The sequence below is a fragment of the Saccharicrinis sp. 156 genome (genome assembly GCF_050589685.1).
In the GTDB taxonomy this organism is placed as follows: Bacteria; Bacteroidota; Bacteroidia; order Bacteroidales; family Marinilabiliaceae; genus Saccharicrinis.
In genome coordinates this window covers 1-57,671 of record NZ_JBNGOS010000035.1, presented here as the reverse complement: position 1 = coordinate 57,671, position 57,671 = coordinate 1, and the positions used below count along the sequence as shown (strand labels likewise).

The following is a 57,671-nucleotide window of genomic DNA, read 5'->3' as shown; positions in this document are numbered from 1 at the left end:
ATGCCGTTGCCGCTGCACCCTTCAGAATGGTTACTTCATCCACATCATCAGGGTTAACCAAGTTAGCTGCGTTACCAAAGTCGTAACCTCCATCCAGCGAAGAACTAGAACTCGAGTTATTGGTCATTGGAACACCGTTAATAACATATAATGGTTGGTTACTTCCCCCTAAAGAGGAAATACCCCTAATGATAACTGAATTAGAAGCTCCCGGATCACTTGAACTGGATGTAATCTGCACACCGGCTACTTTACCGGCAATACCTTCCATAATACTTGAACTTCTGGTTTTGGTTAATTCCTCCGAATCTACCGAAGTGGATGCATAACCAATTGATTTTTGGCTTCTTTTAATTCCCAAAGCTGTGACTACTACCTCATCGATATCCTCGGTATCCAATTCCATGGTTACATTAATAGTAGATTGTCCTGTAAAAGGAACTTCCTGCATTTTCATGCCAACGAAAGTAAACACGATGGCTGCTGCATCTTCTGGTACATTTAATGTATATGTACCGTCCGGACGGGAAATAGTCCCGATTGTTGTGCCCTTCACGACAATAGATACTCCAGGAATCGATTCACCAAAATTATCGACCACTTTTCCTGAAACAGCTTTTGTTTGGGCTGTCAAAGTCTCTAGTCCTATAAATAGAACCAGTGACAGAAATAATGCTAATTTCCGCATAAAACAAAAGGTTTAAATTAATAATTGTGTATTTATTAAAAAGACAATGCAATTTTTATGAACTACAGTATGCTAAATATAAAGCACACGATATTGCATAATCCGACACTTTCATTATGTCAGATTATTTTCCAGAGACAACAGAAAGCTGTCTTCTTATTTATAAAATTCCTGAGATTGTTTTTTGACTTCCATACGATTAAAGGTTTTTGTAATTAGTATTTTATTATGTGAGTTAAATTATCTACAAAAGCGGGGGAACACTAATAAATTGTAAATATATCGGCAAATATATAATTTAAATATAATATTTCATGAACACTTAAAAAACGCCGCGAATTAGAAATTGATTATTCCTCTGATTAATTCCATAATTCGCAAATGATTTCACTTATCAAACTTTTGAATTTAAATTGCATTAGTTTCATTGGTCAAACTTACATCTTTTATAATTATCTCCCTAACACCCCCTTATTTTGAGATAAACCGATTCATATTTTTTAATATATCACCTCTGCTTACCTCCAAAACAAAGCGCACTTCAAAAATGTTTTAATTTTTACTATTTTTTTTCAGTATGTCAACCAGAACGCACCAATCTAAACCACCTACAAATTTAAAAATATTTTTAAATTATGCAAATTTATATTTTTATTTGTTAATTTTTGTAATCGCTTTTTTCGAATTATTAACTTATTCGTTCACTATGAATAATCATTTTTAATACATTTGCTATTCAATCCATAAATACAAAACATATGAAAACAATTTACGTCACCCTACTTATACTCATTTTTACCCCCATCATATCTTATGGGCAAGGTGAGTCCCGGTCTGTATACAATTCAATGAGTTTTTTTGACTTCAACAATAAGGTTCGTTATTCTAAGATGATCAACGGAGAGCAGAACGCACTTTATTCAGGTAGTCCCTACATAACTAAATCGTTTAGACGGGGTTCACTAACCATGGAAGACGGCAGCACATTTACAGACCTACTTCTACGCTATAACAACTACAAAGATATTATGGAGATTAAAATTGACAGTGGCGAATTTGAACTATCCAAATCCTTCCCTATTAATTCCGTAACTATCAACGGCTTTAAATACAAAAGAAAGCAATGGATGAAAGATAATGTTATTCGGGAAGGATTCTTTGTTGTCTTATCTGATAAAAATGTTGGTCTATATCAAAAAAAAGTGGTGGTGCTTCAGGAAGCCAAAGTTGCCAAAGCATATCAGGAAGCCAAACTACCCAGTTTTAGGGAGAAAAAAGTTCGATACTATGCAAACAATACAAAAAGCAATATTTTGATTGAAGTGAGCAACAAAAAAAGACTCTTAAGTTTATTCTCCGATAAACAAACAGAAATCAAAAAGTATATGAAAGAAAACAAGGTTAAAGCCAACAATCCAAAAGATCTTACCAAGATATTAAATTATTACAACAGCCTTGTCAATTAAGGTTCAGCAACAAACCACAAGCAAATAAAAAAGACTGCCTCAAAGAAGCAGTCTTTTTTATTGATATATCTGTCTAGTTAACCTAGATGCTTTACTACAACAAAAAGCTGAGCATAATACCCGCTGCTACCGCAGAACCAATCACACCGGATACGTTTGGCGCCATGGCATGCATTAACAAGTGGTTGTTCGGGTCGGTTTTTAAACCTTCGTGCTGAACCACACGAGCCGAATCGGGCACTGCAGAAACTCCTGCCGCACCAATAAGCGGATTGATCTTATTATCTGTCTTCAGGAAGACATTTAACAGTCTGGCAAACAGCAAACCGCCAGCGGTGGCAACCATAAACGACAAAGCCCCTAATCCGAATATTTTTAACGAATCGGTGGTCAGGAAATAATCCGCTTGCGTTGAGGCACCTACAGTCAAACCTAACAAAATGGTTACAATATTAATCATAGAATTACGGGCTGTATCTGCCAATCTTTCCGTCACACCGGATTCTTTCAAAAGATTTCCGAAGAACAACATACCTAAAAGAGGCAATGCCGAAGGAGAAATAAAAGTGGTTAACAGCAATCCAATTAAAGGGAACAGTACTTTTTCTGTTTTTGAAACAGCGCGAGGCGGTTTCATCTTAATTGCTCGTTCCTTTTTCGGGATCATCAATCGCATGATTGGCGGTTGAATTACAGGTACCAACGCCATATATGAATACGCCGCTATCGCAATGGCCCCCATTAACTCTGGAGCTAATTTAGAAGACAAAAAGATCGCAGTAGGACCATCAGCCCCTCCAATTATACCAATAGCTCCCGCTTCCTGAGGCGTAAAACCCAATGCGGACGCACCCAGAAAGGTAGCAAAAATACCAATTTGTGCAGCAGCACCCAAAATCATCAATTTCGGATTGGAAATCAGCGACGAGAAGTCTGTCATTGCACCAATTCCCAGAAAAATTAAGGGGGGATAAACACCCTGTTTAACACCGAAGTACAGATAGTTCAGCACGGAACCTTCCTCATACAGTCCGATTTTATACCCCTCTACAAAAGGTATGTTACCCAACAAAATTCCAGTACCGATAGGGATAAGCAAAAGAGGTTCGTAATCAAATTTAATTGCGAGGAAGATAAAAAACAATCCCACAACTATCATGATAATATTACCCAATTGAACATTGGCAAAACCAGTGAATTCCCACATGGTTTGAAGTCCCTGAAGAGTGGACCCTTCCGTTTCCGCAGAAACAGTATTTAATTGAGCAAAAGCATCTGTCCCAAATACCATTTGAAGACAGAAAACCAAAGCCAGTATGGTAAAAATAGTCGCCGCTTTTCTCATGTTATTCAAATTCAATTAAAATGTCATTTTGAAGAACAGCATCTCCCAGCCCCACCTTGATTGATTTTACAACTCCATCTTTTTCTGCCAACACGTTATTTTCCATTTTCATGGCTTCCATCACAATCAGCACATCTCCTCTTTTGACAATGTCGCCCACGGCCACTTCGATTTTAAAGATATTACCGGGAAGAGGCGCTTTGACAGCACCTGCACCAGTAGCTTTTTGCGGAACTGCTCCTTCGCCCGGTTTGCGTTCCACTGGTTTCCGAACCAACTTAGGCGTCTTACTCTTTTTAACTTCCTGATGAACTTCTACTTCATAAGTAGTTCCGTTCACATTAATGGTAGCTACAGAATCTTCGAAATCCTGAATGTGCACATTATAACGGTTACCTGCTATAGTAAATTCGAATTTTTTCATTGCTTTTATCTTCTATTTTTTTCATATGTCACATTATTCATTCCATACAACTTCGAGTTCCATGGCGAATAACGTCTTCGCACTTGCTTAATAGTAATTACATTACTCTCCTCATCATGCATCTCGTTAAAAAATAGATGCAGGGCTGTAGCAATAGCGGCATTTGTTTCACCAGTAATATCCTGGTGCCCTGCTGCTAACTCAGCCTTACCTTTAATCCGCAGGCTTCTTTTTACGCTCCACCTAATTATTTTTGGAACCAACAAAAAGATACCTACCAAAAACAATAAGGCGGCAAATACGATCACCCATCCCAAAAGAGTAATGGTCCAGGTATCGCTGGTTACTTGTAAAAAATTCATCTCCATATTTTTTTGTGATTGTAAAGTGTCCGGTCATCAAAGGAACCTATAACCAAAGGTTACCGGTTCCTTATACGATTAACTGTTACAATGGAATATTACCGTGCTTTTTAGGAGGCAAGTTTAGCTTTTTGGTTTGCAAACTTTGTAAACCCCTGATGATACGGAAACGAGAGTTTCTCGGCTCAATAACATCATCGATATAACCATAGGCAGCCGCCTGATATGGGTTAGCAAACTTCTCAGTATACTCCGCTTCTTTTTCCGCAGCATACTTTGCCTTTTCTGCTGGGTCTTTGATTTTTGACATTGCCCTGCCTTCCAGAACCTCAATCGCACCTTTAGCACCCATTACCGCAATTTCGGCAGTTGGCCAGGCATAGTTCAGGTCACCGCGTAATTGCTTACAGCTCATCACATCGTGCGCCCCACCATAGGATTTACGCAAAGTAACCGTAATTTTAGGTACAGTGGCCTCACCATAAGCAAACATTAGTTTAGCACCGTGTGTTATGATACCTGCATACTCTTGCCCACTACCTGGTAAAAATCCGGGAACATCAACCAAAGTTAAAATTGGAATATTAAAGGCATCGCAAAAACGAACAAAACGAGCGGCTTTACGTGACGCATCGCAATCAAGCACTCCCGCAAGGAAACTTGGTTGGTTAGCCACAACACCAACCGACATGCCCCCCATGCGACAAAACCCTACTATAATATTTTTTGCATAGTTACGGTGTACCTCTAAAAACTCAGAATCATCCGACATGGCATAAATAACATCTTTCATGTCATATGGTTGATTCGGGTTATCCGGAATAATCTCGTTTAATGAGTCCACCATACGATCGATTGAATCTTTAGTCTCTACCATTGGTGGTTCCTCAAGGTTATTTTGAGGCATATACGAAAGAAGCTTTCTGATTAACAAAATACCTTCTTCCTCATTTTCTAACTGGAAGTGAGAAACACCTGATTTAGAAGCATGAACCGCGGCTCCTCCTAAATCTTCGGTGGTTATGTCCTCACCGGTTACAGTCTTAACCACCTTGGGCCCTGTCACGAACATGTAACTGGAATCCTCGGTCATCATGATAAAATCGGTCAGGGCAGGAGAATACACGGCACCACCTGCGCAAGGACCAAAAATAGCTGAGATTTGCGGAATAACACCCGAAGCTTCGATGTTACGCTGGAAAATCTCGGCATAGCCCGCCAATGAGGTTACCCCTTCCTGGATACGGGCACCACCACTATCGTTAATTCCAATAAGAGGAGCTCCGACCTTCATGGCCATATCCATGACTTTACATATTTTCTGTGCAAATGTCTCCGAGAGAGAACCGCCCAATACGGTAAAATCCTGGGCAAACAAATAAACTACCCTACCATCGATAGTACCATGACCTGTTACCACGCCATCCCCAAGAATTTTGTTTTTTTCCATTCCAAAATTCACACATCGGTGTGTCACAAACATATCGAACTCTTCGAAACTACCATCGTCCACAAGCGCTTCGATACGCTCACGGGCGGTCATCTTTCCTTTTGCATGCTGGCTGTCAATTCTTTTCTGACCACCACCTAATTTAGCCTCAGTTCTGAGGTCTATTAGTTTTTTTACTTTATCCTGACTTGACATGAAATATTGTTTGTAAATTCTTATACCAATCGGTATAAAACATTTAAATTCTATTATTAATAGCAGTTTTATTTAGAAGGATCTTCGCACAATTCAGTTAATACACCAAAAGTAGATTTTGGGTGCAAGAAACCTATATTCAACCCTTCGGCACCTTGACGTGGAGTTTTGTCAATTACCCTTACTCCTGCATCCTGAATAGATACTAGCTTTTCCGCCAGGTTCTCAACTGCAAAGGCAACATGATGAACACCCTCTCCTTTTTTCTCGATGAATTTGCCAACAGGACCTTCCGGATCCGTAGACTCCAACAACTCAATCTTTGTTTGTCCAACCATAAAAAAGGCAGTCTTCACTTTTTGTTCTGCTACTTCTTCAACAGCATAACACTCCAAACCAAATACTTTCTCGTAAAAAGGAATAGCCTCATCTAAACTCTTAACCGCGATTCCAATGTGCTCAATGTGCGATGGTTTCATATCTATTTATATTTAAAATTTATTGTATACTAAAATTTTGAGCCTCAAAAATAAAACTAAAAAATGACCTAATACACAATAAGTGCCTAAAAAAAGATTGTTTTACAACATAAATTAAGCTTGTGACCAGTTAACTATCAACATTTTAACACACACCAACTCATTAAACTTGTTGTTGTCCAAACAATTGCAGAATTTTTTCTTTATTTATACCTGCATAATCCAACACGGGTTTTATACGAATACCAACAATCAATTAGGGCTTGTGATTTAAAACATTCTCCATATATTTACTTTTAACCTGATACTCAAAACGCACCGTTCCTTCCTGTTTTAATTATTATGAAAAACATCATTATTATTAATACAGAAATTGCCTATTTTCGCCATCAAAACAGAAATAAATTAACCGTTATGCAAAAAATCACCTTTTTTCTAATACTCGCACTTATAATTATGGGTGCCTGTAAAACAGAGACCGCCATGAACACAAACCCATTGCTGGTAGCATATGATACGCCGTTTGAGATTGCGCCATTTGAGCAAATAAAACCAGCGCACTTTATGCCTGCGTATAACGCAGCTATCAAGGAGCAACAAGAGAACATCAAGGCCATTACGGAAAACACGGAAGAACCTACTTTTGCCAATACCGTTGAGGCACTAGAGTATAGCAATCCTCTATTGACCAGGGTAAGTAACGTGTTTTATAACATTAAAAGTGCTAACACCAACGATTCGTTAAATGCTATTGCAAAAGAAATAGCCCCGTTACTGTCTAAGCTAAACGACGATGTATTTTTAAACGAGACATTGTTTAAGCGCATCAAAACACTATACGACCAGAGGGAAAAGCTGGGATTAACGGGGGAAAAAGGCATGTTATTGGAGAAAAAATACCAGGCTTTTACACGTGGTGGAGCCAACCTTCCTGCAGAATCAAAAGACGAGTTCAGGAAAATTAACGAGGAACTTTCGTTACTTACCCTACAGTTTGGCGACAACGTGCTAAACGAAACCAACGATTATATGATGATTGTTGATAAGCAAGAGGACTTAGCCGGATTGGGCAAAGGACAAATTGACGCAGCAGCAAAAACAGCCCAGGATAACGGCCTCGAAGGCAAATGGGTATTTACCACCCAACGCCCAAGCATTACACCGTTCCTGCAATATTCTACAAACAGGTCTTTGAGAGAAAAACTGTTCAAAGCCTACATTAATAGAGGTGACAACAATAACAAATTCGACAACAAAGAGAACATCAAAAAAATAGTTTCACTTCGTGTTAAAAGGGCCAAATTACTTGGGTACGAAAACCATGCTGCTTTTATTTTAGAACAGAACATGGCCAAAACCCCTGAAACAGTTAACGACAAACTCGCTTTTTTAATGGAGAAATCGCTTAAAGTAGCCAAACAAGAGGTGGCCGACATGCAAAAGATGATCGATGCCGAAGGAGGCAACTTTAAATTGGAACCTTGGGACTGGTGGTACTATGCCGAGAAAGTAAAGAAGCAAAAGTACGATTTGGACGAAAACGAGATTAGACCATATTTTGAACTAAACAATGTGGTTGAGGGCATTTTTTATACTGCCAACAACCTATATGGTTTAAAATTTGAAAAAAGAACTGACCTGCCCACCCCTCATCCTGATGCTCTTTCGTTTGAAGTAAAGGAAGCAGACGATAGCCATGTAGGTATTTTATTTATGGATTTCCACCCTCGCGAAAGCAAAAGGGGCGGTGCCTGGATGGGTTCGTACCGCAAACAAGAAGTTAATAACGGAAAAAACATTACACCTATCATCACCATGGTATGCAATTTCACCAGCCCAACGGATGATACCCCCGCACTTTTAAGCTTCGACGAGGTTTCTACCTTGTTTCATGAGTTTGGACATGCATTGCACGGCTTACTCTCAAAATGTCAGTATTATAGTTTATCGGGAACATCGGTGCCCAGAGATTTTGTTGAACTTCCTTCGCAGGTAATGGAGCACTGGGCTGCTCAACCGGAACTGTTAAAAGTGTATGGAAAGCATTATAAAACAGGCGAAGTGATTTCTGATGAACTCATTTCAAAAATTCAGAAGAGCTCCAAGTTCAACCAGGGATTTATGACAACCGAATATTTGGCTGCCGCTATTTTAGATATGGATTACCATACTTTAACAGAGACATTAGATGCAGACCCTAATCATTTTGAGAAAGAATCTCTTGCTAAAATGAATTTGATACCTGAAATTGTAAGTCGTTACAGAAGCACCTATTTTAATCATATATTCTCGGGCGGCTATTCCGCCGGTTATTATGCTTACATTTGGTCTGCCATTTTGGATTCTGATGCTTTCCAGGCATTTAGGGAGAACGGTATATTCGATAGGGAGACTGCGAATAAGTTTAGAAAAAACGTGTTAGAGAAGGGTGGTACCGAAGACCCAATGGAATTATATAAAAGGTTTAGAGGTGCTGAGCCTGATGAAAAAGCGCTTTTAAATGACAGAGGTTTAATTTAACATCAAGACCGCCAGAAGTGTAGACAAATTCACAAGAAAGGCTGTTGGATTAAATCTGATAGCCTTTCTTCATTCTCTAACTTGGGTTCAATTTATCATCTATTTTTTCATTTTGAGTCGTATTTTTAAGTTTCATTTAATTTTAAAATTATAACCGTCATGAACCAATCCACTTCAAATATCCTTTTGGTGCGCCCGGCCAACTTTACCTTTAACCAGCAAACTGCTATATCCAATGCATTCCAGAATACGGTTGATCTTAGTCCGGAAGAGATAAAAGCCCGGGTTATAGAGGAATTTGACACATTTGCCGAGCGCCTTATAAACAAGGGCGTGAATGTGATGGTGGTTCAGGACACGCATACTCCCATAAAACCAGATGCTGTTTTTCCGAATAATTGGGGTTCATTCCATGCGGACGGAACCGCTATTTTATATCCCATTGCTACACCCAACCGTCAAGTGGAAAAAAGACCTGAGATTATCGGCCAAATAAAAGCCAGGTTTAAGATTGAGAAACTGATTGACCTGTCGAATCACGAAGCCGAATGTAAATTTTTAGAGGGTACCGGCAGTATTGTTTTCGACCATATGCATAAAATTGCTTACGCATGTTTGTCTCCACGAACCGACAGAGATGTCTTTATTGAGTTATGTGATATCATCAATTACAAACCGGTTTATTTTACAGCTACCGACAAATCCGGCCAGGAAATATATCACACCAATGTGATGATGAGCGTGAGTAAAATGTTTTCGGTTATTTGTTTAGAAAGCATCAAGGATGAACGTGAAAGAAATTTGGTGATTGATTCTTTGGAACAAACGGGTCACGAGATAATTAGCATTACACTGGAACAAGTAAATTATTTTGCTGGCAATATGATTTCTTTGTTAACGCAAAGCGGTGAGGAAATTTTGGTGATGTCGCTGAGTGCTTTCGAGGTTTTGACCGACCAACAAAAAGAAGCTATCGGAAACTACTGCGAACCTTTTCCAATGAACACAAAAACCATTGAGACGATTGGCGGAGGCAGTGCCAGGTGCATGATCTCCGAGATATTTCTTCCTGCAAAATAATTACAAATAGAAATGGCAGGTTCATTTATTATCCCTATTTTGTTGCCGGTAATTTAATAGGGAATCAGTTACGGTAGCCTGTTTCAATTAAGCCTTCATGAAATACACTGCTTATATAGTATTGCTTTCTGTATTGATACAGGGATGTATAAATAAATCCAATAAACCCGAGTTCCCCAATGCCGGTGTAATTACCTATAACATTGCATACCCTAAAGAAATTACCGATTCCCCTACCGGCAGCCTTATGCCTCGAGAATTAAAACTGATTTTTAAGGATAACCGAACGCGTTTCAGTTTCAAAGGCAGTTTCAATATCTTCTCATTAGATTTTTATTCCCCATCCGCTAAAGATTCCTGTGCTACACTCTTCCGCTTTATGGACAACAACTTGTTGCATATCGGCCCAATAAGCTCCAACTTTTTTTTCTTCAACAACGGTTCAACCCCTTCCATTACTTACTTGAAAAACGAAACCAAAAATGTGGCCGGGATAAGCTGTAGCAAGGCAATGGTACAGTTTGACAAGGATGAACCATTCGCCATATATTACACCGGGGATATTAATATCGACAACCCCAACAGACATACCCCATTCAAAGAGATACCGGGAATATTGATGGAATTTCATATTGATTTCAACGGAGTACGATTTTATTTTAAAGCATGTGATGTCGATTACACTATTCCCGACAACGCTGCATTTAAAATCCCAAGTGGCTTTAAACGTACACCCGAAAAAGAAATTGAAGCATTAATTTTAACCATGATTAACAATTTCCAATAAGTCGTTCGCTTCCGATTCAGCAATTATTTCAAATCGTCTACCTGATTATACTAAGGCATTAAAATAATTATCGCTTAAAATCGTTGTAAAAGAATTCAATTTAATTAATAAATTAGAAACTACATTTATTAATTTTGTCTGCGAATCAACACCTACAATTAACATAATTTTAAAATGGGAGTAAAAACTAAACGACCTAAATCCAAGACTAAAAATAATTTTATCACTGATTTAAAAAATAAAATCAGTGACTTCAGGGTACGATTTTTTATTGGACTGTTTTTAATGGTCTATTCCTTATTTTTACTGATCGCATTTGTTTCATTTGTTTTTACCGGTGGAGCCGATCACAGCAAATTCAACATCAACTTCTTTGAGTTTATTTTCAACCCGGACATTAACGTTCAGAATCGCACGGGGAAACTAGGCGCTTATTTTGCCGATTTATTTATCAACTCCGGAATTGGCGTGCCTGCATTGGTAATTGTAATAGCGCTTACCGTAATCGCTTTTAAACTTATAAATATTAAGCTTGCCCCTGTCAGAAAAACTATTTGGCACTGCTTTTATACCGGGGCATGGCTTTCTATCCTGCTGGGCTACTTATTTATGAATTCGGTGAACGACCATTATATTTTACTGGGTGGAGAAATGGGGTACTTTATGAGCAAATGGTTAGTCTCGGCCATTGGTAATGTCGGAGTCATCCTTTTCTTATTTTTCACACTCATTATCTATTTAACCTTTACATTTGACGGATTCGTTCCTTTTGTTAAAAAAGTATTTGTTACCAGTGGCACGAAGATTAAAGTCCCGGTTAAAAACGACAAAACCGAGACGGAAGATGCTTCGTTACTGACTTCTGTTGAAGCGGATGACATAGAGGAAGATCCCGCCCCTGAAGAAGCACCCACACCTACGGATACACCCGAATTAGCGCCTGAGCAAGAATTTGAGGTCAAAAAGCTAACGCCCGAACCACTGGAAAATACGGATATTGCAGATGAACCCATTGAGCTGGACATTTCTGATAACGAGGGTTCGGAAGACGTTAACCATGATGGTAATTTCACCATAGAAAAAATTGAAGAGGAAAAGGATTTTGAAGTAAAAGCAAATATTCCATTGGGAGATTACGATCCCACCTTGGACCTTTCTTCATATCAACTGCCTACCATCGATTTACTGGAAGACCACCACTTTGGCAACGAACCCGTTACCGACGAAGAACTAAACTCCAATAAAGATAAGATTGTTAACACCTTAATCGATTATAAAATTGAGATTAAGAGTATTAAAGCAACGGTTGGTCCTACGGTTACGTTGTACGAGATCGTTCCTGCTCCGGGTGTTCGAATATCCAAAATCAAGAACCTGGAGGATGATATTGCCCTGTCGCTGGCTGCATTGGGCATACGTATTATTGCCCCAATACCGGGTAAAGGCACCATTGGTATTGAGGTTCCCAACAGTGAACCTGAGGTGGTTTCGATGAAAACCATTATAGCTGCCAAAAAATTCCAGACTACAAAATATGAGCTACCTATTGCACTGGGAAAAACCATTTCCAACGAAACTTTCGTTATCGATTTGGCCAAAGCACCGCATATGTTGGTGGCAGGGGCTACCGGCCAGGGTAAATCCGTGGGATTGAATGCTATCATTACCTCTCTTTTATATAAAAAACATCCATCTCAGTTAAAGTTTGTTTTGGTCGACCCCAAAAAGGTGGAGCTTAATATCTATAGCAAGATTGAGCGACATTTCCTGGCCAAATTACCCGACGACGAGGATGAAGCCATTATTACCGATGTGCAAAAAGTGGTGACTACTTTAAATTCGCTGACCATTGAAATGGATGCGAGGTATGACCTGTTGAAAAAAGCACACGCCCGTAATATTAAGGAATACAACCACAAGTTTGTAAAACGCTCGCTTAACCCTGAGAACGGTCACCGCTTTATGCCATATATTGTGGTTGTAATTGATGAGTTTGCCGACTTAATAATGACGGCTGGCAAGGAAGTAGAGATGCCCATTGCACGTATAGCCCAGCTTGCCCGTGCCGTAGGAATACATATGATTGTAGCCACACAGCGCCCATCCACCAATATTATTACAGGGGTTATTAAAGCCAATTTCCCAACCAGGGTAGCTTTTAAGGTAGCCTCCATGATCGACTCCAGAACGATTCTTGATTCGCCCGGTGCCAACCAACTAATTGGTAGAGGAGACATGCTTATCTCCCAAGGAAGCGATTTGGTGCGTGTTCAATGTGCTTTTGTAGACACACCCGAAGTTGAAAAAATAAACGATTTCATCGGTTCTCAGAAAGGATATCCCAGTGCCTTGTTATTGCCCGAATATATTGGCGATACATCTTCCACTGAAGCGGGGGAAATTGACATGAGCAACAAGGACGCATTTTTTGAAGAAGCAGCCAGGGTGGTGGTTGCCAACCAATCGGGTTCCACATCTTTGATTCAACGAAGGTTTTCAATAGGTTATAACCGTGCCGGTAGAATCATTGACCAGCTGGAAGCAGCCGGCGTTGTTGGGCCTTTTGAAGGAAGTAAGGCACGGCAAGTTTTAATCCCCGATGATTTATCGCTAGAACATCTGTTGAAGGGGCTTTAAATAAGCAAGAAAAATTTTAATTCATTGTTGAACAAGAATATAAAAGGAAATATTGTGATGACAGATTAGTTTTTAAATTGAATTAAAAATTTGCCACCTCACTTTGACAAGCCGATTTTTTATGAGTTTGGCTTGTCAAAGTGAGTTTTGGTATCGTTTTTGAAAAGCTTACACCCATTACACCGTAAATAAGATCAAATAATTTATACAATATGAAGAAATTACTTTTACTACTCGCTTTGATTCCAGGGTTCATGTTTGCGCAGAACGCGGAAAAAGCAAAAGAAATCCTGGATCAAGTAACAGCAAAAACTAAAACATACAAAACGATTAAAGCCAGCTTTTCGTTTAGCCTGGAAAATCTGCAAGAAGATATTCAAGAAGAGTACACAGGTACTATTTTTATTAAAGGGGATAAATACAAGGCCAACTTAATGGATGTAGACACTTATTTTGACGGCAAGACTCTCTGGACGCATATGATTGATGCAGAAGAAGTGAATATCGACGAGCCTGATCCGGATGACGAAGAAACGTTAAACCCTGCTTCCATCTTCACGATTTACCAAACCGGGTTTAAGTACGCCTACCTGGGCGAAAAAGACAGCAACGGCACTGCAGTATATTCCATAGACCTGTATCCGATTAACCGTGACAAACCGTATTCACGCATTAAATTGGAGATTACAAAAGATAATATGCAAATCAACAAGATTCAACAAATCAGTAAAGATGGCAACAACTACACAATATTAATCAACAAGTTAGAAAGCAACACACCAATGGACGACAGCATGTTTGTATACAACGAAAGTGCCAACCCCAATGTAGACATTATCGACATGAGATAATTAACTATATATCTATATTTTTATATAAATCCCCAATTATGGGGATTTTTTTTGTGCTAAAAACTAATTTCTTTGTGTTTTGTTTTTATAATAACACCTAAATTTCAAAGTAATGCTAACATTCTTACATCATTTTTTTTGGGAGCTTATTGATCTGCTTAACGCCATGTCTCCATATCTGCTACTTGGGTTTTTATTTGCAGGTGTACTAAAAGTGTGGTTTCCTCAGCATTGGATTGACCGGTTTATGGGTAATAATAATTTGAAATCGGTGATCAATACTGCTTTAATTGGCATTCCGCTACCGCTATGTTCATGCGGTGTAATACCAACAGGAATATCGTTTTACAAGAATGGGGCATCAAAAGGCTCAAGTGTTTCATTTTTAATATCAACACCACAAACAGGGGTAGACAGCGTACTGGTCACCTACTCGTTATTGGGCTTGCCTTTTGCTATAATAAGAGTTATTGTCGCTTTAATTACAGGCGTAATAGGTGGAGTAGTTACCAATATATTTGGGAAAGGTAAGCATACACCAACAAATGAAATTTCAACTGCGAGCTGCGCAACAAATACGGTTAAAAGCAATCGCATTATTAAAATGTTTAAATACGGCTTCAATGAGTTTTTGATGGACATTGCCAAATGGTTAATAATTGGCATATTGATAGCGGCTGTATTATCCACTGTTATTCCCGATGATTTCTTTATCCGTTATATGCAAAACGAAGCCCTAAGTATGCTCACTGTTTTATTGGCTTCGGTACCCCTTTATCTTTGCGCCACGGCATCGGTGCCTATTGCTGCTGTTTTAATGATGAAAGGCTTATCGCCCGGGGCGGCACTCATCTTGTTAATGGCAGGTCCGGCCACCAATGCCGCTACCATCACCATCATTAAAAAAGTATTTGGCAACAAAACATTGTTCAGTTATTTAGGATCTATCATTGGGGGAGCCTTAGTCTTTGGTCTTCTGATAAATCACTTTTTACCTGCTGAATGGTTTATAATGACTGGAAGCTCGCACCTGCACCATCAACACGAAATGTTACCTTTATGGTTTAAAATATCATCTTCAGTTATATTAGTGAGCTTAATTATTTACGGATATATTCAGAAATATATTGAATTGAAAAGACCTATCGCTACTGCAGAAGCACAACCATTGTTGCTTAATACTCAGGTGAGCTCCAATCAAGTTTCTCCACCAAAGTTCTCTGCAAACCAATTCTCCTTTGCCGGAAATATAAAAACCCAAATTTTTAAGGTGGAAGGGATGACCTGCAGCCACTGCAAAGCCAGTGTAGAGAAAAACGTTAGAAACATCGAGGGCATATCATCGGTTACCGCCACTCCGGCACTCAATAAGGTAGAAGTGAACGGCACCAGTATCAATTCAACCAAAGTGGAAGAAATGATCAACGACCTGGGGTATCTATTCAAGGGAAAATTTAAATAACCCCCACTTAAAGGACTTTCATTTTTTATCAAGCAACCATTTGTATTTTTTATCATCTTATACCTGGATGATAAAAGAATGCTGCATTGTAAAAAGCCGATCGACGTCTAAAGTCGCAAAACCAGAGAAACAATATTCCACGGCAATTTACATTACCGCACATGGTACACGTATTTAAGTAAATATATTACATTTGCTTATAACTATAAATTATTACAAAATGGAAAGACTTAGCCTAACTATTGCTTTTTTAACACTCATTGCTCTCAGCAAGCTATGTGCACAAGATATTCTCATCAAAACAAACAATGACACTATCAATTGTGTCATCAAAGAAATCGGTGATGAAGAGATAAAATACCTGACTCCCGAAATTAGCGAAACAATATTATTTGGTATCAACAAAGACAAAGTAAACAAAGTAATATTTGCTAATGGAAAAGAACTGGAGTTTTCTGAGTTTTTATATGATCCGAGCAACTATATTACGGACCAAAAGAACAATATAAAACTTAATTTCCTCTCGCCTCTTTTTAACAGCGTAAATATTTGCTACGAAAAAAGCATAAAACCAGGCCGAAGCTTTGAAACAACGTTAGGTGTTATTGGGGCAGGTTGGGACCTTGGCAACAACAACGAATCAGGAGCTTTTATAAAAATGGGTTATAAATTCATAAAAAGCCCCGATTATTATATCCGCGGTCAGAAGTTTGCCCATATTTTAAAAGGTAGCTATATACGCCCCGAAATTGCATTTTCGTATTATGAGTACTCTGCATACAAAAACTATAGCTTTATTGGAGAAGATGAACGATACACAGATACCAATGTTATGTTTGCTGTATTATTAAATGTTGGCAAGCAATGGATATTTGAAAATGGGTTTCTGATGGATTGGTTTGTAGGTGTTGGTTATGGTTTTGGGCAAGATGATAAGGACTTTGGTTTACACAAGGCATTTATTGGTGGAGTGGAAGAATTCCCGTTAGCCATTAGCATGGGATTAAGGGTTGGTTGGAATTTTTAAAAGTGGGATGACTATTATTGATAAACCGATAAATACTATATTTTTACTGGCGCTTTGAAAACTCAGGGCGCTTTTTTATTCTACCAAATTTCGAATATGGATTTCAACATTAAACCAGTTCAATCAGAACTTACCGACAAAATCAATCATAAAATTGATACCAAGACCAAACCTTTGGGATCATTGGGAAAACTGGAGAGTATAGCTCGCAAAATCAGCCAGGTGCAAGAAACGCTTTCCCCAAAACTCAACCATCCTGCCATATTAGTATGCGCTGGCGATCACGGCGTTACCGAGGAAGGAATTAGTCCCTTCCCGCAAGAAGTAACCTTTCAGATGGTCATGAACTTTTTAAGTGAAGGTGCAGCCATTAACGTGTTTACCCGCCAGAATAACATCAAGCTCATATTGGCGGATACTGGTGTAAACTTTGACTTTGAAGCTTCACCAAAACTAATAAATGCAAAAATTGCACACGGCACTAAAAACTTTGCCAAAGAACCGGCCATGACCATGGAACAGTGTAAGAGGGCCATGACTAACGGGGCCGACATGGTTCAAAAATTACATCATGAAGGTACCAACATAGTAGGTTTTGGCGAAATGGGAATAGGAAATACAACTTCGGCAGCTGCTCTTTTGTGCGCTTATACAAAGTGCTCCTCCCAAGATGCTGCCGGAGCCGGAACTGGATTAGACGAAAACGGCATTAAACATAAAGCTTCAGTTATAGACAAAGCGGTCAAGCTTCATAACGCCCATACCGATCCGTATAAAACCCTTGCAAATCTTGGCGGTTTTGAAATCGCAACCATAACCGGGGCCATGTTAAAAGCTGCAGAACTAAAAATGGTTGTTATGGTAGATGGCTTTATTATTACTTCCGCCTTGCTTGCCGCATACGAAATCAACAACAATATTTTAGATTACTGCATATTCTCTCATAAATCGCACGAAAAAGGACATGCCTTAATGCTCGATTACTTAAAGGCAGAGCCTATTCTGGATATTCATATGCGATTGGGAGAAGGTACTGGCAGTGCGGTAGCTTATCCTATTATTGAAAGCGCGATTAATTTTTTTAATGAGATGAGCAGTTTTGAGAACGCAGGAGTGAGTAATAGATAATTAGTCAATGCTAGATTAGTCAGTAGTCACTGGGCATTCATAACTGGTCAGTGGCCAGGAGTAGACCTGTAACAAAGTGGTTAAAGCACAAGAGTGGAGCATAATAAGTTATAAATATTGAGAATGGCATTGTAAACGTACTAGCCATATATTAAGAAAACTATTAAAACACAAAGGATTATATCACATGCATTAAACTTTCTCCGGCTATTAACTATTGATGAACCAACTAATGACAAGTGACCATTGACCAATAAACCAATAACATGAAACAAATTAAACTATTCTTTACCGCCCTAATGTTCATCACTCGCATTCCTGTTCCTAAGTGGGTTGGATATTCAGAAAAAAACCTGAATAAATGCAACCGATATTTTCCGTTGGTAGGAATTATAGTTGGTGGCTTTGGTGCTTTGGTATTTTGGTTAGGAAGCTTCATTTTCCCGCAAAGCATTTCAATCATTTTATCGATGGTTTCAACAATTCTATTGACCGGAGCTTTTCACGAGGATGGTTTTGCCGATGTTTGCGACGGTTTTGGAGGGGGGTGGACCAAAGAAAAAATTCTGGAAATAATGAAAGATTCCAGAGTGGGTGCTTACGGAATGATTGGTATGATATTGATTTTGATGCTTAAGTTTTTAGCACTGAGCTCCCTGCCCGTTGCTTTTGTAATTCCTTCATTAATTGCAGGCCATAGCATTAGCCGAACATTTGCGGTGTCTACCATGTACAACCTTCCCTATGTTCGTGAGGATGAGCTCAGCAAATCGAAACCGGTGACCAAAAACTTGCATATTGGTGATCTTTGGATTGCCGTTTTAATAGGGTTATGCACGTTTCTTATATTTGTGAACTGGACTATTTTTTTAACTGTTATTCCGCTACTGATTGCCAAAGTATGGCTCGAAAGATATTTTAAAAAATGGATTGGAGGATATGTGGGCGATTGCCTGGGAACCATGCAACAGGTTACAGAAGTTGTTTTTTATTTAAGTATCGTTGCTTTAAGTTCTATTGTTTCTTTTATTTAATACTACACGTTTTATGCAAGAAGTTTACCTAATACGTCATACCACGCCTAAAGTGAAACCTGGGGTTTGTTATGGTATTTCAGATGTTGATGTAGTTGAAAGTTTTAATGAAGAAGTTGATGATATTAAACATTTACTCAATGGATTTTCTCCTGAGCTAGTTGCTGCAAGCCCGCTAATTAGGTGTCAAAAGTTAGCTGTAAGTTTGTTTTCTGATTTAGATATTAATACTGACAATAGGTTAATGGAGATGAACTTTGGTGATTGGGAGATGAAACCTTGGGCCGATATTGATAGATCAACAATGAAAACCTGGAGTGCCGACTTTGTGAATATTCCAACTCCAAATGGTGAGTGTTTTAATGATTTATACCAAAGAGCCTCAGGTTTTATGGATGAACTTATACGGAAAAGTGATTCACCCAAAGTGGCTTTGGTGACACATTCTGGTATAATGCGATGTTTATGCTCTCGCTATCTTCACATTCCGTTAAGCAAAGTATTTCGCCTCAAACTGAATTATGGAGCCGTCATTAAATTAACTTTGCACTCTGATTTCGAAGAAGTAGAATTTATTAAATAATAGTTGATAGCTAATTGGTCAATAGTGAAAAACGTAACTTAGTATTAATAACAAATGACCATTGACTAGTATCAAATGACCATTGCCCAATGAAAAGATTAACCTTTATTACAGGCGGACAGCGTTCCGGGAAAAGTGCATATGCACAAAAAGTTGCCCTAGAAGCGAGCAGTAACCCGGTGTATTTGGCAACATCTCGCATTTGGGATGCAGAGCATCAAAAACGAATTGAACGTCATCAGGAGGATCGTGATGATAGATGGGAGAATGTCGAAGAAGAAAAATACTTATCGCAACATGATCTTTCCGGGAAAGTCGTTCTGATTGACTGCATTACTCTTTGGTTGACCAACTTTTTTTTCGATAACCAAAGCGATATAGACAAATCGCTCACCGAAGCAAAACGCGAGTTTGAAAAGTTGATTCAGCAAGATGCCCATTTTATTATTGTCTCCAATGAAATTGGTTTAGGTGGCATGCCCGAAAATGAGATCCAGCGCAAATTTACAGACCTCCAAGGCTGGATGAATCAGCATATCGCGCAAAAAGCTGGCGAGGTGATCCTGATGGTAAGCGGTATTCCCATGAAAGTAAAATAAAAAAGGGCAGACCCTACGGATCTGCCCCCACTCACACAACTAAACCTTTAATCTAATGTGTCCCACCACAGCTTAGTTGTTTTATCGTTTATCATGGTTGCCACCACAATTGGGTAGTTATTTCATCACCGCCCATTGAAGTTTTTGCTGCTTCAACGTTGGCCTCATTCACACTATATTCATTTAACAGGTAACTAACTCTTGATGGAACATCAGAAGAAAGACTACCTACTGCATACGTATATGTTTCGGTCACTTCACTTACATTACCATCTGCATCTTTAACAGAATAGGTGTAATCGTAAGTCTCGTTAGGCTTTATCAGGGTGTTAGGATAACCTGTTCTTCGGTACTCACTCCATGCCTCCATCGGTTGCATATATAGCGCAATATACTTTTGTGTTATAACGGTTTCCTCAGTTGCTGCAGGTAATGCGGCAATATAGGCATCTATAGTAGCTGCATCAATGCCCCATCTCTCCATTGAAGCTCTAACTCCTTTCTCGTACCAGGTCTGATCCCAAGAATTGGTTTCACTTAAAATAAAGCAAACTTCGGCATACTCCATGTAAATCTCGGTATAATCAGCAGCTAGAATTGCTTCTCCCGGAAGAGATTCATTTTCGAATGCTGCAACTTCGCCATTGTTAGCTGTCAATGGAATACCTACTTTGAATCCATCCGCATTATCTGCTACAAAAACGTCTAAACGAGGATCTTCAACAAAAGGACCTCTTTTTCCTTGCAATAACTCAACAAATGACCAGGAAGGTGCAAAATCAGTTCTGTTATCAACATAAAATGCACGATACATTGGAGCTCCATTTAAAGCATTAGACTCGTAAGTTACTCCCACATTGTCATCATTACTTTCCATTACACCTGCAGTTATAGCATCAGTAATATGGCTTGAAGCGGCTGGATATACATCTTTAACACGGTTAGCAATCCTCAATCTTAATGAGTTAGCAAACTTTTTCCACATCGTTGCATCACCCCCGAAAAAGTTATCACCATCAATCATGTTTTCAGTTTCAATGATCATTGCTTGCGCCTCATCAAGTTCATTAAGCATGTCTGCATAGATATCTGATTGCTTTGCATAAGCAGGGGTAGTAATTCCATCCGACTTAATAGCGTTTGCCTGAAAGCTTGCATCATCACTACCATAAGAATAATAAGGTACATCACCCCACATTTCGGTGGCTATCTGGTAAATGTAAACCAACATAATTCTGGCTGCTGCTATTTGGTTTTCATTGGGACCATAAGCTTCCATCGAACCTTTAGTTGCCTCATCGGTATTAAAACCAATAATATCAATTAAGTCCTGTGCATTTTTGTATAAATCATCCCAACCACTCTGGTTTGTAGTTTCTCTGTACTGAAACCTATCTTCTTCAGTATAAGCAGTCTGATTCCAATATTGCACCCACAATAACGACATTCTCCCGGAAAACCACTCATCACGAGTATCATCCATCAATCTTTTCTGCACCCTATTCATCAATCCATAGGTAGGTGCTATTTCTGGTTCGTTTGGATCACTATAGTATTCTACATCACATGAAAATGTTACTACAGCCACCAGAATAACAATGATATATTTTATTTTATTCATAGTTGTTGCTTTTTTAATTAAAATTTAATTTGAACATTGAAACCATATGATTTCGTTCCTGGAACGATACCTCCTTCAAGCCCTTGAATGTTTCCGTTACCACCAACAATAGTTTCAGGATCTATACCTTTGTTATCCAATCCCCATATTGCAAGGTTTCTTCCATAAGCAGATACTCTAATAGTCTTGATTACGTCAACCAATTTAGGCAAGGTATATCCAATAGTAACTTCACGTAATTTCACATAGTCAGCATCAAATACACTAGTAGCACTTGGAGTACCATATCCGTGGTAATGAAGCTCACCATAGTCAATCGCACTAATATTCATGTCATTTTCTACATAACCGCTTCCATTGTCCACAACTCCATCAAGTACGATTCCATCTTCACGGATAGTATTACCATTTGAAGTAGAAACAGCTGTAGCTTCAGCCATACCAGAGTACATTGACCACATATTGGTAAGCGAGTAATATTTACCTCCTTTAGACATGTCAATCAACACACCAAGATCAATATTCTTATACCTGAATGTACTTTTAAGTCCGGCAGTATAATCAGGCAATACAGAACCCATGGATTGCAAATCACCCTGAGCGTAGAATCCTGTTTCAGGATCAATTACTTTATTTCCATTATCATCATACACAAAGTCGTAAGCATATAATTCCTGGAAAGTTTTTCCTTCAACCGAATTTAGGTACGCGCCACCAAAAGGAGCACGGGCTAGCTGTAGCTTACCTCCTAAAGAAGCAGGTAACTCTTTAACTTCATTAGTATTTTTTGCATAGTTAAGGCTTAATTCCCATGTAAAGTCACCTTTTTTTATTGGCGTACCATATACCATTAATTCAATACCCTTGTTATTGATCAAACCTGCATTAATCACTTGCTCAACATAACCAGTAGATCCAGATACTTCAACCGGAACAATCTGGTTCTTGGTATCCCTGTTATAGTATGAGAAATCAAAACCAGCTCTGTTATTTAAGAAAGCTCCTTCAAGACCAAATTCGACTTCTTCAGTCATTTCCGGTTTTAAATTCTGATTTTTTAATCTAACATCGTTGGTAAACTGTGGACTACCATTAAATGGATCACTGATTGTATACGTATTAAATATATTATACGCGCTTGTACCATTACCCGTCTCTCCGTAGTTCAATCTAACTTTCAGGTTGTTCAACCAGGAATAATCTAACAATTGAGAAACTATTAAACTTGCAGAAACAGACGCATAACTATAATCATTATCCCCTTCAGGTAAAGATGAATCATAATCCGTACGGTAGGTCGCATCTAAATATGCGAAACTCTTATAGCCTACACTTGCCATTCCAAACCAACTATTTACTCGTTTTGATCGGTCAAAATCATCCAACGTAGGTTGGTTAGCTGAGTTATTTAGATTGTATAATCCATCAATAACCAATCCGCCATTCGTTTCACCTTCAAACCTTGAATAGTCTTCTTTTCGAATATTACCACCTACGAATCCAAGCACGTCAAATTCACCAAATCTCTTTTTGAAGTTTAATTTTCCTTCATAATTGGTCTCGATTGCCTGACGCTGTACTTGTTTATACATTGACTGCGCTTGAGAACCAATAGCGACTCTTTCTCGAGCATTAAACGTATATGTATCAAGATAAATATTACCGGATGCAAATAAATAGTCTGTAATATTTATTTTACCTCCAACAGTACCAAATATACGTGTCCTATCGTCATCCTGATAGTTTTTATAGGCCGTCCAGTAAGGGTTGTCAGAATACTTCGGAGTAGGGTCGGTAACAGATGTTCTGTTCCAGGTTCTATTGGTTCCGTCAGGATTCTCGTAGTTCTTCAGTTTGTCCATGTCTAACTGACGCTGCCCCCATTGGAAGAATTTTTGAGATTGAGAATTATCGCCATAACCGAACTGTGGGCGTCCCTTAGTATCTGTATGAACAAAAGTAACATTTGAGTTAAGCTCAACTAAACCATCCAATAAAGAAGTATTACCATTGATGTTAAATGTATTCTTGTTCTGCTCAGAATTTGGAACTATACCTTCCATAGTAACATTGGTATATCCAATCCTTAAAGCTGAAGTTTCAGACGTGGTTACAACGTTAACACTGTTTTGATAGGTAACACCTGTCTCATAAAAGTCCTCAACATCACTTTGTGGAGCAACCCATTTACCGGTAACCGGAGTAGACGTAATTCCTTGTTCGTAATCGGTGATGCCCCACCAATGTAATACGTCCTGTCCTTCGTATTTTGGACCCCAACTCTCATCAATAGCATAACCTACTGTTTTGTACTCAACACCATCAATTGTTGTTGTTCCAAAATCACCATAACCACCACCATACTTATCTTGTAGTTCAGGCAGGATACTTACCTTGTCAAAGGTAATACCCGAGTTAATGTCTACTGAGAATGTTTTTTTCCCGGCTTTACCGGATTTGGTTGTAATCATGATTACACCATTCTGTCCCCTACTTCCGTAAAGCGCTGATGCAGCGGATCCTTTTAGTACTTCAACGCTGGCAATATCATATGAGTTAAGGTCAGAAACCATTGAACCATAGTCATAACCACCACCCCCGATTTGGGTGTTTTCGTCATTGAATCCCTCATTACTAATAGGCACTCCATCCACAACAAACAAGGGTTGGTTATTTCCGCTGAACGAACTTGCTCCCCTAATAAGGATGTTCTGTGATCCAGCAAAATTTTGGCCTGAAACGCTTAATCCAGCAACTTTTCCTGATAAAGATGCAATAGCATTTACGTCATTCGCAGCCATTAAATCTTCTTCCGAAACACCTTGTGCAGCATATCCAAGCGATTTTTTCTCTCTCGAGATTCCAAGTGCAGTAACTACTACTTCATCAACGTCTATGGCACTTGAAGCAAGCATAACGTTGATATTTGTGCGAGCACCAATAATAATTTCCTTGGTTTCCATTCCAACAAAGGTAAACACCAAGGTTTCTGCATCTTCTGGTACATTAAGCAAATATGATCCATCCGGACGAGATACCGTCCCTAAAGTTGTACCCTTAACAATAATAGATACTCCAGGAATAGGATCGCCAAAATTATCGACAACTTTTCCTGAAATAGCTTTTGTTTGGGCCATCAAAGCCTGTGATCCTACAAATAGAACCATAGACAGAAATAATGCTAATTTCCGCATAAAACAAAAGGTTTAAATTAATAAATGTGTATTTAATAAAAAGACAATGCGATTTTTCAATTAACGGTAATCGGGTATTTAATTACTATTAATGATTCGTTTCAGATATACATTAACGAGTTTGTCAAGTTTTGTAGACACAAATCAACTTGATATTTTAATTATAATTTTTTGATATTCCATTAGACTAAAGGTTTTTGTTAATACTATAGTTATTTATGTGAGCTAGTCAACTACTCAAGCGGGGGAACACTTTTACGAGCAATTAACGTTAGTAACATTCAACTTTCTAATTGTAAGCTTAATCAAACTATCAGCTTTGTATTGTTTTTAAATTTCATTTTTGAACATTAATCCGATTCGGTCTTTCAATTCAAAAACATGGGTCAAAAATATATATTTTTTTTATAACTACAAACAACCACTAACAATTGAGCGGTTAAAATTTATTTGCGACATATTTTTTATCCCACAGCCCTTATTTTTGAACCCCCTACAACCTATTTTTATAGCTATTTTTTAATAGCCATACTTTTTTAACATTACCTAGTCCCATAGCGCGATTGTGACATATGTCACAAATTTAAAAACACGGTTGGCACATTTCGAAATCATTATTGTCGGTTAAAATTGAAAAGATTCCTCACTTCGTTCGGAATGACAAGCTTTAGGAGACTTATATTTTGGGGGAAAGTACAACACAGAAAGGGTTAAACCGATTTAACACCTTTCAGTCGTTTAAAAAATTCATCTGTAGAAAGTGCCGACTTATTTTTAGCTTTGGTTTTATAGGTATAAATAGTGTTAATGGATACCCCAAGAGCCTGGGACATGGTTTCGTTGTCCTCTACCCCTAGGCGAATCAATGCCAGAATTCTAAGTTCAGTATTCAATAGCTGACCTGGTTTTAATACATACTTTCGATCAGGCTCCACTAAATTATCTACTTCATTTATAAAAGTTGGAAATAGTTTTAGGAACACCTCGTCAAAATCATGGAACAATTGATCTCTTTCCTTTTTGGGGTTAATGTTCCTGAGGACAGTTTTTAATTTTTGCGGGTTGTTTGCCACTAATACTTTGTTTAAAGCCACGGAAATATCATGGAGCTTGTGAATAAACAGAGAACCCGTATTGAAAAAATGGCCAATGTATCTTTCCTTAATTTTATTGGCCTCGTTCAGTTGGTTATTCAAAAGTTTCAGCTCGTGATTGTTTTGCTTAATTATCATCCAAATTTTTCGGAGATTAAAAAGTTGACGATACACCAACAACAGGAATACGAACACAACCAGCACAAGGGCAGAAACAACCCAAATGTAACGTACCGCCTTCTCTTTTTTTCTTTCTTCCAGCAGCAACTTAGCTCCTTCAATAGCCGGAAATATTTCTGCCACCTGCAGCTTTCGTTGCATCGAACCAAAAAACGCCGCATCATCTTTCGCCTTTAGAATATATTTGTAGGCACGATCAACCTCCCCTTGTTCGAATAAGAAACGAGCCAACACCATCAATGACATAGCCTCCTTGGTTGAAGTTTTAATATCAACGATCGCAGATCTTATTAGATGTTCCTTTCCGGATATAATTTTATTCTCTGTTATGTCGATATACCCAAGACAAGAGTGAATCACAGCCTGCTCGTGCAAGGTAATTGGCATCTTACCCGCCTTAGCGTAATAATGAGCGGCAGAGTCTGGTTGCCATCTTGCCAAAAAGCGCAAACCCTTTGTGATTAGCGGCTGCACTGTATTGGGAACCTGATGTTTTAAGACAGAATCGACATAAGCCTCAGCTTGAACCCGATACACAGGCGAATAATAACCATCGTTAACATAATCTGCCAAATCGTAATACGCTCTGACTTTGTAACTAAAATGATCCTGAAGGTCCTCTTTTTGCAACTTGAGAATATTGACCTTGTTTAACGTATCGATGGCTTCCTTATAGTAACCTACCGAAACCAACAAATGACCAAAACGGGACTGACATTGAGCAATGGCTCTAGGGTGATTCATGCGATAGGCCAAATCAATCGCCTTTCGATAATAATGCATAGCTGAATCAAAAACATAGGTAGAATATTCATTGGCGATCTCTTCATATAATAGATATCTATCCCATTCCTTTCCTTTGGTGCGGAGGTCAAGCAATGTAAATTTTAAAGAATCTAACCGGAACTCTTTTAATTGGTCATAGTGTTTCTCTTTCAAAATCTGCGAATCCAACTCCTTATATAAACCCATATTTTGTGCATAGGAAATTGTGCTGAGTAACAATACAAATAAAAGTTTAAGAGGTCTTTTCATGTAGTTAACGAATTAACAGGCCTGCAATTAATGTAGATGAATATGGTAAAGTAATCAATTCCTTATGTTTTTTTCGGCTATTTTTATTTTTTTTGCTAAAAACTATTCCTATGGATATAAAAATTGAGCCAGGTTGGAAACAACTGTTAGCGCGCGAGTTTGAGAAGCCTTACTTTGAGAAACTTACTAAATTTGTCAGAGATGAATATGGCCAAGGTACCGTTTTCCCGCCAGCTGCTAAAATATTTAATGCTTTCGACCTTTGTCCTCTTGCAGAAACCAGGGTTGTCATCCTGGGGCAGGATCCTTATCATGACGACAACCAGGCCCATGGACTTTGCTTCTCCGTGAACGACAATGTTAAAATACCTCCTTCGTTGGTAAATATTTTTAAAGAAATAGAGAGTGATTGTGGAATACAACGGCCCGAAAGCGGCAACCTGGAACGTTGGGCCAAACAGGGTGTGCTGCTATTAAACGCAACCCTAACCGTTAGGGCACACCAGGCAGGTTCGCACCAAAAGAAGGGCTGGGAAGAGTTTACAGATAGCGTGATTAAGCATCTTGCCAAAGAAAAAGAAAATATCGTGTTTTTGCTTTGGGGAGCCTATGCGGGCAAAAAATCGATATATATTGATCCCAACAAACATTACATCCTTAAATCTCCTCACCCATCGCCTCTGTCCGCACATCGTGGTTTTTTAGGAAACAAACATTTTAGTAAGACCAATGCGTTTTTAAAAAGTAAGGGACTTAAAGAGATTGAATGGTAGTTGGTTTGGCGATGTGTAATTTAATCCCAACATTGTCATTAGACTTTATTTAAATGCCAATTCCATTCACCAAACCGCCACTCTACTTAAACGCAGCCATGTAAGATATTTAAACCGGCATTAGCTCGGTATGGCTATTGACTGCTGACATAAGGAATTTGGGAAATTCCTTAATATCAGATCGCGGTTAATTATTATACCCTAACTTGTATGTTCATAAAACCATTCGTCAACAGTCATTTGGTAATACGTTTTAATATGATAAGAGAAGTTAATCAGCAAGATGCACCGGCCATTACAACTATATATAATTATTACATTGAAAACACCATTGTAACGTTTGAAGAAACGCCGTTGGATACGAGCGAAATGGCAGCACGTATTAAATCAACCACCGGGAAGCTACCATGGATCGTCTATGAAAAAGACGGAATCGTAGTTGGATATGCTTATGCCAGCGAGTGGAAATCGAGATGCTCTTACCGGTATTCATTAGAAACCACGGTTTATCTTAAACACGGAAAAAACGGGTAGGGAATTGGGAGTGCGTTATATCAAGAATTGATTTCAAGACTCAGAGGTAAGGGATATCATGTGCTAATTGGGGGCATTTCATTACCCAACGACGCAAGCGTTGCCTTGCACGAAAAATTTGGTTTCGAGAAAATTGCCCAGTTCAAAGAGGTTGGTTATAAATTCGACAGCTATATCGATGTTGGATATTGGGAGTTAATATTAGCTGATTAGTCAATCGTCAGTAGCCAACGGTCATCATCGATTGTACATTAGCAACCACAATCCGATGGGATTTGTAAAAGTTATCAATAACCTGACCAATTTACTATTGACTGTTCACTGTTTACTTATTACCCTTGTCCACTACCATCTCTTTCAACACCTTATAATCCACCTTGCCTGTGCCCAGCAACGGGATGCTTTCCAGCAATTCCACCCTGGTAATTTTTGCGATGGGTGGTGCATTGTTCTCCCGTAAGCACACGTTGGCTTCCTTAATTCCGATGGGTTTTGTTGTGTACAATACTATTTGCGGGACTTTACCTTCATCGCTACCTTCAACCGCTAACACTTTTTCTTCCTCCTCGCCAAACCTACTCAAAAGAATATTTTCGATAAAAGGTAAACTTATCATCTCGCCTGCACTTTTTATAAACCTTTTTAATCGGCCCGTGATAAACAAATAACCCTCATCGTCCAAATATCCTAAATCTCCCGTTTTATAATATACCTCGTCCTCTATTTCGACAAATGGTGTCTCTAAATCGACATTTAGGTACCCGTTAAAAACATTCTTTCCCTTAAAACAGATCATCCCTTCCATGTTATTCTCTACCACCTGTTCCGTTTCAAGATCAGTTATCCTACATTCTACATTCTTTATAACCTTACCAACACTTCCTTCTTTCTGTTTTTCCAAAGGGTTGAGCGATAAAACGGGTGAGCATTCTGTAATTCCATACCCCTCAATCATGGTTGCTTTAGGCAGCATATGCTCAAAATGCTCCCTTATATCTTTACTTAGGGCTTCGGAACCTGAAACCACATATTCGATGGAGTCCAATTCGTGACGATGTGCATGCGACAATATAATTTTCAAGAAACTTGGAGCAGTGACCAAAAGAGAGGCTTTTGTATGATGGATAGACCTGACAACTCCCTTTCCATCGGTAGGGTCCGGATAATAGGCAATGCGTACACCCGTAATTAACGGAAGAATGGACAGCACAGAAAAACCAAAACTATGAAATGGAGGAAGAATGCCCATCAATACAGCGTTCATACTAATATTAACGCTATCCATAGTACTCTTTAAATCATTTACGATATTGCCATGTGTTAAAGGAACCGCCTTTGGCAAGCTCTCACTTCCCGATGTAAACAATATTACCGCAATGTCACTACAGTCTTCCGGATCAATTAAAATCTTTGGAAGCTTGCTCTTAATCAATCCTGTAAGTTTAACTCCGAACCCCGCATTCTTCACTTCTTTTTCCATCATCACCAATTTTTCAATGACAGACGTGGGCAATTTATCCTTTATTTTATCTACAAATGCTGTTGCTGTAAATATTTGTTTTATGTCAGCCTCCTTCACACAATAATCCAATATCTTTTTGCCGACCGTCCAGTTTAGCATAACAGGAACCTTACCCGCCAGGTAACAGGCCATTATGAGCAAAGAAGTGCTCTGAAGTGCCGGTAACATAATCCCAATTCGTTCTGTCCTGCACTTCTTTTTTATGATTTCGGCAACTACGCACGCCTTTAACAGAAAATCCTTTCGTGTTGATTCCCCCAGCATCGCATCATAGGCAAAAGGCAAATACTTGTTGGACGAGAACCTTTCTATAAATTGAGCAGGTATATTGTTGAGGCTTTTTACTTTAATATAATTCGAAAAAGGCGATTGCTTGCCAAAGCTACAAGGTGGTAATTCAACCTGTTTTTGTAAATCACCGTTTGCCAACAGGTACAAATCCCCAACCCGATTAAAGCCGGCAATTTCAGTAACCGTATCAACCTTGAATTTTTTTTCTATCTCTTCAATAATTTCAACGATGCCCAGCGAATCCGCACCCAGATCATTTACCAGTTTTGATTCTGCTGAAAATGTGCTGATGTTTACCTCTAATTTTTGGGCCACAATTTTATCAACCCCTTTTTCAATAGCGAAAGGAAAGGATATTTTTTGCGTAGAAATCATCGAAGAAGCAGGATCTACACCCACATTTTTTTGGGGCACCCCCCTTCCTGATTGTTGAAAAAAATAATGCTTGACAAACGACGGTTCTTCCACCCCTTTCTCATTATAGAAACCTTCTAAATAACTATTGAACTCCTTCCTGTCTGCACCGATTGCTTTTTGCCTGCATTCTGCGGTAATATCCTCGAAAGCGATAGATACTTTTCTTCTGGGGCTAAAAAACACCAGGTTAACCAGTATATATCCTATTCCTTTAAAAACCGAAGAAACGAATTCCGGCGACTTCCCCGTCCATGCCTTAGACCACATGCTTCCCCATAAGCCACTGATTCTGACACCAACGATCTGAACATCATCCGGTAGGTTCTTAACAATCTCGAATGCCGATTTTTTATTGAGAATTCTTTCTAATCCTTGCCCCGCGATCTGACCCGAAGGATAAATTACAATGCTGCGCTTATGTTCGAATGCACGGGTTGCTGACTGGATTATCTCATTTAACACATTCACATTCCTGCTTCCCGCCTCTAAATCGCTCACACGTACGGCACCCCAGTTTTTGAAAAACTTGTTCAGAACGGGTAAATCGTAGTAGGTTGAAGTAACAACAGGAACCACATTTTTATGCGGATAAATAAAACTGACCAATAGCATAGGATCAACTACAGCCTGATGGTTGGGCAAAAATAATACCGGCCTGCCTTTATCGATAACGTCTAAATTCGATAACTTGACTTTGTATCGCAACGACAGCATAAATCGGCCGACAAAAAATATAAATTGAGCTATAGCCTTAACTATAGGATGCTTCTCTTTCATCTTTTAAAATTTAATTTCAAGATACAAGTACCAAGACTGACGAACACAGACCTGCTGTTGCAGGCAGGGACACAAAGTGCCGAGTCTTAAATCATCCATCCGGATACGTCAGGGCGACACATTCCGAACTTAATTCGGAAGGCTCTGGAGCGCCAGGTTTCGATTTAACGTTAGCCATTCACATTTACATGAAAGCTTAATTTACTAAAAAACAAGCTAACATCCATAAATCAATAGAATTCAGCCTATAAATCTATTCTTCTTCCAGCTCCCGGAATCTTTAAAAAGGCAATTATTGTGGTTAGCAAGGTAATGATTAATACAGTCAGAAATACGATTCTAGTACCAAACGCTCCTTCAATTAACGAGAAGATTCCTGCGGATAGAAGAATGGCCACAAAAACCATCTGATTATTATAGGCGATCACCGGCCCTAATTCCCTTCCCTTTACCCGATCCTGCATAAACGCATTTAACGGAATTTTAAACAATCCAGCAAAAAATGCAAATATGATTATTAGAATAGTAAAAATGGTAACATCTGGTTTAAGCAAAAAAATGGTAAACATAGTAGCTACCATACCTACACCTCCTATAGGCACCAATTTTGTGTTTACTTTATGGCTGGATATTACCCCTGCCGCATAGCATCCCGCCCCAATGCCAATGGCTACCAATGCCATTATGGTTCCGGTTGATGTATTGGATAAGTTTAAGAACTCTTCGCAATAAATATAAAGGTTCATCTGAACCATGGAACCAACCAACCAAAACATGGATAATCCCAGTACGGTATAATTCAATCCGGTTATCTGTTTGCACCATTTAAACCATTTAAATGGAAACAGAAAAGGATTTAAAGTATCATCCGAATCATCCTCAGGGTTAGTTTCATGTGGATGGATTCCCAAACTTGCCAACCAACCAACAACTGCCAATACCATAAGCGTTGCGCACAGTATAACCAGGCTATAAATTGACTCCGTAAAAAACTGATCTAAATCAGAAATAAAACCACCCAAAAATGTACCCATTAAAACAGCCACAAAAGTAATCATCTCCATAGCTCCCGTTCCAAACGAAATACCCTCTTTGCCTCCTATATCCCGAATAATTCCATATTTACTGGGCGAATAAAGGCAGCTTTGTAATCCCATTAAAAACATACTGGTCATTACAACATAAATACTGCTAAAAATAAACCCCAGAACCGCTAGAGCCATTATGGGTATTTCAGCCATTTTTGCCCATTGAATTATTTTAGCTTTAGGGTGTTCTTTGGCCAATTTACCTGCCCAGGGAGACAAGAAGAGATAGGGTAGAACCAATAATGCGGCAGCAGCCGAAACCAGTGCTGCCTTGCTGTCAGGCCCAAGCCAGGAAACGCATACAAAACCGATCAGCGTTTTTAACAAATTATCGTTTAAAACACCTGCAAAGTTGGTACTAAATAAAGGAAACCATTTTAATCTTTTTTTCATACTTAAGTGATGAATGATTAAAAATTCTAGGCACTAACATACAATTTTATTTTTATCTCTGCCGAAATAGATATATTAAGTTTGATTTTCTAGCTTAGGAATTATAGCTTTGTGGGTTCAAAAATTGTAACTAGAATAAAAACATAAATAATGGGACGCGCATTTGAATACCGCAAAGCCACCAAGATGAAAAGATGGGCTGGCATGGCGAAAACTTTTACCAAGTTAGGAAGACAAATTACAATGGCAGCAAAGGAGAGTGGACCCGATCCGGAAGCTAATCCGCGCTTAAGAATGCTCATTCAGAATGCTAAGGCTGCCAACATGCCTAAGGACAACGTGGAAAGGGCCATTAAAAAAGCCACCGAGAAGAATACGGATGATTGGAAGGAAATTATTTATGAAGGATATGGGCCTTTTGGTATTGCTGTTTTAGTTGAAACCACTACCAATAATAACACCCGAACTGTTGGTGCTGTGCGTAGCTACTTTAATAAAGCAGGTGGTTCGTTAGGAACAACCGGAAGCGTAGATTATATGTTTGAGCATAAGTGCCATTTTAAAGTTGAATCCAAAGAAGGATTGGATTTAGAAGAATTAGAGCTTGAGATGATCGACGCCGGAGCCAATGAAATTTTTGAGGAAGATGGCAAAATAATTATCTATGGCGAGTTTGAAAGCTACGGTTCTATTCAGAGTTTTCTGGAAGAAAATGACTTTGAAATTATTAGTTCCGAATTTGAACGTCTTCCAACAACTACCAAGGAGCTTAGCGAAGAGGAAGTTGTGGTATTTGAAAAGATGCTGGGCAAGTTCGAGGAAGACGATGACGTTACCAACGTTTATCACACTGCTACAGGCCTGTAGAGACTTCAATTAAAAAATATGCCAAAACCGCATCTCCATCGAGTGCGGTTTTTTTTATTTCTTCATCTTTTTTGTAAAAAACATCCATTTTAAAACCACATCATTAAAAAAGAAAACAAAAGCCAGCATTAATATTCCCAACAATGGTAAAATATATTGGTAACTGAAGTACATTGTTAAATCTTCGCCAAGATAAATAAAAGCCCCAACCAAACCTGCTAAAATTGCAAGCACCACCAACATCTTAAACAACCACTCTTCCCAAAGCCTTCGCCGCATGTTCCGCAGCTCAAATTTTCGGGTAAGCTTATCTATAAACCCAAGGGGTATTTGCGGTTCTTCAAATTCCTTGTAAGTATTGCTTAACAACTCATCTATATTTTTATTCTCCATCATCATGTCTCTTTGTACAATAAATTAATGGCATCACTTCCATGTACTCGTTCCAGTTCCGTTTTAAACAAAGCTCTGGCCCTGCTCAAATAACTTTTAATGGTGCCCAAGGGCATTTCTGTTATTTCATGAATCTCGGCCAACGAAAACTCCTCCAAATAAAATAGTGACAATACAGTTTGATAATGAACCGGTAAACTCGACACAACTTCTTGAACCAATTGTTTTAATTCCTTTTGCTTCAACTGCTCAAAACTATTCACATAGTCTATTTCATCAAATAACTCAGGTTCCTCTGTAAATTCAACCCTGCTCCTCTTCTTTTTTCTTGTAAAATCGATGGATGTTTTCCATGCTATTGAGGCTATCCACGTAGATAGCTTTGATTCTTTCCGGTAACTTTTTATGTTTTTATAAACTTTTACAAATACATCCTGGGCAATATCCTCAATATCGGCCTGGTTCTGATTGGCCATCTTATACGCAATACTGAACACCAAGCGTTGATATTTGGATACCAGGAAGCGATAGGCATTTGGATTTCCTTTTTTAACCTGGTTTATCAGCTCAATATCGTTCATATATATTATATGTCGTTACTCACTACCCAAAAGTTGCAACAGAATAGAAAATATTTTATAAATATACTGCAACCTTTTTTAATATCGTTTCGACATATGAGTAGTGGTTAACCCCAATAGGTCAACCTCAAACTTAGTATTAACTGATAAAATTAAAATATTATGCAAGAGATTTTTATGGTGGCAATAGTATTTGCCGGTTTTTTTTACATCATTAAAATGTTTACCGATTACCTTTTAAAAAGAAGGATTGTTAAAAGCGGTCATATTGAAAAGGCTGAAATATTAAACCCTGTTACCTCTGCAGATGAAGAGCCTCAACGCATGAAAAGCCTAAAATGGGCCATGGTAGCTTCAATGGCCGGATTGGGAATGATTGTTTCTTTCATAGTTGGAAAGACTTTTGGCATGGATACCTGGCGTATTAACGAATCCCTGATAGGTTTTGGGATCGAACTGATGTTTATCGGCCTGGGATTCCTGTTCTATTTTTTGATTGCCAGCAAGCAAAAACAATAGTCATGCGATGACAGCGGGTTATAATTTACAGCTTTCAAATATATTCCGGGTACGACTTGAAGTCGTATCCGGAGAATAATTCACTTGCTGTCTTCCCAAAACTCCTCCTCCTTCAACTCCAGAATCCTATTCTCACAAAATTTTTGCACATCCGATTTTTCGCTTAACGAATCAGCCTGGTACAAAGTCAGCAAATCGGTATACCTGTGCAGGGCTTCCTTTTTATTTTTGAATCCGTAATCATACAAAGTAGCTAACTTGTAATCTACATATCTACTGTCGGGAACATTTTCCTTCATTAGTAAATATACCTCAAGTTCTTTTTCGTGTTGTTGTGTGCGCTGATAATTCAAGGCCAAATCATTATAAATCAAGTTCAGCGTATTACCATCGGCTTGAATCAACGCTAAGGATCGTTTTAAACAACTAATACTTTTTTCTGGATTAAAGATAAATTCGTCATTTACCAAACTACTTCCCAACATAAAATACACCTGAAAATCCGTTGAATCTTTTTTTAAGTAATGCTCAAAAGGCGCAATAGAGGCAGCGTAGTTTTCTAATTTCCACTCGCACATGCCCAAGTACTTTGTGGTTACCAACGAAGAATCGCCCGAGGAATACAATGTATTAAAAGTTAAGCGTGCCGCCCCCACTTTGTCGTTCAGGTATAAAGCTTTGCCATATAAACGATGCAATAAATGATTAACCGCAAATTCAATTTTAAAATACTTGTTAAAAAACTGCAATGCCTCTTCTTCCTTTTTTGTTTTAAGATATAAGTCCATTGCTTTAATCATCACAGCAGAACTTGGTTTGATTTCACATGTTTTATTATAAAATACGATTGCACTATCTGGCTTATGCAACGATTTATATAAATCTCCCATCTGATGAGTTAAAAAAGAATTTAATGTGTCGTTATCAAAAGCACTTCGGAAAATATCCAACGACTTTTGGTACTGCCCCATCTTTTTAAGGCACATAGCTTTTCTTATCGTATAATAAGTAGTATCCACTTTAAGCCTTTGCAAATAATCTTGCATGTAGATTGCCCTATTATATTGCGATTGTTTAAAATACAAATTTTCTAATCCGGTTGCTGCAGGAACATTCAACGAATCCCTATCAAATAGCTTCTCTAAAACAGCTATGGCATCATCATACCTGAAATTTTTAGATAACGCATTGACTCTAATTAGCTGTAGCGAATCATTTTCAACATTCAGGCTATCTTTCACATTTGTGTAATGGTTGATATGTGGCTTACCTGAAACTAATGTAAAAACTGCGAATAGAATAGCCGAAATCAGCATCAGCTTTGATTTTACATATATCATAATGTCAAACGTTTAGGTTATTAACAAACTTTCAACTACAAATTTAGTTAAAAAATTTGTTCAACTAAAATATTAGTTATAAATTTGAACTAACAATTTAGTTGAAACCTCATCGGATGATGATAAGTTATCCGATGAGTAAAGCGGAAGGAATGAAAGAACTAACAAAAGCAGAAGAACAAGTGATGCAACAGCTTTGGGATTTGGGCGAGACCAAGGTTAAAAGCATAATAGAAAAACTGCCGGAACCCAAACCGGCATATAATACCGTATCTACCATTGTGCGAATTCTGGAAAACAAAGGTTTTGTAGACCACAAAAAGGAAGGCAAGGGATATGTGTATTTCCCTGTTGTATCAAAAGAGAGGTATAAAAAGAAGTTTATGAAACGGGTGATCTCTAACTATTTCCAAGGTTCTTTTAAAGAGATGGTATCCTTTTTTGCCAAAGAAGGCAAGATGGATATCAACGAATTTGAGGAACTGATGAATGATGTAAAAGATGAACTTGACCGGAATGGCCGGAACAAATAACCGGTGCGACCCGGGCAATCAACCGAGTCACATCCAATTGAAAAAGATCAATTTAATAAATTTTTAATCAATGGAAATTTTTATCAATTACCTCATGGAGTCTTCGATAATCTTAGGTATACTCACCTTATTTTATCGTTTTGTTTTACATCACGAACCTCTTTTTAAGTTTAATAGGTTTTACCTGTTGTTTTCACTTCTGCTGGCAACGGTAGCCCCTTTTATTCATATATCCCTATCTTCCGGAGATTCTGAAACTACTGGTTTTGTTTTACTTGAAACGGTAAATGTTTTTTCCGGCGATGTGCGCGAAACTGTGGTTCCGGTAATTAAAGAAAACAAATCTTTTACATGGATTTATGGGATGGGTGCAATAGGCTTATTGGTCAGATTACTTTTGGGCATAGTTCGATTGGGCGGATTGTCGAAAAAAGCAACCTGGGTAAAATATAACGGTATTCGAATTGCCGACTTGCCAGGCAAATTCAACCCGTTTTCGTTCTTTCATGTCATTTTCATTAACCGCTCGCTCTATTCCGATGACGATCTGGATAAAATTCTGGTTCATGAAACCGCGCATGTCAAGTACAGACATTCGTTGGATGTGCTTCTGTTCGAGATTCTGCTAATTGTTCAATGGTTCAACCCTTTTGCATGGATGATAAAATACTTGCTGAAAGAGTTGCACGAGTTTCAGGCCGACCGTTCCGTATTGCAAAAGGGAACTTCCATCGGTTCGTACAAAAATCTGTTATTGTTTCAGGCCACAGGCGCCCGACTGCTGCCGGTCAATAACTTTAATCAATCCATTACTAAAAAACGATTTAAAATGATGACGAATAAAACACTTAAAAATAAAGCATTTGTAAAAACATTGGCAGCTACACTGATGATAGTTGGTGTGGGATTCTTTTTTGCATGCGACAACGAACTACCCTCCGACATTGAAGGTCAAGACGAAACACTTAGCTTAAAATCAGCAACCGACAATAATGGATTTCTGTTAGGCGATTCTTCCAGGGTATACTTTGTGGTAGACTCTATGCCTAAATTCCCTGGTGGAGACAAGGCATTAAGAAAATTTATTGCCCAAAATGTAAAGTACCCTTTATTATGCCCAGGAAAATAAAATCCAAGGCAGGGTATACATCCGTTTTGTTGTTGACGAAGCAGGTTATGTTACCGAAGTGGACACAGCCAGGGGAGTTCACAGTTCCTTAGACGAAGAAGCCATAAGAGTTGTGAGCTCTATGCCAAGATGGAGAGCAGGAATTCACGAAGGCAAACCGGTTAAAGTCTCCTATACAGTTCCAATTAATTTTGTACTGCAGGGTTCGTCGGAAAAAGGGAAAAGCAATTCCGCAAGCAAAACTCCTGCAATGAAGAATCCACTAATATTTGTAAATGGGAAAAAAATCACAAAAGATGAAATGAATAAAATCCCAGGAGAATCTATTGAAAAAGTTGAGGTATTAAAGGAAGAATCTGCCATTGAAAAATATGGTTCGGAAGCTAATGATGGTGTAGTTTTAATTACCCTGAAAGCTTCATCTACCGATAAATTTAAACAGGAAAACTTAGACGGAGTTCATGTTGTTGGCTATAGTAAATAAAATAATCATCTCACCGGATATATAATATTTTATCCGGTGAGCAACCTACCTCTTCGTACAATTTCCATATAATCATCAAACAAATAACACATGTTTTAGCTTTTTATCCATAAAAGAACTTAATTTTGTGAAGATAAACTGGGAGAAAGACATGTCAATAATTTACCATCCACAGGAATATAAGATGAAGGATGAGTCGATGAAGAATTTTATTGATAATGATGAAATCAATGAAATACTGGAATCAACAAAAAATCCTACCCAAGAACAAGTGAGAGCTATTATTCAAAAGTCTTTGGATAAGAACCGACTTTCTCTTCAGGAAACGGCCATCTTGGTGAATGCCAACGATCCGGAATTAATTACGGAAATTAAGGAAGCGGCCAAAAGTTTAAAGCAAAGAGTTTATGGTAAGAGAATCGTTCTTTTTGCGCCGCTTTATATTGGCAATTTATGTATTAACAATTGTTCCTATTGTGGCTTTAAGGCGGAGAACACGGCTCAGAAAAGAACTACCCTTACAGCTGACGACTTAAAAGAAGAGGTGAAGGCACTGGAAGATGCCGGACATAAACGATTGATTCTTGTTTATGGAGAACACCCTAAATATAACGCTCGGTTTATTGCAGAATCGGTAAAAACCGTTTATTCCGTAAAGCACAAAAACGGCGAAATAAGACGGGTAAACATCAATGCGGCCCCATTGGACGTGGAAGGCTTTAAGGTAGTTAAAGAAGCCGGCATCGGAACCTACCAGATATTCCAGGAAACCTATCACCGCGAAACTTATTTAAAAGTACACAAAAGCGGATTGAAAAGAGATTACGATTGGCGTATAACGGGACTGGACCGTGCCATGGAAGGTGGTATTGATGATTTGGGAATCGGTGCCTTACTTGGGCTTTACGATTGGCGATACGAAGTACTTGGTTTGCTGCGCCATGTCAATCACTTTGAAGCCGTATTCAATGTCGGGCCACATACCATCTCTTTCCCTCGCATCCAGGAAGCCTCGGGCATTGAAGTGGATAAAAAGTGGGCAGTCTCAGATGCCGATTTCACCAAACTGGTTGCCATACTTCGTTTAGCTGTTCCCTACACAGGCCTCATTCTGACCGCTCGCGAACCTGCCGAAATTCGTAACGAGGTACTTCAGTATGGCGTGTCTCAGATTGACGGAGGTACCAACATCGAAATGAAGGGGTATTCTCAAGACGAAGATGAGCAAGACATTGACAAAGAGCAATTCGAAATAAAAGACGACCGCTCACTTAACGAAGTCATGGAAGAATTAGTGGAGAACGGTTTTATCCCTTCTTTTTGCACTGCTTGCTACCGGCTGAACCGAACCGGAGAGCATTTTATGGAGTTCTCGGTCCCCGGGTTCATTAAAAGATTCTGTCAACCCAACGCTATATTAACTTTAGCAGAGTACCTTGAAGACTACGCTCCTGAAAAAACCAAAACTAAGGGATATCAGCTTATCGAAGAAGAACTTAAAAATTACGAAGACCCTCATTTTAAAGAAAAACTGTTGAAACGTTTGGCAAAAGTAAAGAAAGGGAAACGCGATTTGTATTTTTAGTGTTTTGTTAGGTGTATACATTCAAATTTAATCACCAATTAAAATTTGGTCAAGAAACCTATTGGTACATTCTTCGTACACCTTTCCATTAAAATTAATTTTAGTATACCATGAATGCAAAGTTATTTTTGAGTACAATTTTAATAGGTTTTTGCCTGTGTAATTGCGATCAGATTGAAACAGTAAATGATTCATTGAGTGCGGTTCAAGCAGTTGATGCTATGGAGGATTACGCTCAGGCTGCATGGCATTTCCAGGGAGTTAACAATGCCAGCGATAATGCGGTTTTAAATTCCGAAAACACAGAGAACATAAATCTCAAATCATCTGTTGGTCCCAATATATCGATCACGCCATCTGATTTATTTACCTTTCCCAAATCTATTGTTGTGGATTATGGAACCAATGGTACTTTAGGTCTAGATGGCAGAATCCGAAAGGGTAAATTATATATTGAACTTGAAAATGGATGGTACAGCCAAACGGGCTCGAGACACATTACTACTTTCGAAAACTACTTTCAAAACGATTATCAGATCGAAGGAACACACCTTGTTGAGAACCTGGGAGAAAATAACGATGGTAATTTGGTTTTTAGCATAGAAGTATCAAACGGTAAAGTAACCAACGCGCAGGGACAAGTAACAACATTTTCGCAAGAGACAACACGTACCTGGATAAAAGGCGACAATACACCTCTGAACATTTGGGATGATTCGTATTGGATTGAAGGATTGCAATCAGGTAAATGTTCCAGCGGTGTTAATTACGAATTGACCATACGCGAAAATAACCCATTGGAAGTCGAGCTAGTTTGTCCTTACATAAAAAGTGGTATTTTGGATGTTGTTATTGACAATGCCCCAGAGATGAGTATCGATTATTTCGTGGACGAAGATAAGGACGGTATTGCAGATTGTTCTTCCTCAGTTACCTTAAAGGTAAATAATATTGAATATCGAATTGGAAACGGAGAAATCCAGCAGTAGATAATTTAGTTATTTATAAAATCACCCTAGCCGAGACCATTCTTTGGCAGGGTAGTTTTATTTTCTGGCAATACATTACACTAAACCTTTATTTAAGTCTATTGTTTTGGTATGGGAAACAGTTGAGATTACTCATTAAATTACTTGAGTAAATTACTTACATTTAATCTCGTATCTAAAACAACGATAATGGCAAACTCCAAAATCAGAATTCAAGACGCATTAGACTATCACACCAAAGGAACTCCCGGTAAAATTGAAGTTATACCCACCAAAGCCACTAAAACACAACGTGATTTAGCATTGGCTTATTCGCCGGGTGTCGCCGAACCCTGTCGGAAAATTGCGGATAATGTTGACGATGTGTATAAATATACGGCCAAAGGTAATTTGGTGGCCGTGATATCTAACGGCACTGCAGTACTGGGGCTTGGAGATATTGGCCCTGAAGCTTCCAAGCCTGTTATGGAAGGAAAAGGTCTGCTCTTTAAAATATTTGCAGGGATCGATGTATTCGACCTTGAAATAAATTCTACCAACGTAGAGGAGTTTATCACGGTAGTCAAAGCCCTTGAACCCACTTTTGGAGGCATTAACCTGGAAGACATTAAAGCACCTGACTGTTTTGAGATTGAAAGCAGGCTTAAGGCTGAACTCAATATCCCCATTATGCACGACGACCAGCATGGTACCGCAATTATATCGGGGGCAGGATTGATTAACGCATTAAAGGTGTTAGATAAAAAAGCCAGCGAAGTAAAAGTAGTTGTTTCTGGGGCGGGGGCATCTGCCATTTCTTGTATCAAAATTTTTATAGTCCTGGGCATCAGTAAAAAAAATATTGTCGTGTGCGATTCCAAGGGTGTTATACGCTCCGACAGGGATAATCTGACACCCTCAAAAAAAGAATTCGCTACCGATAAAGATTTACATCAACTGGAAGATGCTATTGTTGATGCCGATGTATTTTTAGGGCTTTCTAAAGGAAATGTGATGACGCCCGAAATGCTCAAAAGTATGGCACCCAATCCAATTGTATTTGCTCTGGCCAACCCCGATCCTGAAATTTCATATGAACTTGCCATGTCATCCCGTGACGATGTACTTATGGCTACCGGACGTTCCGATCATCCCAATCAGGTAAACAACGTTTTGGGATTTCCGTTTATTTTTAGGGGGGCTTTGGATGTAAGGGCTACCGAAATCAATGAGGCCATGAAACTGGCAGCAGTAAAAGCACTGGCTGACCTTGCTCAGGAACAAGTACCCGAAGTGGTCATTAAAGCCTATAACAAAGACAATATAACTTTTGGCAGAGATTATATTATCCCCAAACCACTTGACCCAAGATTATTGACCGTGGTTGCACCTGCCGTAGCCAAAGCGGCCATGGATAGTGGGGTCGCACAAAACCACATTACCGACTGGGATGAATATAAAACCAAACTGGTTAAACGATTAGGTCATGACGATATGATCATACGGCGTTTGACCAACAAAGCCAAACAACACCCTAAACGGATTGTCTTTGCCGAAGCGGAGGACTACAGGGTCCTTAAGGCTGCCCAAATTGCCATGGACGAAGGTATTGCCCTTCCTATCTTATTGGGAGATGAAGAGAAGATCAAAGCCTTGATTGAAAAACATCAGCTAGAGTTGCATGATACCAGAATTATCAACCCGCAAAGTAAGGACTCTGCAGATATAGTGAGGCGTTATGGAAAAGTATTCTTCGATAAGCGACAACGTAGGGGCTACAATCCTTACGAGGCAGAGAATGAAATGAAGAAACGAAACTACTTTGGGTGCATGATGGTCGAAACCGGTGAAGCCGATGCCGTAATTTCAGGTATCAGCAGAAAATACACGCAAACGATAAAACCTGCCCTCCAGATTATTGGCACCAATGGCCCGGGCCAAAAAGTTTCGAGCATGTATCTAATGCTGACTAAGCGCGGCCCCCTGTTCTTTACAGATACAACCATGATACCAAACCCAACCTCCGAGGAGCTTGTAGACATTGCGTATCAAGCTGCCAAAGCCGTGGAGCAGATGATGAACATCCAACCTAAAGTAGCTTTTTTGGCATATTCAAACTTTGGTTCTTCAGATGACGCTGAACCTAAATTGGTACGAAAGGCTGCCGCCTTGATGAAGCAAAATTATCCTGAAATTATCTCGGATGGAGAAGTTCAGGCCAACTTTGCGTTCAACCAGGAAGAACTTAAAGAAAATTATCCATTCTCCGATTTGGTGGGCAACGAGCCAAACGTATTGGTGTTCCCAACACTAACTTCAGCTAACATCGCCTACAAATTATTGCAGGTAATGAAGAGCGGAGAAGCCATTGGCCCTATCATCCTTGGCATGAAACGGCCGGTACATATCCTGCAGATGGGTAGTTCGGTGCGCGAGGTATTGAATATGATTACCATTGCCACTATTGATGCGCAGATTAAATCCAGTCATCAATAGATTAATCAAGGGTGAATTATTGTCAAAGGAGAATTGTTGATTTGTAAACAGATGAATTAAAAAATTACGGATTTAATGACCTAAGCATATATAAACTCGTCAATGACTAATCTATCATTGACTAATGATTGTTGCCCGAAGGCTACTTATTGTATAATGCCAGACTGAACCACTCATTTTCGTCCATGAAAATATTATCGAGTTGAAGACGGCCAAAATTACCGATGATTTTAATGGATTCGGGGTTGAACTTATGCGAATTTTCGGTATGAATGGTTTCTCCTTCTTTGAAATAGATTCTTTGATTTAACACGGGAAAATCCATGCTCATATTTGTTTTAGCCTCCAAATGCATTTCAATACGGCTCATTTCCTTATTGAAAAAAGCCTTATGGTTAAATTTGTCAGGACACAAATCGCTTCCTGTGAGTTTATTTAACACGCGCAAAACATTCTTATTAAATTTGGCCGTTATGTGCTTAGAATCGTTATACGCATTTTCAAGCGTAGAAATATCTTTCACCAAATCCATACCCATCAGCAAATAATCGCCCGGTTGCATAATCGAAGATATATCCTCCATAAAAGCCTTAATTTCAGAAGGCAGAAGATTGCCTATCGTACTGCCCAAAAACATAAATAGATTTCTTCCTGAAAATGACAGCTGCGGTATCTGATGAATAAAATCAGCCACCAAACCATACACTTTCAACTCAGGAAGCTGCAAACTTAAATGGCTGGTCGAACGCGCTATAGCCGACTTACTGATATCTACAGGAAAATAAGTGATGGTGGAGAGAATATCTCTCGGAACCTGATTTAACAACAAGTTTATTTTGGAATGGTCCCCACTCCCCAGTTCTATTACATTTATATCTCGAAAATCTATACCTAGTCTGGGATATAACTTCGATATAATTTTTTTTTCGGTACACGTTAGATAATACTCCTTCAATCGTGTAATCTCCTCAAATAATTCGGAACCTATTTCATCATAAAAAAACTTGGGCGAAATATACTTTTGAGGCGCATTTAGCCCGTCTCGTATTTCCTCTATTGCTTGTTGCTTTCCATTTTTGTGCAGAACTCTAATATCCTCTTTCAGCTCATTGACTAATAATTCTTCATTATTTAAACTCATAACCATTTTTTTTATGGATGAAAATTAAAGTGAATTTAAAATGCCGAAACCACTTTGGGCACACCGGTTTCATAGGGATTAGATGGGTCATTGCTCCATTCGAACCAGCCTCCATCATAAACAGAAACTCTTGGCCACCCCATCAGCCATGCATTAAAAAAGGCTTCGCTACCGCGCCATCCTGTGCCGCAATAAAAAGCCAAATGTTTGTCGGGCGTTATACCCATTTCTTTCCATTGTTCTTCTATCTCATGATACTCGCGGGTAGTATGATCCACATTGCGATAGTTTTCCATATGGTAGGCATCGGAACCACAATTACCAAATATAGCGCCAGGGATACGCCCTTTTTTCTTTATATAATTATAACCGCTCACTTCTCCGATATATTCGGGATAACTACGAACGCAAACAATATCGGCATCATTGGCCTCTATCATATGTTTGGCCTCGGGAACATCAACCGCCAGTTGAGGCCGGACTGGTATATCAGCTCCAAAATCGTCTGCAGCTTGTTTGGGCTCGTCAACGGTGCTTATTTCATAACCTGCATCTTTCCAACTCTGAAATCCACCGTTCAATACCCTCACATCTTTAACGCCGGCATACAGCATGATAAATGCGTTTCGGATGGCTCCTATATGTCCGGCTGCGCTTCCCGGAAACTCATCGGCATTATCGGGCCACATAAATTTACCATATACAACAACAGTGGTATCGGCTGTTATCCCATGTTCCTCCAAAGCTTTTTTCAGTTCTTGGGGAGAGCGACGGTTCCAGGTTTCAGGTGCTTCCAATGCCAGCGTATCCATATCAATGGCGCCTGGAATATGTCCACTCAGGTATGCATCGCGGTTGCGATAATGAGAATGGCAGAGTATGGTTTTACCTCCGGGGTGGGTTTCGGGTATTTTGCCATCTACCACTTCTTTCACCCAGTCTGCCGAAACCAGTTGTTTATATCTTTCGAGATGTTGCATGGGGAGATCTGGGTTATTGACCCATTCGGATAGAAAGTGGGAATAGATATTCACATCTTCATAACCTGCTTTTTGAAATAGCTCAGCTACTTTTTCGCTTTCTTCATTGGAATAACCATAAATAATGATTTGCTGATCTGTCTGTAAGTTTTTAGAGCGCACCACCTCAATCCAGTCCATATAGTTGGTCCATTTAAAAGGCAAAGATTTGGCGGACTGAATGTGTCCTCCTCTCTTTTCTTCTTTTTGTCGCCAACCGTTGTAGGCATCTATCGGTCGGATATCGATTATTTTTATATTGGGGTTGCTTAATTTATTGGAAAGTTGCGCTGTAGTAACAAAATTAAACGGATTCATATAATATGATGGTTTGTATTCCTTTTATAAAAAGAGATAAATTATTAAGTGGTATAAAAGGTAAGAAAAAATACATCTATGTGTCAAATAAATAATTGGGTAAAACAAATACGGAATTACCATGATCATATCTAGCCCCTGGGAGTCCTTGGTTTATGCCTGCAAAAAAACCGATAGTATATTTTAAAAATTCGTTTTCTTTTGGTTTTACCAAGCCATAGATTCCATTCCCCTGATAAACGGGGTTAGAATATTCCAATTGAAAACTAAATTCCATATACAAATAATATTTCATAACCTGACTCCTATGAGTTCCGGATGGGCTCCTTAACACCGCTCCATAAGCCCTTGGCCATTCAACTAAATCCCTTAGCGCCCGGAATCGACATATTGACTGTCCAGATGGACTTCTTGTGAGTTTGGATGCGCTCCTTAGGCTTTTGGAATGGGCAAACTGGTGAATTATCGATGGAAGCCGATACCCTATACCCAGCTTATCTATTAGGCATCAATAATTCCCTTATCTCATCATACCCCACTACCTCTTTATTCTTCATAATAGATAGCTTAATTATATCACCTATTTTGGTATCGTCAATATCCAGTTTACGGCCTAGTTGTTTGCAGAATTCTATTTCTTCCAGGTCAACCGACAGATCCATCTTCATCATTTGGATTACACGGTAGAACATCACAAAACGGCCCTCTCGGTCAATTGGGGGTATGTATTCGAACTTTTCGGCGTTTTCGAATATCTCCTCGAATTCGGAGTTGGATATATTCATTTTGCCGGCCATCAGAATCAGGAACATTTTTTCGGAGCCGGTTACTTTACCATCGGCCTTTGCCATTTTTGCTAGTACCGCTAGTTGGGCGTTTGGGGAGTCAAAATAATTGTTTAGTTTCATGGTATTTAGTTGTTGGTTGTTGGTCACACCAGTCAATGGTCAATGGTCATTATGGTTAATGGTAAATAGTTAAATTAGTCAATAGAGTTATTTGCCAATGGTCTTTATATAAGCGTTGAGACCTTAAGGAATGATTCCAGGTTCACCAGTAATTGTTCGTATAATTCGTTAGAGATTAGTTTTCTTTTATAAGCCCGTTTGACCCAACGTTTGGTTTCATAAGCGCCTCCCCGTGAGTGAAATACAAAGTTTTTCTTCTCTTTAAAGTGATTTCTTCCATACCCTTCAGCTATATTTTATCCATGGAATCCGAAGACCGAATAATTTGCTTACCCACAGTATCTTTTTCTAAGAAATCCCATCTAATGGCTTCACCCCAAATAGTATCTGCTATTTCATTAGCTAAATTGTAGATTCTTAAATCTTCTAAATCCATAATCTTCTATTTAATCTGTTTGCAAATTAATTATTGACCAATTACCATTGACTGCTTCAACTATTCCATATACATTTCTTCAGTGTCTCCGAAACCTGGTTGATGCTTTCTGTCACGTTTTCCATTCCTTCCAAAACCTGAGCGGTTTGACTATTACCTCCTGCTTTCAGTTTTTGGTTCTTCTGAAAGGTGGCTTTTATATCGTTCCAACGCTGTTTTTCCTCTTCGGTTAGCTTATCTAAAATTTCTTTAAACTTCAGCATATTGGCCTCGGCTCCCGCGGTCAGCGTTTGCGATTCCCCTTCGTAATGCGACATAATCAAAGTTTCCAGTTCATCATCGTTCATGATGGTCACCACCTTTTCGGTAATCTTGTTCATATTACGATATGAGCCCTGTAATTTAAACGGAGGTTCGGTGCGGTACTCGTCAGCCTGCGCCGCAGAAGCGATGTATTGCTGGTTTACCTTGGAAATCACATCACGGATAACAGTCAGCTTTTTCAGTATATTGACATAATCGTTGATTTGTCCCTGGGTGTGGCTGGCTTCAAACTCCAGGCCGTCCTTACTGCCCGAATCGGCCAGTTTAAGCATGGGGTAGATATCGTTATGGCTTTTGGCGGACAACTGGTTCAACACTTTGTTCGATGTCAACGAGTTTTCGATATAACTCATATTAAATATATCGGCAGTATCTCCCAGAATATCTCCCAGGTTGTAAATATCGGCACGGTTAGCCAACATATCCGGAATCTGGAATTTATCGCCACTTTCGGTGTATGGATTTCCCGCCATCACCACGCAGACTTTCCTTCCACGGAAATCATAGGTCTTGCTTCTGCCTTTGTACACCCCTTCAATCTTACGCTGGGCATCACAAAGGGAGATAAACTTCTGCAGGAACTCTGGATTACAGTGTTGTATATCGTCTAGATAAATCATCACATTATCACCCATCTCAAAGGAAAGGTTCAGTTTTTTCAGTTCCTCACGGGCACTGGCATTACCTGCCTCGTCAGGGTCGAGTGAAGTCACCTCATGGCCGATGGCCGGGCCGTTAATCTTCATAAAGATGATTCCCAGTCGGCTGGCGATATATTCCATTAAGGTGGTTTTGCCATAACCCGGAGGCGAAATCAGCAAAAGCATCCCCATCAGATCGGTGCGTTTGCCTTCACCTGCTGTTCCCAACTGTTTAGCCAGGTTATCACCCACCAAAGGCAAATAAACTTTATCAATCAATTTGTTTCGCACAAAGGACGAAAGCACCCTAGGTTTGAATTCCTGCAAGCGCAACGCATCTTCAAAATCCCGAATCAAATCTTTTTTCACATCGGTGAATGTACTAAAGCGCAAGGCCGTATTTATTTCGTACGCTTTTAATTTGGCGATAAACTGATTATAATCAAAAGCATATTTTCCTTCGTTCAAAACAGTATGGATCCCTTGCAGGCCTTCCAGGTTTTTATGCAGCGTAGCCTTGACAATGTTGTTCTTATCAAAGCAGTTTAGCATCAATAATACCGCCACTTCATCTACATATTGTATTTTCTCGTTTTTATTCGTAGTGGCAATATATGCCCGTAACCACTTTTTTATCAGCTTAAATTGGGCGATGGGTTCCCTATTAAGCTCTCCCACCGATTGTTGATACTGGTCAACTGCCCTTTTGTCTTTTAAAAATGACTTAAATGATTGATGCAGATTTGCAGCTTCACTGTCAATCACAAAGTTTTCGTCAATAATAACTTCATGGAAAAAATATTCAGCGGCTTCATCCACGTAAATCGGATTGAAGAGCTTCGTATTCTCAACAAACTCACCGATTTGCTCTTTTAGTCCATCCACAATATATTTAAACTCCTGTGCATCGGGAAATATCTGTAGCAAAGCACCGACACCTTTCAACTGTTTGTAATAGCTTTGTTTAATCTCGGCAGATGCAAATTTGTTCCAGAACCAAACTGCACAGGCACGGGCTTGGGTCGAATATTTCAGCAATCCTGCCGTTTTAATTAGCTCTATTAATTCTTTCACTATGATGAACGCATCCATATCGTGAACCCCTTTAACATATCCCTCGTTATAGCGCTGCCCCATAAACTCGCGGATGTAGTTCAGGACATCCTCATCTTTCAAGGAAATCAGATTACCGTTAAATTCCTGTTGGCATTTTACAAATACTTTGTAGGCCAGATATTCGCCACGATACACTTCCTGGTTTTCGGAGGGGATACTCTGGTTCCAGAGGTCTTTATAATTATAAAACTGTTCGTCTTTTACTCTCTCGTAAAAGTTGGTCCCTGTTAAATGGAAGAACATTTTATCGTCTTTATACACCATGGTCAGTTCGCAAGGTTGGGTGTTGACCGAGAAATGATGCTCCCCAAATTTGATGATATTATCGCCATCGACAAACAGTTCCGTCTTATCCTTTAACTGACGGATAGCTTCTTCTTTGATAGTTTTCAACTGGCTTTGAATAGCATCTGCCTTAACCGAATCCTCCAATTCAATCAATTCGCTTACAATATTTCGGAGTTTTTCAATCATTAAATCCGAAGCATAATAACCGTTTATCTCGCTCACCTCTCCAAACTTACTTACGCGGTTCTGTATCGCTCTTAAAATCCTTTCCGAGGATTGAAATAAGGTGATGGCCCTTTTATTTCGCGCTTCTACCAAACTTATTTTCTTCGATTCGAAGGAATTATAAATTTCATCGCGTTTGGTGGCTACTTTATCGATAAACTCATCGAACTCCGAAAATTTTCCTTCCAACTCTTCTATCTGAACCATTAACTTAGTCTGAAATTCCACACATTTTTCGGGAGAATCAGACAGCTCCAGGTAATTGGTCAAACCCTGGCTAATCAGTTTAATCTGCGCATTAAACTCAGCTGTACCTTCCAGACTCAGCAGCTCCTTGCGTTTACGTTTTAAAGCAGCGTTCACCTGATTAAAGCTGGAATAAATAGTGGAAATATTATCGATGATTCGCGTGGTTTCCGTGGCATCCTCAATTTTTAGATTGCTTACAATTTCAATGAGCATCTCCAACTCTTTCGAAGTATTGTTGAGCTCTTCCTCCATTTCGTTGGCCTTGACCACTTTTTTCACTTTCTGGATATCCGTTTTCAGCTCTTCAACCTTATTATTATAGGGCTCCAAAGCTTCGGGTTTTAGCAAAAACTGAACACAGCCATTCGAAATATCCCTGTTAAACATCTCCAGTTTTTCTTCCTCGCTTTCGATTTGAGCGATATCCACATACCGTAATTCTTTAAGCGAGATGGTTTCTCCGCGGAGGGTGCGTAACTCTGCCAACACACCAACATAAGCATTGATGGAAGTAAAAGATGTGTTTTTGATTTTTTGGGTGATCGTTGTAATCAGTTCCATCACCCTGGCCACTTCCTCGGATGAATTCTTTTTTATGCTGACCACCTTCTCATATTCATCAATGGCATTATGTGCCGTCTCTCTAATATTTTGAAGTGGCTCCTGAAGATTGGCCGTTTCCTGGTTTCCAATCCAGTAATAGGCATCCAGAATATCGCTCGCCTTTTTTTGAATATCGAAATACAGATTGGAATAACTATCTTCCTTTTGAATCAGTTTCAACACCTCGTTACATTCCGACATTCCCCGAACGATATCTTTATTCCCGATTTTATAAAGGAACGATGTTTCGTTGGACTCTAATTCAGATTGATAGTTACTGTCGAGATAAGGCGTTTTCCATATTTGCAGTACATGGTGTTTTCTGGGTGTTCCATCCGTTTTAAAATAACAAAGCTCGCCATTCTCAAACAAGGAATACCCATGGCAGATAATAGGTGTCTCCACTTGTTGAGAAATCAGGTTGTAAGATAACATCACATACTCACCTGCTAGTTGGTTATAGAAGATATACAGATAATCCTCCCCATTGGGCGAAGGAATGCGACGTAGGAAAAGCATCTCAGTCAAATCGTTATCAAATATCTTTATCTCGCCTGTTTGCAGGTAGTAACCATTCGCAAAAATCACACCATGACTATCTGGCAACAAAACACAGGAATCTTCCAGCGAATCGATTCGTACTGCTTCCTGTACTTTTTTGTTATAAACAATATAGCGGAACTGCTCTTCCTGGTAGGGTTTTATTTTTAGAACAATCAGGTTGTCGATGATCGAATAATAAAACTCGGCATCGTCCAAAGTCTGCGTTTTGTTGTCCACCTCTTCGGAATAGATTCCCAAACCCGTATCCGTGTTGTTCTCTACTTTGATGGTCAGATCGCCATCGGTGGTTTCCACAAATATCTGATCTTCGATGGAGATGTGCGGAAACTGACCCTTCACATGCATATCACGCGTGGTTCTAATCCATGTAAACTCATGCTGGTCGGGAAAAACAAACTCATGGTCGCTACGATTATCCACATATTCCAATACATCGCCCTTTACCAAAAACTTAAAAGTTTTTATATCGAATTTCCCCTTACCCGTTCTAAAAACAAAAAATAAGGAAGTACCTCTCCTACCAAATTTGATAAAACGGGTTTCCTTGTAATATTTATAAAGGTTTTTGAAGTCTTTGATAAACTCATCGGAAATAATCAGGTCGAGCGGTTCTTCTTTAAAATTATGTTCCTGTGCGTCGTACCCATACACACTGAACACATCAGAAATCTCTACTTCACTTTTTAATCCGATAAGCACATTGTACCCAAAAACAAAGGAATTGCCCACCGAAACCATATCCGAAGGAATACAATTATGGGAAGTGGAAACCCTTTCGCTACCTATTAAAGTTGTTTCGATGGAACCAAAAACACTTTTGCGTTCTTCGTTTAGCTGGGTAAGCCGTTTTTGCAGGTCTTTACCATGCAGATTCAGCCTGTTCCGGATTATCTCGTAGGTTCCCTGTTCCAACTGAAGTTCGGTGACTGTATTTTCGGTATCGTTAGGAGTAGTTGCCATATTCATCCACAGATTTAAAGGATTAGACAGATTTTAACTGCTTGCGCAGTTTACTTTTTTGCCCACAGATTAGTCAAATTAATTCGTGTAAATTCGCTGACTTATTGGTGACGGTTCGTCTTTAAGAATTTATCTATACCTATATCGGCTGCTGATTTATTGGACAAACCCATGCTCCTGGCAATGTCCAGCAAATTAAAGATGGAGTTTTTGTCTCCTTCGTCAGTCGCTTTATTGCCTAACTTAAATAATAGGTTGGATAATGTCAGGTTCTTTAAGTCGTCCGAGGAAACCCCAAACTGCTCGATGAAGTTTCGCATATTCACCTTAAAAGATTGCCCGTCTTCACTTGAGAAGAAAGTATCCTTAATCTGTTTCAACACTTCACTGTTGTCAACCACTTTGTCCACACTCTTGCCGTTAGAGATAGCTCCCATTATTTGGTTGAAGAACATCGTTTCTCCACCTACGATATCAATATTAGCAGCTTTTAGCGCTTCGCTAATAACCTTAGCTTGTGCTTCTGCAATATCTTTTTGAATATTGATTTTAGCCAACTGAATTTCTTTCTCCTTGCTCAGTTTCAATTTGAATTCTTCGTGTTCTTTTCCAACGCCGTCCAGCTTTTTCATGGCCGCTGCTTTTTCCTCAATACCTTTTGCTTCAACGGTGAATTTTTCGCTATTCACACGGTTAACTGCCATTCCTTCTTTCTCCGTTGCTTCTGCTTTGGCTTCAACCACATTTGCTTCGGCCAGTCCTTTTTGTTGGATAGACTCCGCTTCCGCCTTAGACGTAGCCAAGATAATTTTCGCTTCCGCTTGGCCTTCTTTTTCTTTGGCTTCCGCTTTGGCTTCAATCACCTGTGCTTCCGATATTCCAAGTGCTGCAGCTTCAGCCGCTTTTGCCTCAGCTAATATCTTAGTTGCATTGGCTTCCTTGCCGGCAGCTTCCTCTGCTGCTTTGGCCTCCATAATACGTTGCTCGGTTTTAAACTCAGCTGCTTTACGATTAGCCTCGGCGCTCTTGATTTCCGTTACCAAATTTGTTTCGGCTTCTTTCTCTGCTGCTTTAATAGCCACCAGTTTATTTCTTTCCGCTTCAGCATGGGCTTGCGTATCTTTTATTTTCTCTTCTTCTACAACCACCGATTTCTGAACTTCGATGCGCTCGCGGATCACTTCTTGCATTTTTTTCTGCTCAGCTTCAAGTGCTTTTTCTTTTTCCAGACGAGCCATGCTTACGACTCTTTCACGCTCATTCTCCTCTATCTGCTGGTCTTTCAATACGGCCTCGTTTTCAATTGCCTCTGTACGTTCTTTATTCTTGCGAGCCACTATCACCTGGCGCTCTTTATTCTCTTCTGCAACCTGAACTTCTTCTTCGGTAGCAATACGGGCATTTTCGCTGATTAGCTTTTGCTCCTGCTCTACTTTTGCTATTTCTGCTTCCTCACGGGATTTTATATTGGCAATCTCTCTTTTCTGCTTCTCCTCTGTTTCTGCCAACTGTTTCTGTAGTTGAAGTACAGTTTCCTTGGCTTCTACATCCTGCTTGGTCACCGTTTTTTCCTTATCTCTGCGAATCTGGTTTGATAAGATTTGCTGTTCCGCGGTTATCTTGGTAATCTTTTTGATCCCCTCTACATCCAAAATATTATCCGGAGACAGTACGTCAATAGATGTTTGTTCCAGGTAATCGATAGCACAGTCATCCAGCACATAACCGTTCAGGTCGGTACCAATGGTTCTCAGAATCTCCAGCTTAAATTTCTCACGGGAATTATATAGCTCCACAAAGTCGAATTGTTTACCTACGGTTTTTAAGGCTTCTGAAAATTTGGCATCAAATAAATCCACCATTGATTCTTTATCCGATGCTCTGTCACATCCTATGGCCTGGGCCACCTGAATTACATCTTCGGCAGTTTTATTCACACGAACAAAGAAGTTCACTTTAATATCAGCTCTCAGGTTATCTTTACAAATCAACCCTTCTTTACCCTGACGGGCGATGGTCACCGTTTTTAGAGTGATATCCATAATTTCCATCTGGTGTAATACCGGAATTACAAATATTCCACTGAATGATACTTTAGCACCACCTTGTCCCGTGCGTACCAAAGCTTGTCCTTGGGTTGCTTTTCGGTAAGTTTTTATTACCAAAATGATAAATCCAAAAGCAATTATTACTAATGCTATCACTACAAATTGTGGTAATCCTTCCATTTGTCTAGTTTTTATAAGGTTCTATTAAATAAATTTTTTTTTCGGGTATATAATCAATAACAAGGCAACTATCACCTTTTCTTAGTGAATACTTTTCTTCGGTTGACATCACATTGATAATAAATGACGAACCTTCAATTTTTATTTCAGCCTGCCCCATTTTATTATGTGTCGCACTTAAGGTAACCAAACACATCTTACCTGTTAATTTTCTGTTGCTTTCTATATCACTTTCTGCTTTAGCAAATAGCTTAACAAACGGACTTGTTATCAATTTTGTGATAAATGCACTGACAAATACATTAGGAATTAAGTATACAAGAGAAAGTAAAACAGACTCATTATTTAAATGGTAATTCATTAACATAGAAATCACCCAAAGCGACAATGCGAAAAAACTTAGAAGTAGCATAAAAGGAATCTTACCCAAGTTAAAAAATGCCAAAGCAGAGTTCACCCAAAGTATTGAGTCCGCCGCACTCATGTCTATATCGGCCTCAACATCCACATCAATATCTACGTCAGCATCCGCATCAATATCGAAACTATCGACATTAAAGACGCCAACAATTACGGTAAGCCAATAAATTAAAATCAGAATAAGCAATACAGTAGGGATGATGTTAATCATCGAAAAGGCAGCATCTATTGTTTCCTTCATATCTGGTTTGGTTAGTTAATTGTAGCAGGACAATTAATATGAATCTTGTCAAAAAGAATGATTTACGAAATATAATAAATTATTATATTTATTTCACATACTTTAATATATTAACTTAATTTGGATTTCCTGAATGCGTTTTTTAACGTTAACCAGGTTATCCATACTACAATAATTAACCATACAATCGCCCATGCGGCTTGCGGTAATATGGGAATAATCTCTGTAAACCTGGCCAAGTCGGAGGAAGGCCCCGAATTGTAATCCATAATTATATAAATGATACTGGCTGTACCTAAAATAACCAACAAATTGGCAACACTCGATTTCGACTTCTTACTCATCCAAAACGCTAACGCAGAAAACATAATGAGCAAAAAGGAAGTAACTGGGGAACTATACCACCAAACCGCGGTAAACACCAGAATTGCGATGATTACATACAACGCAATAACACTTGTTTTGGGTTTACAAAGACCTATGTGCAGCAATAGGTTGCCAAATAAAGCACTGCCAATATACCCTCCCATCAGTATTAAAGGTCGAAATCCTCCCGCAGTAACTGCATAACCGGCTCCATTGGTTTGAATAAAAACTTCTTGAACATCGCCTCCAGAGATAATCGCAAAGATGGCATGCCCGAATTCATGTAAAAACGTAACAAACAAATTAATAGGTAAGATAATATATGCTCCGTAAGGAACATAGTTTTGTAAGATCCAATATACCACAGCAGTCAGAATAATTAAAAGTAGTTTGTAACGCATCGTTTTTCAATGATTAATTTGGAAACAAGATAGTAAAAAGCTGCTAGTGTCGTGTCTGTTCTGTAATGACGGTTAAGTTGAATTTATTTTGATTTTTGATCAGCAGAAAATACGCACATAGCAGCGTTCTGTAATGTTTTTTTTGCCAGTAAAAATTAAAAGAGGAATACTTGGCCTTTCAGAGCAGGCTTGACAGGACAGTAACGATTATCCATTTGTTTTTGGCATATAGCCAAAAACTATTTGGTATATTTACCACATATTATACCATTTTAAACAGTAAGGTGGACTTATTATTTTGGGTATAATAATGATGTAAGTACGATTAACCTTAACTAATGGAATGCAGATAAGGCCAGCGTCACCCTACATTCGGAACCAACAGATAAAAGCTAATTCATGCCCATAAAAATCAATACCGTTCATACTATCAAAAAAGAGCTTCAGAACCTTCCGAAGGAGCTTATCATTGAACATTGTTTGAGAATGGCCAAATATAAAAAGGATAATAAGGAATTGTTGAATTATTTATTGTTTGAAGAAGATTCCGAAGAGGATTATATAGCTGCAATAAAAGAAGAAATTAAAACTGAATTTTCCCAAATTGACAAGTTGACTTTTTATTATACGAAAAAAAACATCCGTCGAATTCAAAGAATGACAACCAAGCACATTAAACATTCTGGAAAAAAAGAAACGGAGATAGAACTTCTTATCTGCTTTTGTCAGTCAATGAAAAATTGTGGTGTTTCCTTTAAAGAAAGTCCTGTTATGAAAAATTTATACAATAGGCAGATAAAAAATATTGAAAAAGCCCTCAACAAGCTTCATGAAGATATTAGAATAGATTATGAAGATGGTTTGGATGAAGTAAAAAAAGGGATTTAGTTAAGAGACGATTCTTTGTATTTTAACGAACAACCGTTGGCAGATAATAATTAAAACACACCATAATAAGTTAACCAACATGGGAATTCTACGAACAGTAAAGAGTGACTACGAAATCTATGAAAACAGCAAACTTGAGTGTTTGATAGCTGTTGAAAGAGAGGAATGCAAAAAAGTAAAGTCTTTTTTTAAGAAGAACAAAGGAAAAAAGCCTTTACCCAATGCAACTGTGTCCGGATTCAAGTTTATAAAAGATGCTGAGTTTGATTCGCTTAAAATTGACTTTGACCATCCCTTAAAATTCGAGATTAGAGATTTGGTTAAAGCGAAATAGCTCCGTTGTGAAGCGCCTGACAGGGCACTGGTGGAAAAAACGCGATTAACGCAAAAAGGACAGTCCTCTT

At 38.9% G+C, this 57,671-nt stretch carries 46 protein-coding genes and 1 pseudogene (1 of these 47 running past the window's edge); 24 read left to right on the top strand and 23 right to left on the bottom strand.

Annotated features, from left to right (window positions below):
• Nucleotides 1-688, bottom strand: partial view of a SusC/RagA family TonB-linked outer membrane protein gene (locus ACRD64_RS19465; protein ID WP_430935143.1) — the start only. 2,474 nt of this gene lie to the left of the window's left edge; 688 of the gene's 3,162 nt are visible here — the first part of the coding sequence; it begins with the start codon at nucleotides 686-688; its stop codon lies beyond the left edge, outside the window.
• 758 nt (nucleotides 689-1,446) lie between these two features.
• Between ACRD64_RS19465 and ACRD64_RS19460 the strand changes: the two genes are divergently transcribed.
• The gene (locus tag ACRD64_RS19460) at nucleotides 1,447-2,154 is read left to right on the top strand and encodes a hypothetical protein (RefSeq protein WP_430935141.1); all 708 of its coding nucleotides are present in this window, start codon (nucleotides 1,447-1,449) and stop codon (nucleotides 2,152-2,154) included.
• 94 nt (nucleotides 2,155-2,248) lie between these two features.
• On the opposite strand, the gene ACRD64_RS19455 is transcribed toward ACRD64_RS19460, so the two are convergent.
• The 5 genes from ACRD64_RS19455 to mce all read right to left on the bottom strand — a co-directional run bounded on the left by ACRD64_RS19455 (nucleotide 2,249) and on the right by mce (nucleotide 6,409).
• A complete protein-coding gene (locus ACRD64_RS19455; RefSeq protein WP_430935139.1) occupies nucleotides 2,249-3,499 on the bottom strand; it encodes a sodium ion-translocating decarboxylase subunit beta in 1,251 nt (416 codons plus the stop codon).
• Between the two features lies 1 nt (nucleotide 3,500).
• On the bottom strand, nucleotides 3,501-3,923 hold the full coding sequence (locus tag ACRD64_RS19450; RefSeq protein WP_430935137.1) for a biotin/lipoyl-containing protein: 423 nt from the start codon (nucleotides 3,921-3,923) through the stop codon (nucleotides 3,501-3,503).
• A 5-nt stretch (nucleotides 3,924-3,928) separates the two neighbouring features.
• The gene (locus ACRD64_RS19445) at nucleotides 3,929-4,285 is read right to left on the bottom strand and encodes an OadG family protein (protein WP_430935135.1); all 357 of its coding nucleotides are present in this window, start codon (nucleotides 4,283-4,285) and stop codon (nucleotides 3,929-3,931) included.
• 85 nt (nucleotides 4,286-4,370) lie between these two features.
• Complete coding sequence (locus tag ACRD64_RS19440) at nucleotides 4,371-5,930, bottom strand: acyl-CoA carboxylase subunit beta (protein ID WP_430935133.1); 1,560 nt, start codon at nucleotides 5,928-5,930, stop codon at nucleotides 4,371-4,373.
• Nucleotides 5,931-5,998: 68 nt separating this feature from the next.
• Nucleotides 5,999-6,409 carry a methylmalonyl-CoA epimerase gene (gene mce, locus ACRD64_RS19435; protein ID WP_430935131.1) on the bottom strand — a complete coding sequence of 137 codons (411 nt, stop codon included), beginning with the start codon at nucleotides 6,407-6,409 and terminating at the stop codon, nucleotides 5,999-6,001.
• A gap of 483 nt (nucleotides 6,410-6,892) precedes the next feature.
• Here mce and ACRD64_RS19430 point away from each other — a divergent pair, with 483 nt between their 5' ends.
• From ACRD64_RS19430 to cobU, 11 genes are all read left to right on the top strand, one after another.
• Entirely contained in the window at nucleotides 6,893-8,929 is a 2,037-nt protein-coding gene (locus ACRD64_RS19430; protein ID WP_430935129.1) for a M3 family metallopeptidase, read from the top strand.
• 159 nt (nucleotides 8,930-9,088) lie between these two features.
• The gene (ctlX, locus tag ACRD64_RS19425; protein WP_430935127.1) at nucleotides 9,089-10,009 is read left to right on the top strand and encodes a citrulline utilization hydrolase CtlX; all 921 of its coding nucleotides are present in this window, start codon (nucleotides 9,089-9,091) and stop codon (nucleotides 10,007-10,009) included.
• Between the two features lie 97 nt (nucleotides 10,010-10,106).
• Nucleotides 10,107-10,796 carry a hypothetical protein gene (locus tag ACRD64_RS19420; RefSeq protein WP_430935126.1) on the top strand — a complete coding sequence of 230 codons (690 nt, stop codon included), beginning with the start codon at nucleotides 10,107-10,109 and terminating at the stop codon, nucleotides 10,794-10,796.
• A gap of 174 nt (nucleotides 10,797-10,970) precedes the next feature.
• Nucleotides 10,971-13,433 carry a DNA translocase FtsK 4TM domain-containing protein gene (locus ACRD64_RS19415; RefSeq protein WP_430935125.1) on the top strand — a complete coding sequence of 821 codons (2,463 nt, stop codon included), beginning with the start codon at nucleotides 10,971-10,973 and terminating at the stop codon, nucleotides 13,431-13,433.
• A 212-nt stretch (nucleotides 13,434-13,645) separates the two neighbouring features.
• The gene (locus tag ACRD64_RS19410) at nucleotides 13,646-14,284 is read left to right on the top strand and encodes a LolA family protein (RefSeq protein WP_430935124.1); all 639 of its coding nucleotides are present in this window, start codon (nucleotides 13,646-13,648) and stop codon (nucleotides 14,282-14,284) included.
• A 112-nt stretch (nucleotides 14,285-14,396) separates the two neighbouring features.
• Complete coding sequence (locus ACRD64_RS19405; protein ID WP_430935123.1) at nucleotides 14,397-15,746, top strand: SO_0444 family Cu/Zn efflux transporter; 1,350 nt, start codon at nucleotides 14,397-14,399, stop codon at nucleotides 15,744-15,746.
• A 220-nt stretch (nucleotides 15,747-15,966) separates the two neighbouring features.
• Entirely contained in the window at nucleotides 15,967-16,773 is an 807-nt protein-coding gene (locus tag ACRD64_RS19400) for a hypothetical protein (RefSeq protein ID WP_430935122.1), read from the top strand.
• A gap of 96 nt (nucleotides 16,774-16,869) precedes the next feature.
• On the top strand, nucleotides 16,870-17,901 hold the full coding sequence (gene cobT, locus ACRD64_RS19395) for a nicotinate-nucleotide--dimethylbenzimidazole phosphoribosyltransferase (RefSeq protein ID WP_430935121.1): 1,032 nt from the start codon (nucleotides 16,870-16,872) through the stop codon (nucleotides 17,899-17,901).
• 266 nt (nucleotides 17,902-18,167) lie between these two features.
• Entirely contained in the window at nucleotides 18,168-18,935 is a 768-nt protein-coding gene (locus ACRD64_RS19390; protein WP_430935120.1) for an adenosylcobinamide-GDP ribazoletransferase, read from the top strand.
• Between the two features lie 13 nt (nucleotides 18,936-18,948).
• On the top strand, nucleotides 18,949-19,518 hold the full coding sequence (gene cobC / locus ACRD64_RS19385) for an alpha-ribazole phosphatase (RefSeq protein ID WP_430935119.1): 570 nt from the start codon (nucleotides 18,949-18,951) through the stop codon (nucleotides 19,516-19,518).
• Nucleotides 19,519-19,607: 89 nt separating this feature from the next.
• The gene (gene cobU / locus ACRD64_RS19380; protein ID WP_430935118.1) at nucleotides 19,608-20,117 is read left to right on the top strand and encodes a bifunctional adenosylcobinamide kinase/adenosylcobinamide-phosphate guanylyltransferase; all 510 of its coding nucleotides are present in this window, start codon (nucleotides 19,608-19,610) and stop codon (nucleotides 20,115-20,117) included.
• A gap of 91 nt (nucleotides 20,118-20,208) precedes the next feature.
• Here the strand turns inward: cobU and ACRD64_RS19375 are convergent, their stop codons facing one another.
• From ACRD64_RS19375 to ACRD64_RS19365, 3 genes are all read right to left on the bottom strand, one after another.
• The gene (locus tag ACRD64_RS19375) at nucleotides 20,209-21,738 is read right to left on the bottom strand and encodes a SusD/RagB family nutrient-binding outer membrane lipoprotein (protein WP_430935117.1); all 1,530 of its coding nucleotides are present in this window, start codon (nucleotides 21,736-21,738) and stop codon (nucleotides 20,209-20,211) included.
• Nucleotides 21,739-21,755: 17 nt separating this feature from the next.
• Entirely contained in the window at nucleotides 21,756-24,932 is a 3,177-nt protein-coding gene (locus ACRD64_RS19370; protein WP_430935116.1) for a SusC/RagA family TonB-linked outer membrane protein, read from the bottom strand.
• A 710-nt stretch (nucleotides 24,933-25,642) separates the two neighbouring features.
• Nucleotides 25,643-27,241: a DUF6377 domain-containing protein gene (locus ACRD64_RS19365; RefSeq protein ID WP_430935115.1), complete on the bottom strand. Its 1,599-nt coding sequence runs from the start codon at nucleotides 27,239-27,241 to the stop codon at nucleotides 25,643-25,645.
• A gap of 110 nt (nucleotides 27,242-27,351) precedes the next feature.
• Between ACRD64_RS19365 and ung the strand changes: the two genes are divergently transcribed.
• Entirely contained in the window at nucleotides 27,352-28,014 is a 663-nt protein-coding gene (ung, locus tag ACRD64_RS19360) for a uracil-DNA glycosylase (RefSeq protein WP_430935114.1), read from the top strand.
• Nucleotides 28,015-28,224: 210 nt separating this feature from the next.
• A pseudogene (locus ACRD64_RS19355) lies at nucleotides 28,225-28,761 on the top strand (arsinothricin resistance N-acetyltransferase ArsN1 family B).
• Between the two features lie 112 nt (nucleotides 28,762-28,873).
• On the opposite strand, the gene ACRD64_RS19350 reads toward ACRD64_RS19355, so the two are convergent.
• Both ACRD64_RS19350 and ACRD64_RS19345 read right to left on the bottom strand, forming a co-directional pair.
• Nucleotides 28,874-31,555 carry an AMP-binding protein gene (locus tag ACRD64_RS19350; RefSeq protein ID WP_430935113.1) on the bottom strand — a complete coding sequence of 894 codons (2,682 nt, stop codon included), beginning with the start codon at nucleotides 31,553-31,555 and terminating at the stop codon, nucleotides 28,874-28,876.
• A 245-nt stretch (nucleotides 31,556-31,800) separates the two neighbouring features.
• Entirely contained in the window at nucleotides 31,801-33,036 is a 1,236-nt protein-coding gene (locus ACRD64_RS19345) for an MFS transporter (protein ID WP_430935112.1), read from the bottom strand.
• Nucleotides 33,037-33,186: 150 nt separating this feature from the next.
• Between ACRD64_RS19345 and ACRD64_RS19340 the strand changes: the two genes are divergently transcribed.
• On the top strand, nucleotides 33,187-33,903 hold the full coding sequence (locus tag ACRD64_RS19340) for a YebC/PmpR family DNA-binding transcriptional regulator (protein WP_430935111.1): 717 nt from the start codon (nucleotides 33,187-33,189) through the stop codon (nucleotides 33,901-33,903).
• Nucleotides 33,904-33,957: 54 nt separating this feature from the next.
• Here the strand turns inward: ACRD64_RS19340 and ACRD64_RS19335 are convergent, their stop codons facing one another.
• Together ACRD64_RS19335 and ACRD64_RS19330 are read right to left on the bottom strand one after the other, a co-directional pair.
• Nucleotides 33,958-34,296: a hypothetical protein gene (locus tag ACRD64_RS19335; RefSeq protein WP_430935110.1), complete on the bottom strand. Its 339-nt coding sequence runs from the start codon at nucleotides 34,294-34,296 to the stop codon at nucleotides 33,958-33,960.
• A gap of 2 nt (nucleotides 34,297-34,298) precedes the next feature.
• Nucleotides 34,299-34,877 (bottom strand): RNA polymerase sigma factor, encoded by a 579-nt coding sequence (locus tag ACRD64_RS19330; RefSeq protein WP_430935109.1) that lies wholly within the window; start codon nucleotides 34,875-34,877, stop codon nucleotides 34,299-34,301.
• Between the two features lie 162 nt (nucleotides 34,878-35,039).
• Between ACRD64_RS19330 and ACRD64_RS19325 the strand changes: the two genes are divergently transcribed.
• Nucleotides 35,040-35,396 (top strand): DUF6249 domain-containing protein, encoded by a 357-nt coding sequence (locus tag ACRD64_RS19325; RefSeq protein ID WP_430935108.1) that lies wholly within the window; start codon nucleotides 35,040-35,042, stop codon nucleotides 35,394-35,396.
• Nucleotides 35,397-35,476: 80 nt separating this feature from the next.
• On the opposite strand, the gene ACRD64_RS19320 is transcribed toward ACRD64_RS19325, so the two are convergent.
• Nucleotides 35,477-36,736: a CDC27 family protein gene (locus ACRD64_RS19320; RefSeq protein WP_430935107.1), complete on the bottom strand. Its 1,260-nt coding sequence runs from the start codon at nucleotides 36,734-36,736 to the stop codon at nucleotides 35,477-35,479.
• 116 nt (nucleotides 36,737-36,852) lie between these two features.
• Between ACRD64_RS19320 and ACRD64_RS19315 the strand changes: the two genes are divergently transcribed.
• The 6 genes from ACRD64_RS19315 (at nucleotide 36,853) to ACRD64_RS19290 (ending at nucleotide 43,931) form a co-directional block, all read left to right on the top strand.
• A complete protein-coding gene (locus tag ACRD64_RS19315; RefSeq protein ID WP_430935106.1) occupies nucleotides 36,853-37,269 on the top strand; it encodes a BlaI/MecI/CopY family transcriptional regulator in 417 nt (138 codons plus the stop codon).
• Nucleotides 37,270-37,339: 70 nt separating this feature from the next.
• A complete protein-coding gene (locus ACRD64_RS19310; protein ID WP_430935105.1) occupies nucleotides 37,340-38,398 on the top strand; it encodes a M56 family metallopeptidase in 1,059 nt (352 codons plus the stop codon).
• A 1-nt stretch (nucleotide 38,399) separates the two neighbouring features.
• A complete protein-coding gene (locus ACRD64_RS19305) occupies nucleotides 38,400-38,882 on the top strand; it encodes a TonB family protein (RefSeq protein WP_430935167.1) in 483 nt (160 codons plus the stop codon).
• A 127-nt stretch (nucleotides 38,883-39,009) separates the two neighbouring features.
• The gene (gene hydG, locus ACRD64_RS19300) at nucleotides 39,010-40,467 is read left to right on the top strand and encodes a [FeFe] hydrogenase H-cluster radical SAM maturase HydG (protein WP_430935104.1); all 1,458 of its coding nucleotides are present in this window, start codon (nucleotides 39,010-39,012) and stop codon (nucleotides 40,465-40,467) included.
• Nucleotides 40,468-40,577: 110 nt separating this feature from the next.
• A complete protein-coding gene (locus tag ACRD64_RS19295) occupies nucleotides 40,578-41,456 on the top strand; it encodes a hypothetical protein (RefSeq protein ID WP_430935103.1) in 879 nt (292 codons plus the stop codon).
• Nucleotides 41,457-41,645: 189 nt separating this feature from the next.
• Nucleotides 41,646-43,931, top strand: coding sequence for an NADP-dependent malic enzyme (locus tag ACRD64_RS19290; RefSeq protein WP_430935102.1), 2,286 nt, complete (start codon nucleotides 41,646-41,648; stop codon nucleotides 43,929-43,931).
• 142 nt (nucleotides 43,932-44,073) lie between these two features.
• On the opposite strand, the gene egtD is transcribed toward ACRD64_RS19290, so the two are convergent.
• The 9 genes from egtD to ACRD64_RS19245 all read right to left on the bottom strand — a co-directional run bounded on the left by egtD (nucleotide 44,074) and on the right by ACRD64_RS19245 (nucleotide 56,379).
• Nucleotides 44,074-45,072, bottom strand: coding sequence for an L-histidine N(alpha)-methyltransferase (egtD, locus tag ACRD64_RS19285; protein WP_430935101.1), 999 nt, complete (start codon nucleotides 45,070-45,072; stop codon nucleotides 44,074-44,076).
• Between the two features lie 35 nt (nucleotides 45,073-45,107).
• Nucleotides 45,108-46,409 carry a sulfurtransferase gene (locus ACRD64_RS19280; RefSeq protein WP_430935100.1) on the bottom strand — a complete coding sequence of 434 codons (1,302 nt, stop codon included), beginning with the start codon at nucleotides 46,407-46,409 and terminating at the stop codon, nucleotides 45,108-45,110.
• Nucleotides 46,410-46,903: 494 nt separating this feature from the next.
• Nucleotides 46,904-47,317, bottom strand: a complete 414-nt coding sequence (locus ACRD64_RS19275; RefSeq protein ID WP_430935099.1) for a hypothetical protein — start codon at nucleotides 47,315-47,317, stop codon at nucleotides 46,904-46,906.
• A 104-nt stretch (nucleotides 47,318-47,421) separates the two neighbouring features.
• On the bottom strand, nucleotides 47,422-47,610 hold the full coding sequence (locus ACRD64_RS19270) for a four helix bundle protein (protein ID WP_430935165.1): 189 nt from the start codon (nucleotides 47,608-47,610) through the stop codon (nucleotides 47,422-47,424).
• Entirely contained in the window at nucleotides 47,607-47,753 is a 147-nt protein-coding gene (locus ACRD64_RS19265; protein ID WP_430935098.1) for a hypothetical protein, read from the bottom strand. Before ACRD64_RS19265 ends, ACRD64_RS19270 begins: the two co-directional genes overlap by 4 nt.
• A gap of 56 nt (nucleotides 47,754-47,809) precedes the next feature.
• Entirely contained in the window at nucleotides 47,810-52,723 is a 4,914-nt protein-coding gene (locus ACRD64_RS19260; protein WP_430935097.1) for a DNA repair ATPase, read from the bottom strand.
• A gap of 101 nt (nucleotides 52,724-52,824) precedes the next feature.
• Entirely contained in the window at nucleotides 52,825-54,951 is a 2,127-nt protein-coding gene (locus ACRD64_RS19255) for a hypothetical protein (RefSeq protein ID WP_430935096.1), read from the bottom strand.
• Between the two features lie 4 nt (nucleotides 54,952-54,955).
• Nucleotides 54,956-55,612 carry a hypothetical protein gene (locus ACRD64_RS19250; protein ID WP_430935095.1) on the bottom strand — a complete coding sequence of 219 codons (657 nt, stop codon included), beginning with the start codon at nucleotides 55,610-55,612 and terminating at the stop codon, nucleotides 54,956-54,958.
• 110 nt (nucleotides 55,613-55,722) lie between these two features.
• Entirely contained in the window at nucleotides 55,723-56,379 is a 657-nt protein-coding gene (locus ACRD64_RS19245) for a M50 family metallopeptidase (protein WP_430935094.1), read from the bottom strand.
• 399 nt (nucleotides 56,380-56,778) lie between these two features.
• Here ACRD64_RS19245 and ACRD64_RS19240 point away from each other — a divergent pair, with 399 nt between their 5' ends.
• Nucleotides 56,779-57,267 carry a hypothetical protein gene (locus ACRD64_RS19240; RefSeq protein ID WP_430935093.1) on the top strand — a complete coding sequence of 163 codons (489 nt, stop codon included), beginning with the start codon at nucleotides 56,779-56,781 and terminating at the stop codon, nucleotides 57,265-57,267.
• 79 nt (nucleotides 57,268-57,346) lie between these two features.
• Nucleotides 57,347-57,601, top strand: coding sequence for a hypothetical protein (locus ACRD64_RS19235; RefSeq protein ID WP_430935092.1), 255 nt, complete (start codon nucleotides 57,347-57,349; stop codon nucleotides 57,599-57,601).
• Nucleotides 57,602-57,671 lie beyond the last annotated feature (70 nt).

What these genes read in the sequence shown, in the direction of transcription:
- ACRD64_RS19440 (WP_430935133.1), bottom strand. Translation starts at nt 5,930, where the DNA reads ATGTCAAGTCAGGATAAAGTAAAAAAACTAATAGACCTCAGAACTGAG.
- ACRD64_RS19235 (WP_430935092.1), top strand. Translation starts at nt 57,347, where the DNA reads ATGGGAATTCTACGAACAGTAAAGAGTGACTACGAAATCTATGAAAAC.
- ACRD64_RS19240 (WP_430935093.1), top strand. Translation starts at nt 56,779, where the DNA reads ATGCCCATAAAAATCAATACCGTTCATACTATCAAAAAAGAGCTTCAG.
- ACRD64_RS19450 (WP_430935137.1), bottom strand. Translation starts at nt 3,923, where the DNA reads ATGAAAAAATTCGAATTTACTATAGCAGGTAACCGTTATAATGTGCAC.
- ACRD64_RS19370 (WP_430935116.1), bottom strand. Translation starts at nt 24,932, where the DNA reads ATGCGGAAATTAGCATTATTTCTGTCTATGGTTCTATTTGTAGGATCA.
- ctlX (WP_430935127.1), top strand. Translation starts at nt 9,089, where the DNA reads ATGAACCAATCCACTTCAAATATCCTTTTGGTGCGCCCGGCCAACTTT.
- ACRD64_RS19390 (WP_430935120.1), top strand. Translation starts at nt 18,168, where the DNA reads ATGAAACAAATTAAACTATTCTTTACCGCCCTAATGTTCATCACTCGC.
- ACRD64_RS19410 (WP_430935124.1), top strand. Translation starts at nt 13,646, where the DNA reads ATGAAGAAATTACTTTTACTACTCGCTTTGATTCCAGGGTTCATGTTT.
- ACRD64_RS19340 (WP_430935111.1), top strand. Translation starts at nt 33,187, where the DNA reads ATGGGACGCGCATTTGAATACCGCAAAGCCACCAAGATGAAAAGATGG.
- ACRD64_RS19460 (WP_430935141.1), top strand. Translation starts at nt 1,447, where the DNA reads ATGAAAACAATTTACGTCACCCTACTTATACTCATTTTTACCCCCATC.
- ACRD64_RS19430 (WP_430935129.1), top strand. Translation starts at nt 6,893, where the DNA reads ATGAACACAAACCCATTGCTGGTAGCATATGATACGCCGTTTGAGATT.
- ACRD64_RS19455 (WP_430935139.1), bottom strand. Translation starts at nt 3,499, where the DNA reads ATGAGAAAAGCGGCGACTATTTTTACCATACTGGCTTTGGTTTTCTGT.
- ACRD64_RS19315 (WP_430935106.1), top strand. Translation starts at nt 36,853, where the DNA reads ATGATGATAAGTTATCCGATGAGTAAAGCGGAAGGAATGAAAGAACTA.
- ACRD64_RS19250 (WP_430935095.1), bottom strand. Translation starts at nt 55,612, where the DNA reads ATGAAGGAAACAATAGATGCTGCCTTTTCGATGATTAACATCATCCCT.
- ung (WP_430935114.1), top strand. Translation starts at nt 27,352, where the DNA reads ATGGATATAAAAATTGAGCCAGGTTGGAAACAACTGTTAGCGCGCGAG.
- ACRD64_RS19280 (WP_430935100.1), bottom strand. Translation starts at nt 46,409, where the DNA reads ATGAATCCGTTTAATTTTGTTACTACAGCGCAACTTTCCAATAAATTA.
- ACRD64_RS19400 (WP_430935122.1), top strand. Translation starts at nt 15,967, where the DNA reads ATGGAAAGACTTAGCCTAACTATTGCTTTTTTAACACTCATTGCTCTC.
- cobU (WP_430935118.1), top strand. Translation starts at nt 19,608, where the DNA reads ATGAAAAGATTAACCTTTATTACAGGCGGACAGCGTTCCGGGAAAAGT.
- ACRD64_RS19295 (WP_430935103.1), top strand. Translation starts at nt 40,578, where the DNA reads ATGAATGCAAAGTTATTTTTGAGTACAATTTTAATAGGTTTTTGCCTG.
- ACRD64_RS19365 (WP_430935115.1), bottom strand. Translation starts at nt 27,241, where the DNA reads ATGAAAAGACCTCTTAAACTTTTATTTGTATTGTTACTCAGCACAATT.
- cobT (WP_430935121.1), top strand. Translation starts at nt 16,870, where the DNA reads ATGGATTTCAACATTAAACCAGTTCAATCAGAACTTACCGACAAAATC.
- ACRD64_RS19335 (WP_430935110.1), bottom strand. Translation starts at nt 34,296, where the DNA reads ATGGAGAATAAAAATATAGATGAGTTGTTAAGCAATACTTACAAGGAA.
- ACRD64_RS19325 (WP_430935108.1), top strand. Translation starts at nt 35,040, where the DNA reads ATGCAAGAGATTTTTATGGTGGCAATAGTATTTGCCGGTTTTTTTTAC.
- ACRD64_RS19260 (WP_430935097.1), bottom strand. Translation starts at nt 52,723, where the DNA reads ATGGCAACTACTCCTAACGATACCGAAAATACAGTCACCGAACTTCAG.
- ACRD64_RS19255 (WP_430935096.1), bottom strand. Translation starts at nt 54,951, where the DNA reads ATGGAAGGATTACCACAATTTGTAGTGATAGCATTAGTAATAATTGCT.
- egtD (WP_430935101.1), bottom strand. Translation starts at nt 45,072, where the DNA reads ATGAGTTTAAATAATGAAGAATTATTAGTCAATGAGCTGAAAGAGGAT.
- ACRD64_RS19350 (WP_430935113.1), bottom strand. Translation starts at nt 31,555, where the DNA reads ATGAAAGAGAAGCATCCTATAGTTAAGGCTATAGCTCAATTTATATTT.
- ACRD64_RS19310 (WP_430935105.1), top strand. Translation starts at nt 37,340, where the DNA reads ATGGAAATTTTTATCAATTACCTCATGGAGTCTTCGATAATCTTAGGT.
- ACRD64_RS19345 (WP_430935112.1), bottom strand. Translation starts at nt 33,036, where the DNA reads ATGAAAAAAAGATTAAAATGGTTTCCTTTATTTAGTACCAACTTTGCA.
- cobC (WP_430935119.1), top strand. Translation starts at nt 18,949, where the DNA reads ATGCAAGAAGTTTACCTAATACGTCATACCACGCCTAAAGTGAAACCT.
- ACRD64_RS19290 (WP_430935102.1), top strand. Translation starts at nt 41,646, where the DNA reads ATGGCAAACTCCAAAATCAGAATTCAAGACGCATTAGACTATCACACC.
- ACRD64_RS19405 (WP_430935123.1), top strand. Translation starts at nt 14,397, where the DNA reads ATGCTAACATTCTTACATCATTTTTTTTGGGAGCTTATTGATCTGCTT.
- ACRD64_RS19445 (WP_430935135.1), bottom strand. Translation starts at nt 4,285, where the DNA reads ATGAATTTTTTACAAGTAACCAGCGATACCTGGACCATTACTCTTTTG.
- mce (WP_430935131.1), bottom strand. Translation starts at nt 6,409, where the DNA reads ATGAAACCATCGCACATTGAGCACATTGGAATCGCGGTTAAGAGTTTA.
- ACRD64_RS19415 (WP_430935125.1), top strand. Translation starts at nt 10,971, where the DNA reads ATGGGAGTAAAAACTAAACGACCTAAATCCAAGACTAAAAATAATTTT.
- ACRD64_RS19375 (WP_430935117.1), bottom strand. Translation starts at nt 21,738, where the DNA reads ATGAATAAAATAAAATATATCATTGTTATTCTGGTGGCTGTAGTAACA.
- ACRD64_RS19330 (WP_430935109.1), bottom strand. Translation starts at nt 34,877, where the DNA reads ATGAACGATATTGAGCTGATAAACCAGGTTAAAAAAGGAAATCCAAAT.
- ACRD64_RS19275 (WP_430935099.1), bottom strand. Translation starts at nt 47,317, where the DNA reads ATGAAACTAAACAATTATTTTGACTCCCCAAACGCCCAACTAGCGGTA.
- ACRD64_RS19265 (WP_430935098.1), bottom strand. Translation starts at nt 47,753, where the DNA reads ATGGATTTAGAAGATTTAAGAATCTACAATTTAGCTAATGAAATAGCA.
- ACRD64_RS19245 (WP_430935094.1), bottom strand. Translation starts at nt 56,379, where the DNA reads ATGCGTTACAAACTACTTTTAATTATTCTGACTGCTGTGGTATATTGG.
- ACRD64_RS19320 (WP_430935107.1), bottom strand. Translation starts at nt 36,736, where the DNA reads ATGATATATGTAAAATCAAAGCTGATGCTGATTTCGGCTATTCTATTC.
- ACRD64_RS19420 (WP_430935126.1), top strand. Translation starts at nt 10,107, where the DNA reads ATGAAATACACTGCTTATATAGTATTGCTTTCTGTATTGATACAGGGA.